Source organism: Microbacterium sp. CFBP 13617 (assembly GCF_014839445.1).
Lineage (GTDB): Bacteria > Actinomycetota > Actinomycetes > Actinomycetales > Microbacteriaceae > Microbacterium.
Genome location: NZ_JACYNW010000004.1, coordinates 1 through 55,735 on the forward strand (window position 1 = coordinate 1; position 55,735 = coordinate 55,735).

The window sequence follows — 55,735 nt, forward strand, 5'->3', positions numbered from 1 at the left end:
CGCTCTTGCCGGGCCTCTGCCGTGGCTCGCGCCGCGGCCGGGGCTTGCCCGTTGGCTGTCCAAGACACGCCGCGTGCTCGCTGTGCGTCGCGGCGTGTCCTGGACACTCAACGGGGACGCGCGGCCAGCAGGGCACTGCGGACCGGTGCGACGATGAGCTGGTTCGGCGCGTCGAGATGATGCGCGAGGACGCGGACCAGGGTCCATCCCGCATCGCTGATCGCCCGCCACCGGTCGGCGTCGCGGCGGAACTGCGCGGCTTCGGCGTGATGGCGCCCGTCATATTCCACGGCGACGCGCTGCTCGGGGTAGGCCATGTCGAGCCTGGCGACGAAGAGCCCCGAGGCCGTCCGAAGCGTCCAGTTGAGCTGGGGCTCGGGCAGACCGGCATCCACGAGGACGAGACGCACGGCGCTTTCGCGCGGTGATTCCGCACCGGGGCGAACGAGACCGGCCGCCTCGCGGAGCGCCACCGCCCCGCGCCGTCGGGCGCGCATCGCCACCTCCTCGAGGTCCGGCACCGGATCGCCCTGGGCCACGAGCCAGTCGCCGACCGCGACGAGGTCGTCCACGCGCAGCACGGCGCCGAGTTGCGCCCACGTCTCCGTTCGAGCGGCGACGGGCAGATCGTCGAGGAGGGTGATTCCGTCGGGCGGCATCACCAGGCGGTGCCCGGTGACCCTCGAAGTGCGGGGCTCCCGAGCGGGCGGTACCGCCGAGACGTGCAGCTCCTCGCCGTGCGGAAAAGGCAGCGGCATCCCCCACAGTGAGGCGGCCGTGACGTGGCTGAAGAACTGGCCACCCGACATCCGCGGGAGGTACGCGTGGCATCGCTCCGCGACGGATCCGAGTCCGGGGTCGTCGCCGGCGTACCGGACGCCGTGGAACGGCGACCGCAGGTCGCGAGCGCGGAGCCTTCTGGGCGGGATGCCGAGACGGTCCGCGTCGCGAACATGGAACGCGGTGTCGAGCTCGGCGGGGAGAGGTCGAGGGTGCATGCCCGACAGCAGACACCGGGCACGGTGCCCCGCGCTGCGCGCCCCCGCCCCGCGTGTGGACAACCCTCCCTGTGGAGGACCCTCAGGCGCGGCCCGCCCTCCGTTGAGTGTCCAGAACACGCCGCGGCCGGAGGCGGCTCAGCGGCGTGTCTTGGACACTCAACAGGGGGGAGGGGGAGCGGGCTAGGCGACGGAGACCGCTGCGGCGCGCGCCGACGTGGTGCGGCGACGCGTCACGATCAGCGTCGTCACCACCAGCGACAGCACGGCCCACACCACCAGCCCGGCGATGCCGGCGGCGACCCCGCTCGACGACGACAGGGCGCCGAGCATCGCGTCGTACACCGGGGCGGTGGGCATGAGCGATGCGGCGGCGGCGAGGGCCGGTGGCACCGTCGAGACGATCGTCGCCCCCAGGGCGAGGGCGCCGATCACCGCGGCGACCCAGCGTCCCGCTCCGCCGAACACGGCGACGAGGGCCTGGTGCACGGCGGCGAAGGCCACGCCCGCGGCGATGCAGATGACGGCGAACAGGGCCCAGTCGTCCCAGTCGTACTGGGATGCCACCTGCACCACGCCCGCGACCAGCAGACCCTGCACGGCGCCGACGGCAGCTGCGGGAGCGAAGCCGCGCAGGGCGACCAGCGCCGAGGGGCGTCGGCTCGTCAGCGCGCGCGCCGACACCGCCTGGAAGGCCACGAACGAGGCGAGCCCGCCGAACCACAGCACGGCCATGGCGAGCAGCGGAACGGCGGCCAGGCCGAAGAGCGAGTCGCTCGCGCCGGTGGCCGACACCGGGTCGGCGACGACATCGGCGAGGGTGGTCGCCTGGGCGTCGGAGTACTTCGGCAGCTGCGACACGGCGGTGTCGAGGCCGTCGGCGAGAGACGTGGTGCCGGACGCCACCTGGCTCACGCCGTCGGCGAGCTGACCGGCGCCGTCCTGGGCGCCCAGGGTGCCGGATGCCAGTTGTGCCGCGCCGGAGCTGAGGGCCGACGCGCCGGTGCCGAACTGCCGCGCGCCGTCGGCGAGCTGGTTCGCGCCGCCGGAGAGGGCGTCGATGCCGCCGGCGATCGTGTTGATCCCCGTCTCGGCCTCGCGCGCCCCGCCGGCGAGGCCGGCTGCGCCGTCGGCGAGCTGCTGGTTGGCGTCGGCGATGGTGCGGATCCCGGCGGGGAGCTGCGAGGCCTGCCCGGCCAGCTCGCCGATCTTGGCCACCGTCTCGGTGGCCTGCGGGAGCGCCTTGTTGGCTTCGTCGGAGGCGTTGCGCAACGCCGTGCACTGCTCGGGGGTGCCGGTGCACTCGTCGGCCGCCTTCTGCAGGGCGGCGGCCGCATCGACCAGGGCGGTGTTCACCTGCGGGGCGGCCTGCGCCAGGCGGGTGGCGGCGTCTTCGAAGCCGGGCGGGATCTGGTCGGCGAGGCCGTTGATCTGCGTGGCGAGCTGCTGGTTTCCGGCGGCGATGCCGTCGGCTCCGCCGGCCAGCTTGCCGACGCCGGTGGCGGCATCGCGCGTTCCCTGCGCGAGGGCGCCCGCGCCGCTCGAGAGCTGAGTGGCGCCGTCGGCCAGGGGTCCCGCGCCGCTCGCGAGCTGTCCTGCTCCGCTCGACAGCTGCGAGGCACCGTCGGCGAGCTGACCCAGACCGTCGCGCAGTCCGGTCGCGCCGGAGGCGGCCTGCCCGGCACCGTCGGCGAGCTGGTGCGCCCCGCTGGCGGCGGTGCCCAGCTGGTCGCCGAGGGTCGTGAAGCCGAGGAAGACGTTCTTGAGGTACTGCGACGACAGCTCGCTGCCGTAGACGCTCGAGGCGGTGGAGGCCAGGGTCGCGGTGATCGCACCGTCGACGACGCGGGCGTTGGGGGCCGTCGCGACGCCGATCGTGGCCTTCTCGGGGCTCTCTCCGGGGCGGGTCGACAGCGAGGCGGCCGTGAAGTTCTCGGGGATGGTCACGACGGCGGTGTAGGTGCCGTCGGCGAGGCCCGCCGCGGCATCCGCGTCGTTCGAGATGACCCAGTCGATGTTGCTCGACTGGTCGTCGGCGCCCTTGACCAGACCGCCGGTGAGCTGACGACCGAGCGGCACGAGCTGACCGTTCAGCTCGACGGCCTTGTCGTCGTTGACGATCGCGGCGGTGATGTTCTCGAGCCGGTCGGTGGGGTTGTACAGCGCGCCCACGAGGATGCCGCCGATGACGGCCGGCAGCAGCAGCACGCCGACGAGGGTGAGCCAGGTCACGGGGCGGCGCGAGCGGGAGCGCTCGACGGGGAGAGTCATGCGAACACCTCGGAGAGATCGGCGTAGGTTTCGGGCTGCGGGGAATCCGGCGCGCGATGGCGCCGCGGTGTCGGAAGGGCGAGCGAGGCCACGTCCGGGCGGTGCGCCTCGGCCAGCAGGGCGAGGGCCCGACGTTCGTCGCGGGCCGACACGATGAGCGTGAAGGGGGAGGAGTCCTCTCCCGAACGTTCGCGCGCCTCGGTGGCGGCGCGGCGGAGCACGTGGGCGACGTCGTCGCGGGTGTCGTCGTCGAGGCGGTCGACGTCGGACACGACGATGATGCGCGCGCGACCCGCGACCGCGTCGGCGACGGTGCGCGCGGCCTCGGCGGGGTCGTCGAGCAGGGCGACGCCGACGCGGGAGCGCACGGCTCCCGCGCGCTCGGGAACGAGCAGTCCGTCGACGCGCAGGCGCCCGTCGATGCCGGCGAGGCGCCCCGACAGGGCGAGGAGCAGCGTGCGGGTGGTGCGGCTCTCACCGGTGACCAGCAGGGTGCCGCCGAATCCGAGACGCAGCGAGACGTCGCGGAACACGGGCTCCTCGGCATCCGAGGCTCCGACCGTGCGCAGCTCGTCGGCGGCGACGGCCATGGCGGGCTCCGCCGGCCAGTCGGCGAGGCGCACCTCGCGCTCGACGGCTTCGCCCTCGACGTCGAGCTTCGGCAGCAGGCGGTCGAGCCAGCGCGGCATCCACCAGGCCTTGTCGCCCAGCAGGGCGAGGACCGCGGGCACGAGGGTCATGCGCACGAGGAAGGCGTCGACGGCCACGCCGACGGCCAGACCCAGGGCGATGGGCTTGAGGCTCGAGTCGCCCTCGGGCACGAACGCCACGAAGACGGCGAACATGATGACGGCGGCCGCGACCACGACGCGGGCCGAGGCCGCGAAGCCGCTGCGCACGGCGCCGAGCGCCACCTCGCGGGGCGTGCGCCCCTCGCGGTCCGCGTGCACGTAGTCCTCGCGCATCCGCGAGACCAGGAAGACCTGGTAGTCCATCGCGAGGCCGAACAGCACACCCATCACGACGATGGGCATGAAGCTGATGATGGGGCCGACCTTGGCCACGTGCAGGGCGTCGGCGAACCAGCCCCACTCGAACACCGCGGCCACGACCCCGAACGAGGCGGCCACCGACAGCAGGTAGCCGCCGGCGGCGGTCAGCGGCACCCAGATCGAGCGGAACACGATCATCAGCAGCACGAGCGACAGGCCGACGACGAAGAGGCCGAAGGGCAGCAGGGCCGCTCCCAGTTGGTCGGAGATGTCGATGGTCACGGCGGTGTAGCCGGTGACGAGCAGATGGACGCCGAACTGGTCGTACAGGCGGTCCTCTTGCGCGCGGAGCTCCCGCACGAGGTCGGCGGTGCGGGGGTCGTCGGGGGCGGTCTCGGGCACGATCTGCACGATGCCGGTGTCGGCGGTCTCGTTCGGGGTCGCCAGAGCGACCTCGGCGACGCCGGGGATCTTCGCGATCTCGTCGCCGATGTCGGTCATGAGCGTCAGGGGGTCGTTCGAGGTGACGATCGTGCCGGTCATGATGAGCGGGCCGTTGGCGCCCGGGCCGAAGTACTCGTCGGTGAGCTCGTACGCGACGCGGGCTTCGTCTCCCTCGGGGAGCTGGCCGGCGTTGGGCAGGGTGAGCGCGAGGCTGGCGGCGGGGATCGCGGTGACCCCCAGCAGGCCGACGATCGCGACGGTGGTGACGACCGGATGCCGGGTGACCAGGCCCACCCAGCGCTTGGCCGGGCCGTTGCGTTCGGCGCGCGAGGCTGCGGCCGCGACCTTCTCGTCGCGCTCGGCGGCGGCCTGGGCGACCGCCGCGGCGTCGTCATCGGAGGTGCCGCGGGCCCGGCGGGAACGCTTCTTGGGTCGCTTGTACCCCCACCCGACCACGCGGTGCCCGGCGAAGCCGAGGAAAGCCGGGGTCAGGGTGAGTCCGACGCACACCGCGATCGCGACGGCGACCGACGCGGCGATCCCCATGGTGGTGAGGAACGGGATGCCGGCGAAGCTCAGGCCGATGAGGGCGATGAGCACGGTGATGCCGGCGAAGACGACGGCGGAACCGGCGGTGCCGACGGCGCGCGCGGTGGACTCCTCGGGGTCCATTCCCGCTCTCGTCTGGTCTTGATGTCGCGAGACGATGAAGAGGGCGTAGTCGATGCCGACCGCGAGACCCAGCATCACCGCCAGCAGCGGCGTCGTCGACGAGACGGTCGCGAAGCCGGTGGCGATGAAGATCAGGGCCACCGACAGGGCGACGCCGAGGATGGCGGTGGCCAGCGGCATGCCGGCCACGAGGAACGAGCGGAACGTCACCATCAGCACGAGGGCGGCGATGAGCACGCCGAGGGCCTCGGTGAGGGTGGCGCCGGGGACCTCGCTGGCGAACAGCTGGCCGCCGAGCACGGCCTGCGATCCGCTCGGCAGGGCGGAGCCCAGGGCCGTGGCCGCCTCGCGGAGCCCGTCTTCGGTGGAGGCGGGGACGGCGGTGGCTTCTCCGGCGAATTGGATGCGCACGATCGCCGCGCGGTCGTCGTCGGCGATGCCGCCCGAGATGCGGGCGTCGTAGGGGTCGGTGACGGCCTCGACGAAGTCGAGCTTGCCGATGTCGCCGGTGGTGGTGGTGATGGCATCCTGGTACGCCTGATCGCGCACGCTCGCGCCGTCGGCGGCCACCACGATGATCTCGGCGCTCGCCCCGCTCACCTGGGGGAAGGTGCGCTCGAGCATCTCGAGACCGGCCTGCGACTCGGTGCCCGGGATGGTGAAGGTGTTGTCGGTGCCCTTGGCGAGCAGTGCCACCCCGCCGCCGGCCAGCACGAGCACCAGGAGCCAGGCGGTCAGAACGCGCCACGGGTGGCGGAACGACCAACGGCCCAGGGTGTACAGGAATGTCGACACGGTGGCTCCCACGATCGGTGAACGAGTCGATACATCACCGTATCGGATACATCAATGTATCGTAGTCGCCGAGGGGGTGGTCGTACCTGGATCTCCCCCGTGAACAGGAGGATGCGGATGACCGACACCGCCCCCGCACCGTCGCGCCGGCGCGAGAACACCCGCACCCGCCTGATGGACGCCGCCGCCGAGATGTTCGCCGAGGTCGGCATCGACTCCGCCTCGGTCGAAGCCGTCTGCGAGCGCGCCGGCTTCACCCGCGGCGCCTTTTACTCGAACTTCGCCTCGAAGGAGGAGCTGTTCCTCGCTCTGTGCGCCCGCTCGGCGGAGCAGACGATCTCGGCCGTCCGCGAGCGCGTCACCTCGATCGAGGACCGGGGACTGGATGCCACGGGCGAGGTGCTGCAGCTGGTGCAGGGAGTGCTCGAAGTCACCGGCGACGATCGCCTCGACGTGCTGCTCGGCGCCGAGATCCGTCTGCAGGCGCTGCGCAACGCCGAGTTCGCCGCGGCCTACCTCTCGTCGAACCAGGCCCTCGGTGAGAGCGTCACCCAGCTCGTGCGCGACATCGCCGAAGCGCGGGGACTGGTTCTGCGGGTGCCGGCGGAAGCGGCGACCGAGCTGCTGCTGTCGGCGTGGGTGTCGACCGCCGAGACCGCCCTCATGATGCGGGTCTCGCCCGCGGCGTCGCACGCTCAGCTCGGCGAGCGCCTCGCGCAGATCGTGCGCCTCATCCTCGAGTGAGTTCGAGGGTGCGATAGCAGCGCCGCAGTCGCGCGAGCCACCAGTCGCGTCGCTCGTCGGGAGCGGCCACGCGATCAAGATCGACGGCCGAGGGGCGGGGGCGCTCGACGCGCAGCACGCCCGCCCGGGGCACCAGCGGGGATGCCACGACGTCGGCGGTGAAGAGGGCGGCGGTGCCGAGCCCGCAGTCGTAGTCCAGCTGCGGAAGAGCCGCGGCGAGGGCGGCGCCCATCGCCAGACCGATCGAGGTGTCGAGCGCGCTGGACACCACCGCCGGCAGGCCCGCCTGCGCCACGATGTCGAGCGCCGCGTGCATCCCACCCAGCGGCTGCGCCTTCACGACGAGCAGGTCGGCGGCCCCGGCACGTGCGACCAGAAGGGGATCGGCGGCCTTCCGCACGCTCTCGTCGGCCGCGATCGGAATGTCGAGGTAGGCGATGCGCTCGCGCAGTTCAGCGAGCTCCTCGACGGCGGCGCACGGCTGTTCGACGTACTCGAGGTCGAACTCGGCCAGGGCGTGCACGGCCCGCTCGGCTTCGTCGACGTTCCACGCGCCGTTCGCGTCGATCCGCACGCGTCCCTCCGGCCCCATCGCCGCGCGCACGGCCCCGACGCGCGCGACGTCGTCGGCGAGTACCTGCCCCGCCTCGGCGACCTTCACCTTGACCGTCCGGCATCCGTCGTACCGGGCGAGGATCCGCGCCACCTCGGAGGCTGCGACGGCGGGCATCGTGGCGTTGACGGGGATGGCGTCCCGCACCGCGACCGGGGCGGCGCGCCAGCCGAAGTCGAGGGCACCGGCCAACCAGGTCGCCGCCTCGGCGTCGTCGTATTCGGGGAACGGCGAGAACTCCGTCCATCCCTCGGGGCCCTCGAACACGACGGCCTCGCGCGTCTCGATACCGCGGAACCGCGCCGCCAGGGGGAGGGCGACCACCCGCGCGGTGGAGAGGACGTCGGCGAGCGGGGGAAGGGACGTGGAGCTCATCCTCCCATCCTGGCCTCGGGGCCGGCGCCCGGGAATAGGCTGACCGCATGCTCTTCGATACCCCGGTCCGGCTCGGCGTCCAGATCCAGCCGCAGCACGTGCAGTACTCCGACATCCGCGACGCCGTCCTGCGTCTCGAGGAGATGGGCGTCGACGTCCTCTTCAACTGGGACCACTTCTTCCCGCTGTACGGCGACCCCGACGGCGAGCACTTCGAGGCGTGGACCATGCTCGCGGCGTGGGCCGAGCAGACTGAACGGGTCGAGTTCGGTGCGCTGGTCAACTGCAACAGCTACCGCAACGCCGACCTGCAGGCCGACATGGCCCGCACCATCGACCACATCAGCAAGAAGGGCGGCGACACCGGCCGCTTCATCTTCGGAACCGGCTCGGGCTGGTTCGAGCGCGACTACGACGAGTACGGCTACGACTTCGGAACCGCGGGTTCGCGGCTGAACGCGCTCGCCACCGACCTCGACCGCATCGTCGACCGCTGGGGCAAGCTCAACCCCGCCCCCACCCGCAAGGTCCCCGTCATGATCGGCGGCAAGGGCGAGCAGAAGACCCTGCGCATCGTCGCGCGTCACGCCGACATCTGGCACAGCTTCGTCACCCCCGACGAACTGCCCCACAAGCTCGGGGTCATCGAGAAGTGGGCCGAGACCGAGGGACGCGACCTGTCGACCCTCGTCGTCTCGAACGAGCTGAAGGACCGCGACGAGTCCGACGCCGACGCCCTGTTCGAGGCGGGCACGCGACTGTTCACCCTCGGCTTCTCGGGGCCCGAGTGGGACTACTCGCTCATCGAGCGGTGGCTCACCTGGCGCGACGGCAAGAACGCCTGATTCCGGTCGGGCACCTGTACGGCGAGGCGGGGGTTCCGGGCGGCGACCGCCGGATCCGCCCGCCGCGTCGGGTCGTAGGCTGAGACGGTGACCGTCTCCGAGCTGTTCGACCCCGCCGAGTGGACGCTCGCGCCGGGCGCCGAGCGATACACCGACATCACCGCGCACGTCACCCACGACGGGCGGGTGGCGCGCATCGCATTCGACCGGCCCGAGGTGCGCAACGCCTTCCGGCCGCACACGGTCGACGAGCTGTACTCGGCGCTCGACATCGCGCGACAGGATCACCGCATCGGCGTGGTGCTGCTCACCGGCAACGGTCCGAGCGCGAAGGACGGCGGCTGGGCGTTCTGCTCCGGCGGCGATCAGCGCATCCGAGGTCGTGACGGGTACAAGTACTCGCACGAGGAGCACACCGTGCACGACCCGGGTCGCGCGGGGCGTCTGCACATCCTCGAGGTGCAGCGGCTGATCCGCTTCATGCCGAAGGTCGTCATCGCGGTCGTGCCCGGATGGGCGGCGGGCGGGGGCCACTCGCTCAACGTGGTGTGCGACCTGTCGATCGCCAGCGCCGAGCACGGTCGCTTCAAGCAGACCGATGCCGACGTCGGGTCGTTCGACGCCGGGTACGGCTCCGCGTACTTCGCCCGCCAGATCGGGCAGAAGCTGGCCCGCGAGGTCTTCTTCCTGGCCGAGGAGTACTCCGCCCAGCGCGCGTACGAGATGGGCGCGGTCAACCGCGTCGTCGCGCACGCCGAACTCGAGCGCGAAGCTCTCGCCATGGCCCGCACGATCCTCACCAAGTCGCCGACGGCCATCCGCATGCTCAAGTTCGCCTTCAACGCGGTCGACGACGGGCTCGTCGGCCAGCAGGTCTTCGCCGGTGAGGCCACGCGTCTCGCGTACGGCACCGACGAGGCCGCCGAGGGCCGTGACTCCTTCCTCGAGAAGCGCGACCCCGACTGGTCCGACGTCCCGTGGCACTACTGAGCCCCGGATGCCGTCGAGCCGCGCGCTCATGAGGCTCGAGGCTCCGGCATCCGGCGATCCCCGCGACGTGCTGCGCGCCCTGCGTACCGCGGTGCTCGGCGCCGGTCCCGCGGTGTCGCTGGGGGCGGGGGCGGCCCTGCCCGCGGACGTCCCCCCGGGAACGGCCGCCGTGGTCACCACGTCGGGATCGACCGGCGTGCCGAAGTCGGTGCTGCTCAGCCGCAACGCCCTGATCAGCAGTGCGTATGCGACGGCGGCGCGCATCGGTGAGGGCGCCTGGCTGCTGGCCGTTCCCGCCACCTACGTCGCGGGGGCGCAGGTGCTCGTGCGGGCTCTGCTCGCCGATCGCGAGCCGGCGGTCGTCGCGGGTCCCTTCCGCCCCGAACCGTTCGCCGCCGCGGCGCTCGGCATGGCGTCGCACGAGAACGGCGCCCGGGTGCCGACGTACACCTCGCTGGTTCCGGCCCAACTGCAACGACTGCTGGATGCCGCCGACACCGATCCGACGGTGGCGAAGGCGCTGCGCTCGTTCGAGGCCGTCCTCATCGGCGGTCAGGCCCTGGCGCCCACGGTGCGCGAGCGCGCCGAGACCGCGGGGGTGCGGATCGTGCGCACCTACGGCTCGACCGAGACCAGCGGCGGCTGCGTGTACGACGGGGTTCCGCTCGACGGCGTCGAGGTGGCCCTCGTCGACGGCGAGGTGCGCCTGACGGGGCCGATGCTCGCCGACGGATATCTTGGCGACCCCGCGCGGACGGCATCCGTCTTCCCCTCCGACGACGCCGGCACCCGCTGGTACCGCACGGGCGACGGGGGAGAGGTCGTGGACGGCGTGCTGAGCGTGACCGGACGCCTCGACAACGTCATCGTCTCGGGCGGGGTGAACGTCTCGCTCGATCGCGTGGAAGCCGCGGTGCGCGGCATCGCGGGACTCGAGAGCGCCGTCGTGGTGCCCGTCGCGGATGCCACCTGGGGCCAGGGGTCGGCGGTGGTCGTGCCGCGGCCGACGCCCGCCGCCGATGCCGTGCTGCTCGAACGGGTGCGCGCGGTGGTCGCCGACGCGGTCGGGGCGCCCGCGCGTCCGTCGCGTCTCGTCGTCGTCGACGAGCTGCCGACGCTGTCGTCGGGCAAGCCCGACCGGGCCGCCGTGCGCGCGCGCCTCGCGCAGGATCCCTGGGTCTGACACCCGGGAGCGGTGGCGTCGCCCGGCTCGCGGGTCGACCGGTCCGCGAAGGAGGACGGTGACCACGGGCTTAGGATGAGCCACCGTGGCAGCACAGTCTCGTAAGCGTTCGACGTCGTCCTCGAAGCGTCGCCCCGGCGGCAACCCCCAGAAGCCCAAGGGCGGTGCACCGCAGGCCGTCGCGCCGGCCACGGCACGCGACTGGATCGCGGCGGCCCGCATTCGCACGCTGCCGCTGGCCATCACCCCGGTGCTCATCGGCACCGGTGCGGCCACCCTCGTTGACGATCAGTTGCACGGGGTCATCGCCCTAGCCTGTCTCGCCGTGGCGTTCGCTCTGCAGATCGGCGTGAACTACGCCAACGACTACAGCGACGGCATCCGCGGCACCGACGACGTGCGCGTCGGGCCCGGCCGTCTCACCGGCGGCAAGAAGGCGAAGCCGCGGACGGTGCTGATCGTCGCGCTGGCGTTCTTCGCGCTCGCCGCCCTGATCGGGCTGGCCCTGGTCATCCGCACGGGGCAGTGGTGGTTGCTGCTGGTCGGCGCCGTCTGCATCGTCGCCGCGTGGTTCTACACCGGCGGCAAGCGCCCGTACGGGTACAACGCGATGGGCGAGCTGTTCGTCTTCGTCTTCTTCGGTCTCGTCGCGACCCTGGGCACGACGTGGCTGCAGGTGCAGTCGTTGCCGCAGGAGGCCTGGCTGGGCGCGGTCGCCGCGGGCCTGCTGGCCTGCGCGGTGCTGCTGGCCAACAACCTGCGCGACATCGAGCAGGACCGCCTCGCGGGCAAGCGCACCCTGTCGGTGCTCATCGGGCGCCGCGCGACGCAGGTGTTGTTCACCCTGTTCGTCCTCGCGCCGTTCGGGATCGCGGTGTTCCTCGCGTTCGTTTACCCGGTGGCGTGGCTGACCCTGGTCGCCCTGCTCGGCGGACTCGCGGCGATCCTCATCGTCTGGACCTACCGCACCCCGCGCGAGCTCATCACGGCGCTGCAGGTGACGAGCTTCACGTCGGTCGCCTACGGCGCCCTGCTCTTCTGGGCCTTCGCGTTCTGAGCCCCCGGCGGGTTCGCAGAACGCGCAGGGATCAGCGCAGCGGAGCGTCGCCTTCGGGAGTGCCGGTCGCGGGCGCGTCATCGTGCCGCGTGGCATCGACCACCGCGTCTTCGGTGTCGGCGTCGGTCTCGGCGCCCGTACGGCGCCCGGTGGCGGTGCGCTGCGCGCGACGCTCGGCCAGACCGCCGGTGACGCTGTCGAGCGGACGACGCAGGAACAACAGCGACAGGCTCAGTCCGATGAGGGCCGCGAAGATCGCCGCGAGCCAGGGCAACTCCTGGAACACGGGGAAGAACAGCAGTACGACCAGCGGTACGAGGAACGCGAGCAGTCGCAGCACGGTGTAGACGAGGGCCGAGCGAGCACGCATGCCCCCATCCTACGGCGGCCTCGGAAACCACCGGCGCCCGGCCCGCGTCCAGCGGGCACACGTAGACTCAGGTCATGGCACGGTTGCTCCTCATCCTCGCGCTCGTGGCGACCGTCTTCTGGGTGTACACGATCGTGGACTGCGCCGTGCAGCCGGCGGGACGTCACCGCGGCGTCAACAAGGGCGCATGGATGGCCATCGTCATCCTGCTGCCGGTGCTCGGAGGCATCCTGTGGTTCGTCATCGGCCGCGGTCGTGCGAGTCAGCCCATGGTGAGACGCGCTCCCGACGACGACCCCGAGTTCCTGGGCCGTATGTCCGACACCGCGCGCGCCGATCAAGACGAGCGCATCCGGCGGCTCGAAGAAGAGCTGGCGCAGCTCGACTCCGAAGCCGACGACCCTCGCGCCCCGAAGCCCACCGACGACCCGGGCGACATCCCGGGCAAGGGCGACGACGACACGCTCGGCCAGCGCGGCTCCGTCGGCTGAACCATGACCTCGTCGAACGACCGCTCCGCCGCGCCCGCGACCGACGCCGCCGCCGCTCTGCTCGCGGGCCTCGTGTCGCGCGGGGTGCGGCACATCGTCGTCAGCCCGGGGTCGCGCTCGCAGGCGCTCGCGCTCGTGGCCGCCGACCTGGAACGCGCGGGTCTGGTGCACCTGCACGTGCGCATCGACGAGCGCGTCGCCGGCTTCACCGCCCTCGGGATCGGACGTGAGACCGGGATGCCGGCGGTCCTCGTCTGCACCTCGGGCACCGCCGTCGCTAACCTGCTGCCCGCCGCCCTCGAAGCCCATCACGCCGGGGTGCCGCTGGTGCTGCTCACCGCCGACCGGCCGCCCGAGCTGCGCGGCGTCGGCGCCAACCAGACCACGCGCCAGCCGGGGCTGTTCCGCTCGGCGGTGCGGTTCGAAGCCGATCTCCCCGTGCCCGAGACCGTCGACGACGACGGTTCATCCGTCCAGACCGCTGACGCGGACACCCTCGCCGCCGCAACGCTCGCGGCCGCGCTCGGTGAAGGCGCCCGGGTGCCCGGACCCGTGCACCTGAACGTGCCGTTCCGGGAGCCCCTCGCCGGCGCCGTTCCCGCGTGGCTCGCCGCGCGGGCGGCATCCGGGAGTGCGCCCTCGTCCGACGCGCAGAGCGACGCGCTCGGTGACGCGGAGGCGTCGGGAGCGCTGTACCAGGGCGGCGGCGGGATCGGTGTCGCCGACGTGGCCCCCGAGGTCGAGGACGCCCACACGCTCGCGCCGGGCCCGCGCACCATCGTCGTCGCCGGAGCGGATGCCGGAGCGGCGGCCGAGCAGTTCGCGCACGACGGGGGCTTTCCGCTGGTGGCCGAGATCGTCAGCGGGGCTCGCTTCGGTCGGCAGATCGTGCACGGCTACCGGGCACTGCTGAACGACCCGGCCCTCGGGGGACGCATCGAGCGCGTGGTCGTCTTCGGTCGTCCCACCCTGAGCCGCGAGGTGACGCGCCTGCTGTCGCGCGACGACGTCGAGGTGATCGCCGCCCGCGGCCCCGGAGAACCCGTCAACCTCAACGGCACGACGATCGCCGTCGACCTGATCCGCCCTCACCCCTCGTCCGGGGACCGCGCCTGGCTGGGGGAGTGGATGCGCGCCTCGCGCGACGCTGCCGTCGACCTGTCGCCCCCCGCTCCCGATGCCGACGGCCTGGCCTCGGCCGTTCCGCACGAGCGGCTGGGCGCCCTGAACGCCGAGGTGCAGGTCATCCGTGCCCCCCTCGACCGGGCGACCCTCGTCGACGCGGTCTGGCGGGCCACCTGGCCCCACGATCGCCTCATGTTCGGCTCCTCGCGTCTGGTGCGCGTGGCCGACGAGGTGCTCGGCGGCAAGAAGGTGGCCGTGCACTCCAACCGCGGTCTCGCCGGCATCGACGGCACCATCGCCACGGCGACCGGCGTCGCCCTCGCCAGCCAGATCGAGGAGCGCCCGGGCGTGACCCGCGTGCTGCTGGGCGACCTGGCCTTCCTGCACGACGTGGGCGCGTTGCTGCTGCCCCCGGGCGAAGACGAACCGCGCCTGCAGGTCGTGGTCGGCAACGACGGCGGCGGCACGATCTTCGACGGCCTCGAGGTGGCCGGCATCGCCGGCTCCGACGCGATGGCACGGGTGCAGTACACCCCGCACACCGCGCGCCTCGAGCAGCTGGCCCTCGCCTTCGGCTGGGAGTACCACCGCTGCACCACCCGCGTCGCGCTCGACCAGGTGCTGACCTCGCCGACCGGCGGTCGCCAGCTGATCGAGGTTCCGCTGCCGCGTTGACGGGCGGGACGTCGACGCGTCAACCACTGGCGCGTGCCGCCGACGCCCCACACGATGGGGACATGAGCACACGCCGCAGATGGTCCACGCCCGCCTCCGACGCGCTGCGCGTCGAGCCCGGATTCCGCCTCACCGACATCGACCCGCGATCGACGCCCGGCTACGACGGCGACAAGACCGACGGCAAAGCCGACCTCGACGCGGGCCGCGAACCCCTCGAAGCCCTGCAGGAACGCCTCTTCGCTCAGAGCGTGGCGGGCACCGCGACCGGCTCGGTGCTGCTGGTGCTGCAGGCCATGGACACCGCGGGCAAGGGCGGGATCGTGCGCCACGTCGTTGGCACGGTCGACCCCCAGGGCGTGGAGCTCGCGTCGTTCAAGAAGCCCACCGCCGAGGAGCTCGCGCACGATTTCCTGTGGCGCATCGAGAAGCGCCTGCCCGACGCCGGCCACCTCGGTGTCTTCGACCGCTCGCACTACGAAGACGTGCTGATCGGTCGGGTGCGCGAACTCGCCCCCGCCGACGAGATCGAACGACGCTACGGCGCGATCGTGAACTTCGAGGCGGAGGCGGCCGATCTCGGCATCCGAGTGGTCAAGGTCATGCTGCACATCTCGAAGGACGAGCAGCGCGCGCGTCTCGCCGAGCGCCTCGACCGCCCCGACAAGCACTGGAAGTACAACCCGTCCGACGTCGACGAGCGGGCGCTGTGGGACGACTACATGCAGGCCTACCAGGTGGCGATCGATCGCACCTCGACACCCGTCGCCCCGTGGCACGTGATTCCGGCCGATCGCAAGTGGTACGCCCGCCTGGCCGTGCAGCAGCTGCTCATCGACGCGCTCGCCGACATCGACCCGCGGTGGCCCGCGCCCGACTACGACGTCGAGGCCGAGAAGGCGCGCCTCGCGGCATCGTGACGCCCAGCCGGGTCAGGCGAGGGCCTCCACGATGGGGCGGAACTTGACGCGGGTCTCCAGCAGCTCCGACTCGGGAACGCTGTCGGCGACGATCCCCGCACCGGCGTAGGCCGTGATCGGGGCGGTGGGCGACGACGGCGCCGCGCGGTCGACCTGCGCGCACCGCAGGGCGATGGCCCACTCGCCGTCGCCCGACGCCCCCGTCCACCCGACCGCGCCGGCGTAGCGGCCGCGATCGAAGGGCTCGAGGCGGCGGATGACGTCCATCGCCGCGGCGGTGGGGGTGCCGGCGACGGCGGCGGTGGGGTGCAGCACCGAGATCAGGTCCAACGACGATGCGTCTTCGCTGAGGGTGCCCTCGACATCGGTCGCGAGATGCCAGACGTTGGGCAACTTGAGGGTGAAGGGTTGCTCCGCCGCCGCGAGCGCCGAGGTGTGCGGGCGCAGCGAGGTGAGCACGCTCTGCACCGCGAAACGGTGCTCCTCTTGGTCTTTCGAGCTGCGGGTGAGGGCGAGGGATGCCGCGACGTCGGCGTCGGCGTCGCCGCCGCGCGCGGTGGTCCCCGCCAGAACGCGGGCGGTCACCGTGCCCTTCGACACGGTGACGAGGGTCTCGGGGCTCGCGCCGATCAGACCGTCGACCGCGAACACCCAGCAATCCGGATACCCCTCGAGCAGCGACCGGACGAGCCGGCGCAGGTCGGACCCGGCCGGAACCGTGCCCACGATGTCGCGTGCGAGCACGACCTTGCCCACCTCGCGGGCGCCGATGGCCTCGATTGCTGTGCGGACGGCATCCTGATACCCCTCGGCACTCTGGCGACCGGGACCCAGGGTCGCCGACCAGTGGGGGCCGAAGGGCGAGCGCGGGGGCAGTTCGGGTTCGGGTTCGTCGGGGGTGTCGTCGAAGGCGAGGCGGGTGACCCAGGCGCGTCCGCCGTGGCGCCCGACGATCATGCCGGGAACGCGCAGGACGTTCTCGCGCTCCGAGCGGGGGTCGAACACGAACGAACCGAAGGCGACGAGTCCGGTGCCCGGCAGCTGCACGGGGTCGTCGACCTCGGCGGCCGCGGCGATCGCCCGCCAGCGCGCCGAGATCGTGGCATCGCCCGGCTGGCGCCCCGTGTAGCGCAGCGTCAGCAGGTCGCCGAAGGCCGCCAGCGATTCTCCCCGCCGCGTCCAGAACAGGGGATCGTAGGGGGTCGTATAGGCGAGCACGTCGTCCATGGGGGGCAGCTCGCGCGTGACCACGCGCAGGCGCGGCACGACGTCATCCGCGGGTTCCAGCACGTCTTTCAGCGTAGACCCGCGGCGCCGGCCGAGGCCGCGGACGCCGGGCGCGGAGACCGACGCCGGACGGCGTTTTAGACTCCGAGCATGGATAATCGCCCCGCTCCCGGCACCCGCCTGCTGTTCGAGTGGCGCAAGTGGGACGGTTCACCGCACTGGGTGCAGGACAGCGTCTACCTCGGTTCCGACGAGTGGGGCGAGTGGTTCGGCCAGCAGGTGGGGTGGCGCAGCGAACGGCCGGGCGCGGCCTTCGTCTGCCGCGAGCCCAACGTGACCCTGGTGCCGGCGAGCGCCGACTGGGCCTTCACCCACAACGCCGCACCGCATCCGGTCGCGGTGTACATCGACCTGGCGTGGGATGTGCGCTGGGGCGACGACGGCGTGCCGCGCGGCATCGACATGGACCTCGACGTCGTGCGCCGTACCGACGGCCGCGGCACCTGGGTCGACGACCGCGACGAGTGGGACGAGCACCGCGTGCGCTACGGCTACCCGGCCGAGATCGTGGCGCACCTCGAGGCCACGGCGCTCGATCTCGAGCACCGCGTGCGCGAGGGGGTCGCCCCGTTCTCGGATGCCGTCACCCGGCCCTGGCTCGATCGGCTCGCGGCGCTGGCAACCCCCGGCGACCGCCCGGGTGACCCGGCCTAGACTCGACGGGTGAGCAGCGACCCCAACCGCGCCGACCTCGGTAAAGACCCGCAGCGCGTCAGCGGCATGTTCGACCAGGTGGCAGCGGCCTACGACCGCACCAACACCGTGCTGAGTCTCGGCAACGATCGCCTGTGGCGCGCCGCGACGCTGCGCGCCGTGGCCCCGCAGCGGGGGGAGCGCATCCTCGATCTGGCCGCCGGCACCGGCACCTCGTCGATGGCGTTTGTCCCGAGCGGTGCGCACGTCGTCGCCGCCGACTTCTCGCGCGGCATGATCGCCGAGGGGCGCCGCCGCCACGGCGACGTGCCCAACCTCGAGTTCGTGCAGGCCGACGCCACCGACCTCCCCTTCGCCGATGCGGAGTTCGACGCGGTGACGATGTCGTTCGGTCTGCGCAACGTCAACGACCCGCGCCGGGCGCTGCGGGAACTGCGCCGGGTCACGCGTCCCGGAGGACGCATCGTGGTGTGCGAGTTCTCGCATCCGCCGTCCCCCGTCTTCAACGGGCTCTACCGCTTCTACAACGACCGGGTGCTGCCCATCGTCGCGCGCTCGGTCAGCTCGAACGCCGAGGCCTACGACTACCTCAACGAATCGATCCGCGACTGGCCCGACCAACCGACGCTCGCGCGGTGGATGCGCGACTCCGGCTGGGACGACGTGGCCTACCGCAACCTGACGTTCGGCATCGTGGCGCTGCACCGCGGCGTCGTCGCGCAGAGCGCGTGAGGCGTCGGGGGCCCCGGCCCGCGGTGCCACCCCGTCGAGATACTCGCGGCTGGGCGCAACGGCGCCAGGATAGGGTGAAAGCGTGACCCCGAGACCGCCCGCGGCCGGCACCCGCCTGTCGGGCAAGCTGGGCCTGAGTGACCGCATCTTCGCAGGCCTGCGTTCGCGCACCCTGCTCTCCACAGTCGAGGCCGGTCTCGCCCAGGTCGAGGGCACCCTCGAGGGCGAAGTCCGAAGCGCCGACCGTCTGGCCGACGTCACCGCCCGCTACCTGTACGAGGCCGGCGGCAAGCGCGTTCGCCCGATGCTCGCCATCCTCACCGCTCAGCTCGGTCGCGGAACGACGCCCGAGGTGATCGAGGTCGCCACGGCGCTCGAACTGACGCACCTGGGCTCGCTCTACCACGACGACGTCATGGACGGCGCCGACAAGCGCCGCGGGGTGCCCAGCGCCCAGACGGTGTTCGGCAACAACATCGCGATCCTCACCGGCGACCTGCTCTTCGCCCGTGCCAGCCAGCTCATGGCGCGCCGCGGTGAGCGCGCGATCCAGCTGCAGGCCGACACGTTCGAGCGTCTCGTGCTGGGCCAGATGCACGAGACCGTCGGCCCGCAAGAGGGCGACGAGCCCGTCGACTTCTACCTCAGGGTGCTCGCCGACAAGACCGGTTCGCTGATCGCCGCGGCCGCCCAGTCGGGCGTCATCTACTCGGGCGCCCCCGAGGAGTACGAGAAGCCCATGATCGTGTTCGGCGAGAAGGCCGGTGTGGCCTTCCAGCTGCTCGACGACGTGATCGATCTGTCTCCGGATCCGTCCGAGACCGGCAAGGTGCCCGGCACCGACCTGCGCGCGGGCGTGCCGACCATGCCGTACCTGCTGCTCGGTCACCGCTCCGACGCGGCCTCGGCCGACCTGCGCTCGCGCATCGACGAGGGCCAGGAGCGCATCGCCGCCGGGGCGGACCCCTCGATCCTCGACGCCGCCCTCGCGGAGCTGCGCGATCACGAGACCACGCACGAGACCCTGAAGCTCGCGCACCAGTGGTCGCAAGAGGCCATCGACGCCCTCGCACCGCTGCCCGACGGCGCCGTGCGCGAGGCGCTGACGCGCTTCGCCCGCGCGGTCGCCGACCGCTCGGCCTGAACTTTTCCCACCCCCCCCGATCCCGATCGAGAGGACCCCATGACGAAGCTGCGCCTCGCCATCGTCGGAGCCGGCCCCGCCGGCATCTACGCGGCCGACATCCTGCTGAAATCCGAGCGGCAGTTCGACGTGTCGATCGACCTGTTCGAGCAACTGCCCGCACCGTACGGGCTCGTGCGCTACGGCGTCGCCCCCGACCACCCGCGGATCAAGGGCGTCGTCACGGCGCTGCGCGAGGTGCTCGACCGCGGCGACATCCGCCTGTTCGGCAACGTGCGCTTCGGCGAGGACATCACCCTCGACGACCTCAAGCACCACTACAACGCGGTCATCTTCTCGACCGGCGCGATCCGCGACGCCGACCTCGACATCCCCGGCATCGACGCCGACGGCTCGTACGGGGCCGCCGACTTCGTGAGCTGGTTCGACGGCCACCCCGACGTGCCGCGCGAGTGGCCGCTTCAGGCGGAGTCGCTCGCGGTCGTCGGCAACGGCAACGTGGCGCTCGACGTCACGCGCATGCTCGCCAAGCACGCCGACGACCTGCTGCCCACCGAGGTGCCCGACAACGTGTACCAGGGGCTCAAGGCCTCGCCCGTCACCGACGTGCACGTCTTCGGCCGCCGCGGTCCCGCGCAGGTCAAGTTCACGCCTCTCGAGCTGCGCGAGCTGGGCGAGCTGCGCGACGTCGACATGGTCGTCTACGACGAGGACTTCGACTACGACGAGGCGTCGCTGGCCGCCATCCAGACCAACAAGCAGGTCAAGGTCATCGACCGCGTCCTGCAGCAGTGGCGCACCCGCCCGGGCGTGAACAACGCCGGCGGAGAAGCGTCGCGGCGCCTGCACCTACACTTCTGGGCCAAGCCCGTCGAGGTCGTGAAAGACGCCGAGGGCCGGGTGGCCGCGTTCCGGTACGAGCGCACGAAGCCCGACGCCGAGGGTGGCGTCGTCGGAACGGGCGAGATCCGCGAGGTGCCGATCCAGGCCATCTACCGCGCGGTCGGCTACTTCGGCTCGCCGCTGACCGGCGTGCCCTTCGACGAGCGTCACGGCGTCATCCCCAACCACGAGGGTCAGGTGCTCGCCGCCGACTCGAACGACCGCCTGCCGGGCGTGTACGCCACCGGGTGGATCAAGCGCGGCCCCGTCGGCCTCATCGGCCACACGAAGTCGGATGCCATGGAGACGGTGCGCCACGTCATCAACGACCAGGGCGAATGGTGGCAGCCGGCCCACCCCGAAGAAGAGGCCATTCCGGCCCTTCTCGAGGAGCGAGGCGTGCGCTGGACCGACCTCGACGGCTGGCACCGCCTCGACGAGCACGAAGTCGCCCTCGGCGCCCCGCACGAGCGCGCCCGCGTCAAGGTCGTGCCCCGCGACGAGATGATCTCGATCTCGCGCGGCGAGTAGCCCTCACATACGCACGGCGAGCCGCCCTCGTCTCTCCGGACGTGGGCGGCTCGCTGTCTTTGGGGCGCCGACGGGCCGGGCCGAACTCCTGAGTCATCGCGCGCCACAGCCCCCTCGGCGCGCCGGCGAGCCCGCACGGCCCGACTTCTCAGGAGTTCGGCCCGCCGTGGGGGTATGCCGGCCCCCGCCCCGCATGCCTAGGCTGGGGCGATGGGGGAGTGGCATCCGGACGTCCTCGGCGACGGCTTCGAACAGCAGACCCTGCCGCTCGGCGACGATGCCGAGGGGGAGGTCGTCGCGACGCTCGTGCGCGCGCGGCCGCACGCCGGCGCCCGCCTGTTCGGTGAGCTCCGCGACATCGACGTGCTGTACGTGCACGGGTGGTCGGACTACTTCTTCCAGGTCGAGCTCGCCCGGTTCTTCACCGACCGCGGTGCCCGATTCTCGGCGCTCGACCTGCGCAACTACGGCCGGAGCCTGCGGCCCGGGCAGGCGCCGGGCTACGTCGCGGCCCTCGACGTGTACGACGCCGACATCGCGGCGGCTCTGGATGCCCTGGGCACCGCACGCGAGGGACGACGTCTCGTGCTGCTCGGACACAGCACGGGCGGACTCACGCTGACGCTCTGGGCGGCGCGGCATCCGGGGGTCGCCGACGCCCTCGTTCTCAACAGTCCGTGGCTGGAGCTGCAGCTCGGCCCGCTCGGACGCCAGGCGCTCGCCCCGCTGGTGAACGCCCGCGCGCGATTCGACCCGCTCGGCACGCACCCGGTCGTCGACCTCGGCTTCTACACGCGCGCGCAGCGGGAGCTGGGGACCCTGCCCGACAGTCCCGAGGGCTGGCGCCCGGCGCAGGGGTTCCCCACACACCCGGGCTGGTTGGCCGCCGTCATCGCGGGGCACGCGCGGGTGGCATCCGGCATCGACGTGGGATGCCCCACCCTCGTGCTGTTGTCGCAGCGCTCGACCTCGGCGCTCAGCTGGAACGACACGATGCTCTCGAGCGACTCGGTGCTCGTCGTCGACGACATCGCGCGCGCGGCCACCCGTATCGCCCGCACGGTGACGATCGCGCGCATCGACGGGGCGCTGCACGACGTGTTCCTGTCGGCGCCCGAGGCGAAGGACGCCGCGTTCACCGCCCTCGAGACCTGGATGACGCAGCTAGCGTAGAACGCGATCGAAGGAGCCCCATGATCCCCACCGCCGCGTCCGCGACCGAGCGCTACCGTGCCGCACGAGACGAGCTTCTGGCCGTGCGCACCGATCCGGGCCGGGCGGCGGGGTTCACCTGGCCGGTGTTCGACGGTGCCTTCAACTGGGCGATCGACTGGTTCGACCCGATGGCGCGGGGCAACGAGGCACCCGCGCTGATCGTCGTCGACGACGACGGCACGCGGCACCAGCGCACGTTCGACGAGCTCGCGCGGCGGTCCGACCAGGTCGCCGCCTGGCTGGCGTCGCGCGGGGTGGCGCGTGGCGACGCCGTGCTGCTCATGCTCGGCAACCAGGTGGAACTGTGGGAGGCGATGCTCGCCCTCATGAAGCTCGGCGGGGTGATCGCTCCCACCACGACCGCGCTCGGCACCGCCGATCTCGCCGACCGCATCGAGCGCGCCGAGATCCGGCACGTGGTCGTCGGGGCGGCGGACGCCGCGAAGTTCGACGATCTGCCCGAGGGACTCGGCCGCATCGTCGTGGGCGGCACCCACCCGGGCTGGGCCGCGTACGACGACGCGTTCCTCACGGGGGCGCCGCCGGCCCGGCATCCGGGAACCACCGCCGATGACCGCCTGCTGCTCTACTTCACCTCGGGCACCACCTCGAAGCCGAAGCTCGTCGAGCACACGCACGCCTCGTACCCCGTGGGGCACCTGACGACGATGTACTGGCTCGGGCTCGAACCCGGCGACGTGCACCTCGCCATCAGCTCGCCGGGGTGGGCGAAGCACGCGTGGAGCTGCTTCTTCGCGCCGTGGATCGCCGGGGCGACGGTGCTGGCGCTGAACTTCGCGCGATTCTCGGCCGAGCGGTTGCTGGAGGAGCTGCACAACGAGGCCGTCACCACCTTCTGCGCGCCGCCGACGGTCTGGCGCATGCTCATCCAGACCGACCTGTCGGGGCGTCGCGGGAGACTGCGCGAGGTCGTCTCGGCGGGCGAGCCGCTGAACCCCGAGGTCATCGCCGCGGTGCAACGCACCTGGGGGCTCGACATCCGCGACGGGTACGGGCAGACCGAGATGACGGCCGTCGTCGCCAACACTCCCGGCGCGCCGCTCGCACCGGGATCGATGGGGCGCCCGCTCCCCGGATGCCCGGTGGTGCTCGTCGATCCGCTCACCGGCGCACGCGCCGACGAGGGCGAGATCTGCCTCGATCTGACCGAGCGTCCGCTCAACCTGATGACGGGATACGTGGGCGACGCCGAGCGCAACGCCGAAGCCTTCGCCGGTGGCCTCTTCCACACCGGCGACGTGGCCCGGCGCGACGAGACCGGCAGCATCACGTACATCGGGCGCACCGACGACGTGTTCAAGGCCTCGGATTACAAGATCAGCCCGTTCGAGCTCGAGAGCGTCCTCATCGAGCATCCGGCGGTCGTCGAGGCGGCCGTGGTCCCCGCGCCCGACGCGGTGCGCCTCGCCGTGCCGAAGGCGTACGTCGTGCTGGCCGCGGGATACGAGCCCGGCGACGAGGTGGCCCTCGACATCCTGCGCTACGCCCGCGAGAAGCTCGCTCCGTACCAGCGCGTGCGCCGCATCGAGTTCCACGACCTGCCGAAGACGATCTCGGGCAAGATCCGCCGGGTCGAGCTTCGCCAGCGCGAAGAGGCCGCCGCGCGCGGTGAGGTCGTGTGTGTGGAATGGACGGATGCCACCCTGCGGGGCTGATCCGCGCGCCGCAACGGTTCGCGCCGGCCTCGTCGGCGTGTGAACATCGACTCATGCACCTGCTCGACGACCGGCCGACCGCGCACTCTGTCGCGGCGACCCCTGCCGCGGTGACCAGACACGCCGTCCTGCGGTGCGGCGCGCGCGGCGGGCGGGGCTGAGTCCGCCGTGCGACAGCGAGTGGCGTGGCTGATCGGCGCGGGCATCGTGCTCGTCGCGATCGGTGTCGCCGTGCTGCTGGTCATGACCGCCGGTTCGCGCGCGGAGCCGAGCTCCGCGGCGACGGTGACGCCCTCGGCATCCGGCACCCCGACGCGATCGGTCACCCCCACGCGGTCGGCGACGCCCACGCGAACCCCCACCCCGACAGCCACGCCGACCCCCACGGCGCGGCCGGGAACGGCTCTCGTGACGCGCGGCGAGGGCGGCACGGTGCGCATGCTCGTCGCCGGCGACTCATTGGCCGCGGGCTTCTTCGCGTCGCAGAAGGATCGGGGCTTCACCTCTCTCGTGGCGGATGCCGTCGGCCCGGTCGAGATGACCACCGCGGCCCAGGCGCACCAGACGCTCACCACCGTCGCCGCGATCACCGACGTGCCCGACGACCTCGGCCTCGCGGTGATCGAGCTCGGGACGAACGACGTCGGTCTGCCCACTCCGGTGGCCGACTTCGAGCAGCAGTACGTCGGCTTGCTCGATCGCATCCGCGCCTCGTCACCGAAGGCCGCGCTCGTCTGCCTCGGCACCTGGACGAGCGACGGCGCCGCGTACGACGAGGCGATCGCCCGCACCTGCGCCGAGCGGGGCGGGGTGTACGTCGGGCTCGCCGACGCCTTCTCGACGTCCGCGTACCACGGTCCCGAGGGGCGCGACTCGTTCGCCGGTGCCGGCGACTATTTCCACCCGAACGACACCGGGCACCGCGCGATCGCCGACGGCGTGCTGAAGGCCCTCACCTACTGAGCCGCCCGCGCGAGCCGTGAGCGAGGCGCGTCACACCGGTTCGGTCGTGCGGATGAGGCCGCAGCTCACACACGACCACGCCACGAGGAACCGCTCGTCGTCGAGGATCTCGAACGAGAGCGGGTCGCCGCAGGTGGGGCAGGGGAGCGGGCTCGGCCGGCTGGTCATCGTGAGAAGGTCACGTGCACGACGCCGCTCTCGGCGACCTCGGTCGTCACCGTGTAGCGGCGGTCAAGATCGCGGAGGTCGTCCCACAGGCGCGTTCCCCGCCCCAGGATCACGGGGCGGATGGCCACGTGCAGGTGGTCGACGAGGTCGGCCTCGAGGGCCGCGCGTACCACCCCGACACCCCCGCCGATGCGCACGTCGGCGTCGCCGGCGGCCGCGGAAGCCCGTGTCACGGCATCCGTGATGCTCTCGCAGACGAAGGTGAATCGCGTGCCGTTCGCGAAGGCGATCTCGGGCCGCTCGCGGTGCGTGAGGACGAACACCGGTACGCGGAACGGCGGCTCCTCGCCCCACCACCCCCGCCACTCGGGGTCGTCGGGGAAGGCATGCAGGCCGAACATGCCCGCGCCCATGACCTCGGCGCCGATGCCCTCGAAGTACGCGGCGGCGTACCGGTCATCGACGCCAGTCGTCCCCGCGCCCGACGTGTCGCCGAAGACACGCTCACGGAACGTTCTCGTCGCCATGTAGTCCGCGACGAGACGCCCCCAGTCCTCGCCCATCGGGTTCTCGGGCGACGGGTCGGCGGGCATCGCCACCCCGTCGAGCGAGATGTTCAGATCGACGCGGACGGGCAAGGTGTGCTCCGGGGAGGGGTTACCGGTAGTTGGTGAACTGCAGGTCGACGTCGAGGTCGGCGGCCTTGAGCAGGCGCTGCACTTCCTGCAGGTCGTCGCGCGACTTCGACTGCACGCGCAGTTCGTCGCCCTGGATCTGCGACTTGACGCCCTTGGGACCCTCGTCGCGGATGATCTTGTTGACCTTCTTCGCGTCGTCCTGCGAGATGCCCTCCTTCAGCGTGGAGGTGATGCGGTACTCCTTGCCGCTGGCGACGGGCTCACCGGCATCCAGGCTCTTGAGCGAGATGCCGCGCTTGATGAGCTTCGTCTGGAAGACGTCGAGGACGGCATTGGCGCGCTCCTCGGAGTTCGCCTTGATGACGATGGAGTCGCCGCTCCACGCGATCGACGCGTCGGTGCCCTTGAAGTCGTAACGCTGCTCGACCTCTTTGTGAGCCTGGTTCAGCGCGTTGTCGGCTTCCTGTCGGTCGATCTTGGAAACGATGTCGAAGGAAGAATCAGCCATGATCCGATTCTATTCGCGGGCCCCCGATCCACACCCCCTCGACATCGCCCGCCCCGTCTCGGTATGCGCGCTCGTAGACTCGGATGCCATGCGAGCACTCACCGAGAACGAGCTCCGCGCCGCGTTCGTCAACGCCACGCCGGACGAGGTGCGCGTTCTGGCGCTTCCTCACGACTTCGTGCTGACCGACTGGGATCATCTCGACTTCCTCGCCTGGCGTGATCCGAGCACGCGGGGCCGCGGATACCTCGTGATCGAGCGCGACGGGGAGCCGATCGGAGTGCTGCTGCGCGCCGCCGACGGGCAGTCGCGCGCCCGGTCGTCGATGTGCAACCTCTGCCACACGATGCAGCCCGGTGATCAGGTGACGTTGTTCACCGCACGCAAGGCCGGCGCGGCCGGCGAGCACGGCGACACGGTGGGCACCTACATGTGCGCCGACCTGTCGTGCCACGAGACGGTGCGCCTGGCGGCTCCCCTCGCCCCGAGCGAGATCCGCGCGAGCGTCGACCGCAAGATCGACGGCACACGGCGCCGCACCGAGGAGTTCGTCGCGCGCGTGCTCGAGACCGCCGAGGTGACGCGATGAGCGGGCGCGTCGTCGTCATCGGCGACGCCCTCGTCGACGAGCTGCGCGACGAGACGGGTGTGCGCGAGTTCGTCGGCGGCGCGGGCCTCAACGTCGCGGTGGGGCTCTCGCGCCTGGGCGTTCCGGCATCGCTCATCGCGATGGTGGGCGACGATGCGGCGGGCGAGCAGATCCGCGATTTCCTCGCCGAGCACGGCGTCGAGCTGCTGGCGAGTCCGTCGGAGCACGGCTCGTCGCGCGCGGTGAGCACCCGCTCGCCGGGCGGAGAGCCCGAGTACGTCTTCAACGACGCGGCCCAGAACCGACGGGTGCGCTACGGCGACGCGGAGCGCGCGGCGATCGCCGACGCCCCCATGGTCGTGGTCAGCTGCTTCCCCTTCGACGACGCGGAGCAGACCCGCCTCCTGATGGATGCCACGGCCTCACCGTCGACGCCCCTGGCCATCGACCCGAACCCGCGCAGCGGCATGCTGCACGACCGCGCCGCGTTCGTGCAGGGTTTCGAGCGGGCGGCATCCGGAGCCCTGCTCGTGAAGGTGGGCGACGACGACGCGCAGCTTCTCTACGGCGGCTCGCTCGACGACCTGCGCGTGCGGCTCGTCGGCCTCGGCGTGGGTGCCGTGCTGGCGACCTACGGCGCGGGCGGCGCCGCGATCGACGCCGCCGGAACCTCGGTCGCGCGGGGAATCTCGGAGCTTCCCGGGCGCATCATCGACACGATGGGTGGCGGCGACGCCGTGCTGGCGACCACCGTCGCGCTCGTGCGCGACCGCCTTCCGGTCGATGCCCAGGAGTGGGATGCCGTGCTCACCCGAGCCATGGATGTCGCCGCCGCCACCTGCCGCCACGAGGGCGCCCTGCTGCGCACGCCGGAGTGACCCCACCGTGGTTGGAGGCACCCTCCGCGAGATAGTAGAGTGGTTTCTCGCGCCTCTGGTCGACTGAACAAGCCGGGCGGGCGCGCATGGCGAGTTACCCAAGCGGCCAAAGGGATCTGACTGTAAATCAGACTGCATTGCATTCGGGGGTTCGAATCCCTCACTCGCCACAAGACGTCCGTCTCTCGAGACGGACGTTTCCTGTTTCAGGAGAGTGCGTCCGGAGCGCCCCTCAGCTGTCTGCGCTCGCTCTCGCAGCGCTCGGCCCCACGCTCCCCGTCGTCACACCGGCGCCCTCGGTAGGCGGTTGATTGCCCCGCCCGTGAGCCGAATCGCGGTGACCGACGTGATGGCGCCCGCGGCCATGATCGCCGCGAGGACGACCAGCTGAAAGCGTCCTGCCTCGACGGGTGAGAGTCCGCCAAAGATCGCTCCCACGAACGCTCCGGGAAGAACGACCACGCCGGTCGTCTTGACCTGGTCGATCCCGGGGAGGAGGGCGTCGTGTACCGCGCGCCGCCCGAGGTCGCGGGTGGCGCGGCGAGGTGTCGCTCCCAGCGCCAACCAGGCCTCCACTTCGGGCCAGCGGTCAGCGCGCAGCTGCGCGTACGTGCGACCGGTCACCGAAGCGACGGTCATGGCGTTGCCGATCACCATCGCCCCGACCGCGAGAACGAACCGAGGTGAGTATTCGACGGCGCCGGTGAGGAACACCACGCTTCCGGCCACACCCACCCCGGCGAAGAGGGCAAGCGCCGTCCTCCATGCCTGAGAGGGCGGATCTCCGATGCGATTCGTCGACACCGACACCGCCACCAGAAACATCACCACGAGCGCGGCGCCTACCCAGACGGCATCCTGAATGACCCCCGTCAAGATGACGCTGAGAAGGGTGAGCTGCACGGTCGCCCGCACGAGAGCAAAGGCCGGACCGTGCCACCGCGGCACTCCCGAAGCGAGCAGGATGCTTACCGCGATGCCGGCGAGAACCACAATCGCCACCGCCGTGCGCACCAGCACATCGACTGTAGGCATGCCGAAAGAGTACTGGCGGTGCGCCCACCGCCTGTGTCCGGAGCCTCGCGCCGGTGGCGGCCGATAGTCTCCGTGGGTGCGAATCCTGCTAGACGAGCCGAAGGTCGACGTGTCTTACTGTTCGGCATCGATCACCACCGATGAGGGCGTGGACCGCGGCGACCTCGGTGCCCCTTGGGTCGATGAGAGCAACGGACTGTGCGGAGCCGGCATCCCCGGAGTGCTCGAACTCGTTACGGGAACGCACACGGGCCGGGTGTCGTTCCGCGTCGAGTTGCATGATTCTGAGCCCGCCGTCGACCCGATGTGGGAAGAGGTCGTGGAAGTCTCGTTCACGACGGAGCTCGACGAGGCGTTCCTGACCGGCCTCATGGGTGATGAATTCCCTTTCCCGCTTCCCCGCGGCGACTACCGTGTCCGCTACTGCGCCCAGGGTTTCGGTGAAGCTCACAACAGCGATGAGGCGGAAGATTCTTACCTCTTGCAGTTCTGGCTGGCTCCGCCCGCCCCCGGCCGAATCCTTGTCCAGACCAGCGCCGAAGCCTCATATTGGCACCGCACCCGGCGCACTCTGGGTCTGGAGGAGATGACCGAGCAAGAGCTCGCAGAGGTTGCCGAACGGCAGGAGCGCGGCCGTTTGCGGTGGGGAGATCGTGTTCCGAATGCGCGTCTGCTCGAACTCGTCGATGCCGGGATGCCGCTGAGCGCCCTGACGGAGCTGGACGTGGACCTCGAGTTCGCCCTGGCCGAAGCCGATGATGTCCTCCATCGCCGTATCGCGGCGTGGGCCGCCCTGCGGTGCCTGGACGCATCCGGGCTGAGCGCGCTGCCCCTCTACGAGACCGCAGTGCACGCCTTTCGCCACGGAGATCCGGCGCCTCCGCCATTCGACGAACTCCGTTACGGCTGGGATGTCCTCGAATGGTCGCGCCCTGTGCGAACGAGAGTGCCGGCGCCTCTGGATGGCGAAAGCACCGAATCGCCGCAGGAGTGGGCCACCCGCACGCTGATGGATTCCACTGGACGCGACTCGCTCATCGCCGTGCTGAACATCGTCGTCTGCCTGGCCTACGTGCACGGGCGCGACGGGTACCGCGAAGCGTTCGACGATCTGCGGGCACAGTTCCCAGACTTGTGATGCCGGGAGCTCGGCTCACGTCAGACCGAGGCGGCGAGCAGGGTCTTGGACTTGCCGTTCAAGAAGTTGACGAGCGCGCCGAGCACGTTCACCTCGTTGCCGAGGTTGACCAGCGCGACGGCGTCCAGCTCGATGGTGGCGTCTCGCGCTTCCATCGTCGCCGTCCAGATCCCGTCACCGCCGGTCACGGGCTGCAGGTAGGTCACGGTCTTCGCCTCGCTGAGGTCGACGACGATCAGACCCGACTCGGGATCGGTTTCGTCATCCTGCTCCAGGAGGCGGATGTCGCTTCCCGTCAGGTAGCCGAGGGCGCGGAATTCCGCGAGCCACTCCTCGAGCAGGTCCTTGTTCAGCAGGCGGCGTACCGGCACGGCTCTCTCCGATTTCTTCGCGCGAGATCGCGCGTCACCACATTATGTCGGGTGCGGAGAGGTTCGGCTTCGTGCGTTCAGGCGGCGCGCATCGATCGCACGGGCGTGCGGGCGGGGGTACGGGTCGCCTTCTCGGCGACCTCCCACTCGCGCACGTCGATGACGAGACCCGATGCGGCGTTGGACTGGTCGGCCAGCGTGCGCAGGTACTCGCCCACCAGCTGCTCGGGCTCGACGGATTCGAACACGAACCGCAGGGGGATCGAAGGCTGCAGCCAGATGGTGGAGCGTCCGGGATCCTGCTCCGTGCCGGTCCAGGTGAACGTGAACGACTCGCCGCGGCGCAGCTTCGTCGAGGCGATGACCTTGATGTAACCCATCAGGCGATCGGGAAGAAAAATGGGGGCGGTGTCGGAACCGTAGTAAAGAGTGGCCATTGCGATCTCCTAGAGTCGGGGTCGGCGGGCTAATCACTAAAGTAGCACGTATTTCACAAAGTTAATTAATTAACTGAAATGTTCACGCCCTTGAGTAAGGTAGGCCTTAGCAATCGGCCGGATTGCTCCAGGACTGAGGAGGTGCGGCGTTGACGAATCCCTCCGCGTTGACCGCAGCGCTCGATGACTACGTGTCCGCACGTGATGATGCCGTCGCGAAGGCGAGAACCGACCTGTCGGTCAGCGAACTCGAGGCGACGGCTCTGTGCTGCATCGCCGACGAGCCCGGCATCCGCCCCTCGATCCTGCGCTCGCATCTGGGTGTGACCGCAGCCGGCGTCACCACGATGGTCGATCGTCTGATCGGACGAGGCCTCGTGCGCCGCGAGCTCGATGCCGAAGACCGTCGGGTCAACCACATCCACCTCGAGATCGACATGGAGCAGGAGCCCTGGGCGGCGCTCCGGCGTTTCCCCGTCGAGGTGGACGCCGCCGTGCGCGCCGAGTCGCGCGATGTCGTCGAGGTGGCCGCCGAGCTGCTGCGTCGCATCACAGATCGCGTGCGCACCTTCAGCTGAGCGGGCGCCTCGGCGCCGTCATCGCGGACTCTGCGCCGTCGGGCCTCACGCGGCCTCCTTCGAGCCGGATGAGGTGATCGGCGTCGGCGATGAGCCGGTCGTCGTGGCTCACGCACACGACCGTCGCCCCACGGGCGACCTCGTGCGCGATGGCCGCACGGTTGAGTTGCGCGCTCGCCGCGTCGAGTCCGGTGGTCGGTTCGTCGAGCAGCAGGATGTCGGCTTCGCGGGCGAGGCCCTGGGCGAGCAGCGCTCGCTGTCGCTGGCCCCCCGAAAGCGACGAGAACGGATGCCGTGCCAGCGGCGCGATGTCGAGTCGCTGCATCGCGCCGTCGATGGCGGCCCGGTGCGCGGCGCTGAGTCGCCGGAGCGGCCCCGTGCGTCCCCACGCTCCGACCGACACGACGTCACGGACGGTGAGCGGGAGGTGGGGCGAGACGGCTGCGCGCTGCGGCACGAAGGCGCGCGTGCGCGGCGCGACCTCGAGCGTGCCGGTTGACGGCTCCCGTGCGCCGGCAAGCACCTCGAGCAGCGTCGACTTGCCTGCACCGTTCGGGCCCACGATGACGGTGAGCGCTCCGGCGTGCAGATCGACGTCGACGCCGTCGAGGGCGAGGGTGCCGGAGTAGTCCACGCGCAGGGCGCGTGCGATGACGGCGGTGAGGGGCATGGCATCCATTGTATGAGTTTGAGAATCGTTCTCATTCTCGATACGGTCGGGCATCGTGACCTGGCTCCTCGATCCCTTCTCTCTCGAATTCGTGCAGCGCGCGCTGCTCGGGGGAGTGCTCGTCGCCGTGCTGTGCGGCGTCGCCGGTACGTGGGTCATTGTGCGCGGCATGGCGTTCCTCGGTGAGGCACTCGCTCACGGCATGCTGCCCGGCGTCGCCCTCGCCACCGTGCTCGGCCTTCCGGTCCTGCTGGGGGCGGCGGCCAGCGCCGTCGTGATGAGCCTCGGCATCGGCGTGCTGCAGCGGCGCGCCCGGCTCTCGTACGACACGAGCATCGGCCTGCTCTTCGTCGGAATGCTCGCCCTCGGCGTCATCGTCATCTCGCACGCTGGCAGCTTCGCCACCGATGCCACGGCGATCCTGTTCGGCGACATCCTCGCCATCGGCGCCGGTGACCTCGTCGTGCTCGCGGTGGCGGCAGGCCTGGGCATCGCGGCGGCCGCGGTCGCCCATCGTGGCCTCGTCGCCCTCGCCATCGACGAGCGGGTCGCCCGGGTGCTCGGCCTCGGCCCGCGCGTCGCGCAGACCGTTCTCATCGGGCTCGTCACCCTCGCCGTCGTCGCGTCGTACCAGGCCGTCGGCTCGCTGCTGGTGGTGGGCCTGCTCATCGCGCCCGCGGTCGCCGCGCGCCAGTGGACCCACCGCATCGCCACGACCATGGCGCTCGCCGCCGTGATCGGGGCGGTCGCCGTCGCCGTCGGCCTTCTCGTCTCGTGGCACGCCGCGACCGCCGCCGGCGCGACCATCGCCGCCACCGCCATCGCCGCGGCCGGCGTCTCGTGGGCCCTACGCGCCTGCCGTGACGCCGCGCGCCGGCGCGTGGCATCCCCTGTTCTCGTTCCCGCCTGACCGGAAAGCCCCCATGCCCCACCCCGACTTCCCCCGTCGCCTCGCGCCCCTCAGCGTGGTGTTGCTCCTCTCGCTCGCCGGCTGCGCTGCGCCTGCCGCCGCCCCCGACACCGCACCCTCGACCGACACGCACGGCGAGATCGCGGGTGCCGCCGAACTCGCCGAACCCGCGGTGGGTCTCACCTCGATCGACGGCGACGGCCGCGTCTCGCACCTCGATCTGCTCGACGAGACCACGACCGCGCTCGGCACCGTGCGCTCGCCCTCGACGGTGCACTCGGACGGTCGGTACCTCTTCGCCGCCGACGACACGGGCGTCTCGATCGTCGACAGCGGCGTGTGGACCTGGGACCACGTCGACCACTTCCACTACTACCGCGCCGACGCCCGCCTGCTGGGCGACGTCGAGGGTGAGGGAACCGCTGTCGTGGCGACCTCGAACTCGTCGACCACGGGCGGGACGGGCCTGTTCTTCCCCGGATCGGGTGAGGCGGTGCTGCTCGACACCGAGGCGTTGTCGAGAGGTGAGGTCGTCGAGCGGTTCCGCCTCTCGACGTCTCCTGGTGCCGGCCTCGTCGTGCCCGCCGGATCGTTCGCCGCGGTGGCCGCGGACGACGAGGTGACCCTGCACGACGCTGACGGCGCCGAGGTCGGCGAACCGGCCGCGTGCATCCAACCCGCGGGGACGATCACCACCCGCGTCGGAGCGGTGATCGGATGCCAGGACGGCGCCCTTCTGATCAGCGTCGACGACGACGCACCCGTCGTCGAACGCATCGCCTACCCCGCGGGAACGACCGCGCCGCGGGCGACGGCCTTCGCCAACCGCGAGGGGCGCCCGAAGGTCGCCGCGGTCGCCGGGGACGCCGGGGTGTGGATCCTCGACACCCGCGAGCGCACGTGGACGCTGCTGCCCACCCCCGAGCCGGTCGTGCAGGTCACGGCGGTCGACGACAAAGACGCGAACCTCCTCGCCCTCACCCCGGACGGGCGGGTGCTGGTGCTCGATGGCGAGACAGGCGCGCAGCGCGCGGCATCCCCCGCCCTGGTGGGAGCGAGCCTCGCCGCGGGCCAGACCGTCAGCCTGGTCGCCGACCAGCAGCGGGCCTACCTGAACGGTCCCACCGAGAACCGGATGTGGGAGATCGACTTCGCCGACGACGCCCGCGTCGCCCGGGAGTTCGCGCCCGAGCGCGCGCCGCTGTTCTTCGCCGAGACGGGACGCTGACATGAAGAGAGCTCTGGCCGTCGCCCTGACCGCCGCCCTGCTCGCCCTCACCGGGTGCGCCGGGGGAGCGGCATCCGATCGCCCGCTCGTGGTGGTGACGACGAACATCCTCGGCGACGTCGTGTCGCATCTGGTCGGCGACGACGTCGAGGTGCTCACCCTGATGCGCCCGGGCGCCGATCCGCACTCGTTCGAGATGTCGGCGTCGGAAGCCGCGCGCCTGCGCTCGGCCGACCTGCTGGTGGCCAACGGCATCGGCCTCGAAGAGGGTCTGCAGAAGCATCTCGACGCGGCTTCCGCCGACGGGGTGGCCACCTTCGTCGCCGGCGACGCGGTCACGGTGCTGCCGTACACCTCGACCGATGCGGGCGGTGCCGACGATCCGCACTTCTGGACCGATCCCGCCCAGATGGCCGCGGTCGTCGACGCGCTGACCCCGGTGCTCTCGCGCATCGACGGGATCGACGCCGCCGCGGTCGCCGAGCGTTCGACGGCGTATCGCGCCGAGATCGAGGCCCTGGATGCCGAGATGACGGCCGCGTTCGCCGCGATCCCCGCCGAGCGTCGGGCGCTCGTGACCAACCACCACGTCTTCGGCTACCTCGCCGAGCGCTTCGGGTTCCGCCTGGTGGGGGCCGTGATCCCCGGCGGCACCACGCTGGCGGCGCCCAGCACGAGCGACCTCGCCGACCTGGTGTCGGCGATCGACGAGGCCGGGGTGCCCACGATCTTCGCCGAGTCGTCGTCGCCCGACCGCCTGGTGCGCGCGCTCGCCGACGAGGCCGACCGCCACGTCGAGGTGACCGAGCTGTTCACCGAATCGCTCACCGACGCCGACGGCGGCGCCCCCGACTACCTGACCATGATGCGCGTCAACACGGAGCGCATCGCCACCGGCCTGTCGCCGTGAGCGACCGGCCACCCACCCAGAAAGAGAATCACATGCGCACCTCTTCCCACCGCCGCGGGGACGCCCTCCGTCGTGCGGGCCTGCTCACGCTCGCGGTCGGCGCGACCGTCGCCCTGTCGGCGTGCGCCGGCGGCGCCGGCACCGGTTCGGCTGCCCCCGCCACGAGCTCGGCCCCGTCGTCGACGAGCGACACCGGCACCCGCGTCGCCCTGTCGTACCCCGGCGGCATCGTCGTGCTCGACGGCGAGAGCCTCGAGACGATCGGCGACTTCTCGTCTGAGGAGTTCACGCGGCTCAACTCCGCCGGTGACGGCCGTCACGTCATGGTGACCACGAGCGAGGGCTTCCAGGTGCTCGATGCCGGCACCGCGTCGGAGCAGCCCGAGCTCACCGACCTCGTGTTCCCGGCGTCCAAGCCCGGTCACGTCGTGACGCACGGCGGCAAGACCGTGCTCTACGCCGACGGCACGAGCGACTCGACGATCTTCGACACCGACGCGCTGCTGACCTCGACCGATGCGCTCCCGCCTGTTGAGACCGTCCCGGGCGTCGAGGCGCACCACGGGGTGTCGATCATGCTCGAAGACGGGTCGTTCGTCACCACGGTCGGCAACGCGAACGGCCGCACGGGCATCGCCGTGACCGACGCATCGGGCGCGACGATCGCCCAGGATGCGACCTGCCCCGGCGTGCACGGCGAGGGCACCGCGAAAGACGAGGTCGTCGTCTTCGGCTGCGAGAACGGCGCCCTGATCTACGACGACGGCGAGATCACGAAGGTCGACGCCCCCGACCAGCCCTACGGTCGTACGGGCAACCTCTTCGTCAGCGAGACCAGCCCGCTGGTGCTCGGTGACTACAAGGACGACCGCGACGCCGAGGGCTACCTGCTGCAGCGCGTCTCGCTGATCGACACCGCAGCCAAGACGCAGACCGTCCTCGACATGCCCGCCGGCGCCGAGTACACCTTCCGCGACCTGGCCCGCGGTCCCGAGGATCGGGGCTACATCCTGGCGTCGGATGGTGCGATCCACGTCCTCGACCTCGAGAAGGGGGCCTTCACCGAGGCGTTCCCCGTGATCGACGCGTGGGAGGGGCCGGTCGAGTGGCAGGACGCCCACCCCGCGATCAAGGTGTCGGGCGACATCGCCTACGTCACCGAGCCGGCGAAGAACGCCGTGCACGCGGTCGACCTCACCACCGGCGAGATCACCGCCACGGCGACCCTCGACGTCACGCCCAACGAGATGGCGCTCACGCGCTGAGCGTCACCGACCGCCCCGGTCGTACGCCACCTGCAGTGCTCCCCGCACCGCGCGTACGCCGGGGCGGTCGGCCGTTCCGCGGCGGACGGCGGTGAACACCTCGCGCCGGGGTTCGCCGGGTAGGCCGACCAGGCGCACGGGCGGATCCTCGCCGGCGAAGACGAGGTCGGGGATCATCCCCACCGCGTGACCGGATGCCACGAGCCGCACGTGCGCGGTCAGATCGGCCATCTCGAAGCGCACGTCGGGCTCGAACCCCGCCGCTCGACACTGCTGCGTCGCCCATTGACGCGCGGCCGTGCCCTCGGGCTCCATCACCCAGGCGCGGTCGCGGAGGTCGTCGAGTCGCTCGGCGGGATCGGTACGCGCGACGGCGAGGCGGATGGCATCCCGTCCCAGCAGGCTCCGCTCGATGCCGTCGCGGTGCTCACGCGTGTGCCCCGGGTACTGCTCGGCGACGGCGAGGTCGAAGCCGCGGGCGGCCACCTCGAACAGTCCCTCTTCGGGGGCGAGCTCGGCGACCTCGACGCGCAATTGGGGCTCGGCCTCGGCCAGGGCGTCGAGGGCGCGGGGGAGGAGCCCGTGCGCGGCGGACTGCATGACGGCCACGCGCACGGGAGCGAGCGAGGGACGCAGGTGCTCGAGCTCGGCGCGGGCTGCTTCGTCGGCGGCGAGCATGCGGGCCGCGTGCGCGGCGAGGGCCGCGCCCTGCGCGGTGAGGCGCAGGCGACGACCGTCGGGTTCGAGCAGGGCGACGCCGGCCTCGCGCTCCAGCAGGGCGAGCTGCTGCGAGATCGTCGACGGACTGTACGACAGGGCCTCGGCGACGGCCGCGAGCGTGCCCCGGAGCGAGAGCTCGTGCAGCAGGCGCAGACGGCGGAGATCGAACATGGCATCCCTTCGATGACATCGAACATAACCCATCGTTAATCATCGCTTTTCTCGAATGGACGCGGGTCCCATGCTGATCACATCCGAGGAAGGACCGCCATGTCGCTCACCGATGCCCCCCGCACCACGTCCGGCACCACGCCCCAGAGTCTCGTCTCACCCGCCGAGCTCGCCGACGACGCGATCGCCCTCGTGCGCCGATGGCTCGCCGAGAGTCGCGACGAGCCCGTCGACGCCGCCGCTCAGCGCCTCGCCGGCGTGCTGCGCGATCCGCACGGACTCGACTTCACGGTCGGCTTCGTCGACGGGGTCGTGCGCCCCGAAGACCTGAGCGTCGCGGCGCGCAACCTTGCCGCCCTGACCCCGCTGATCCCCGGGTTCCTCCCCCTGCACCTCAAGGCCGCGATCCGGCTCGGCGCGCTGACCGCGCCGATCCTTCCCCGCGTCGTCGTGCCGGCGGCGCGCACGGCGCTCCGCTCGATGGTGCGTCACCTCATCGTCGATGCCAGCGACCGCAAGCTCGGCGACGCCATCACATCGATCCGCGGCCGGGGCGACGGCATCCGTCTCAACGTGAATCTGCTCGGCGAGGCCATCCTCGGCAAGAAAGAGGCCGCGCGCCGCCTGGCCGGCACGCGCAAGCTCCTCGCCCGTGACGACGTCGACTACGTCTCGATCAAGGTGTCGTCGACCGTCGCCCCGCACACGCCGTGGGCGTTCGACGCCGCCGTCGCCGACGCGGTGGCGGCGCTTCGCCCCCTCTACCGGGTCGCGAAAGAGACCGGCACGTTCGTCAACCTCGACATGGAGGAGTTCAAAGACCTCGACCTCACCCTCGCGGTCTTCGAGACCCTGCTCGCCGAGCCCGAGTTCCACGACGTCGAGGCCGGCATCGTGCTGCAGGCGTACCTGCCCGATGCCCTCGCCGCGATGATCCGCCTGCAGGAATGGACCGCCCGGCGCGTGGCATCCGGGGGTGCGACGATCAAGGTGCGCGTCGTGAAGGGCGCGAACCTCCCCATGGAACGCGTCGACGCCGACGTGCACGACTGGCCGCTGGCCACCTGGCCGTCGAAGCAGGCGACGGATGCCTCTTATAAGGCGGTGCTCGACTACGCGCTGCGTCCCGAGCACGCGCAGCACGTGCGCATCGGCGTGGCCGGACACAACCTCTTCGACGTGGCCCTCGCCTGGCTCCTCGCGGAGCGGCGCGGGGTGACCGGCGGGATCGACGTCGAGATGCTGCTCGGCATGGCCACCGCGCAGCAGGCGGTCGTGCGTCGCACGGTCGGCTCGATCCTGCTCTACACGCCCGTCGTGCACCCCCAGGAGTTCGACGTCGCGATCGCCTACCTGATCCGCCGCCTCGAAGAGGGCGCGTCGAGCGAGAACTTCATGTCGGCCGTCTTCGACCTCGACACCCACGCGGCGCTGTTCGATCGCGAGCGCGACCGCTTCCTGGCCTCGCTCGCCGACATGCCCGAGGGCGTACCGGCGTCGAACCGCGTGCAGGACCGCACCGCTCCGGCGCCCGCGGCTCCCGCCACGAGCTTCCACAACACCCCCGACTCCGACCCCGCGATCGAGGCCAACCGCGGCTGGGGCGCCGGGATCGTCGCGCGGATGCAGGACTCGACCCTGGGCAGCGACACGATCGCCGCGCACACCGTCACCGACGCCGACGCCCTCGACGCCCTGATCCGCGAGGCCGCGACCGCCGCCACCGCGTGGCGCGAGCTCGGCGCGGGGGCGCGCGCCGCCATCCTGCACCGGGCGGGCGACGCGCTCGAGAAGCGTCGCGCCGACCTGCTCGAGGTCATGGGCGTCGAGTGCGGCAAGGTGTTGGAGCAGAGCGACCCCGAGGTGTCGGAGGCCATCGACTTCGCGCACTACTACGCCGAGCAGGCCCGCACCCTCGACGACGTCGACGGCGCCCGCTTCACGCCCGTGGGCGTCACCGTGGTCACCCCTCCGTGGAACTTCCCCGTCGCGATCCCCGCGGGATCGACCCTCGCCGCGCTCGCCGCAGGGTCCGCCGTGGTCATCAAACCCGCTGCCCTCGCCCAGCGCTCCGGCGCGGTGATGGTCGAGGCGCTGTGGGAGGCCGGCGTGCCCCGCGAGGTGCTCAAGCTCGTGCAGCTGTCGGAACGCGATCTCGGCACGCAGCTGCTCACGCACCCCGCCGTCGAGCGGGTGGTGCTGACCGGCGCGTACGAGACGGCCGAGCTGTTCCGTTCGTTCCGTCCCGACCTTGCGCTCCTCGCCGAGACGAGCGGCAAGAACGCCGTGATCGTGACGCCCAGCGCCGACCTCGACCTCGCCGCGAAAGACGTCGCGATGTCGGCCTTCGGCCACGCGGGGCAGAAGTGCTCGGCGGCCTCGCTCGTCGTGCTCGTCGGCTCGGTCGCGCGCTCGCGGCGCTTCCGCGACCAGCTCGTCGACGCGGTGACCTCGCTCGAGGTCGGGATGCCGTGGGATGAGGCCTCGCGCGTGGGACCGCTCATCGAGCCGGCGAACGGCAAGCTGCTGCGGGCGCTCACCACGCTCGAGCCCGGCCAGCGCTGGGTCGTCGAACCGCAGCGTCTCGACGACGAGGGGTCGCTGTGGCGCCCCGGCATTCGCGAGGGCGTGCAGGCGGGCAGCGAGTTCCACCGCACCGAGTACTTCGGACCCGTGCTGGGCATCATGACCGCCGAGACCCTCGATGAGGCCATCGAGATCGTCAACGCCATCGAGTACGGGCTCACCTCGGGCCTGCACGCGCTGGACGAGGCCGAGATCCAGCGGTGGCTCTCGCGCATCGAGGCCGGCAACGTCTACGTCAACCGCGGCACCACCGGCGCCATCGTGCAGCGCCAGCCGTTCGGCGGATGGAAGAAGTCGGCCGTCGGCGCGGGCACCAAGGCCGGTGGGCCGTCGTACCTGTTCGGATTCGGTTCGTGGGCGGATGCCGAGACCTCGGCGCCCCGCTCGGGCGATGCGCTGGCCGCCCCGGCGCTCGCGGCCGTCCCCTCGGCCGACCGCGACTGGCTGGCATCCGCTCTCGCGAGCGACGACTCCGCCTGGGCAGCGGAGTTCTCGTTGGCCCGCGACGTGACCGGCCTGGAGTCGGAGCAGAACGTGCTGCGCTACGGCACGGTGCCGGTCACCGTGCGATTCGACGACGCGACCGAGACGGCGCTCGTCCGCGTCGTCGCCGCCGGTGTGCGCGCCGGCGCCCCGGTGACCGTGAGCACGGCCCGCGCGCTGTCGCCCGCCGTGCGCGCGTGGCTCGAGGGCGTGGGAGTGCGCGCGAGCGTCGAGGATGCCGACGAGTGGAAGCGCCGCGCCGCGCGCCTGGCGCGCACCGGTGGGCGGGTGCGCCTGCTCGGCGGCTCGACCGTCGCGATGGCCGACGCCGTGGGCGGCTCGCCCTCGGTCGCGATCTACGCGGGCGAGGTCACCCGCGCCGGGCGCGTCGAGCTGCTGCCGTTCCTGCGCGAGCAGGCCGTGTCGATCACGGCGCACCGCTTCGGAACGCCGCGCCGGTACGTCGTGCCGCCGCTCGTCACGCGCTGAGCGCACGCGGGCCCCGCGGCTGTTGCGGGGCCCGCGTGGGTGCTCATCACGCGGTTCCGGTCGTGGCCACCCGCGCGGCGGCGCGGCGCACCGAGTCCGGAACGGGCGTTCCGGGGTGCGTCTGCGCAGACGTCCTCGGCTCGTCGGCGACCCAGCGCAGGGGGAGGGTACCGGCCCAGACGGCGCGGTCCTCTCCGTCGTCGTCCTCCTCGACGAGCGAGCCCGCGTTGTCCTTCACGCTGGCCTCGACGAGGGGGATGCGCAGCACCATGGTGGCGGCGAGCTCACGGGCCGTCATGGGGCGGACGTCTTCGCTCCGGCCGGGCATGAGGTGCTCCGACAGCACGAGCAGGGCCGCCTCTTTCTCTTCGGGCGGCACGACGGATGCCACCCCATGCACGACCGCGCACCGGTACCGCATCGAGCTGTCGAAGAGCGACCGCGCGTACTTCAGGCCCATGAGGTGGGTCACGGTGATGCAGACGGGGGTACCGGCCGCGATGCGTCGGAAGAAGTCGCTGCCGGTGGATCCGTGCAGCAGGAGGTCGTCGCCGTCTCGGGCGATGCCGATCGGCAGCGCGACCGGGCGGTCGTCGCGTACGAGGGCGATGGTGGCGGCCAGGGCGCCGTCGATCACGTCGTAGAGCGCGGTGCGGTCGGTGACCTGGTAGTGCGGAAGGCGGCGCACCCGCGTGCGCGCGGTGAGGGGAAGATCGGTCATGGTCCGATTTCATTCGCTCGCGTGGTCCATCGCATAGTCCGCTTCTCGCGCTTTCGTCTGGACCAGTGACAGACTGTCGCCGTGATCTCGCTCGGCGTCCTCGATCGATCCTCCGCCGTGCCCCTGCACGAGCAACTCGCGCACGGTCTGCGCGCGGCGGTGCTCGCGGGGCGCGTCGCCGGTGGCGAGGCGGTCCCCTCGACGCGGGCACTGTCAGCCGACCTGGGGGTCGCGCGGGGAACGGTGGTCGCGGCCTACGAGATCCTCGCGGGCGAGGGATACCTGCTCACGCGGCCCGGGGGTGGAACGGTCGTCGCCGACATCGCCGTGCGCGCGCCCGTCGCGGCGGCCGATTCGCCCGACCGCCTCGTCGTGGAACCCGCGGTGCTCGACCTGCGGCCCGGGCGCCCGGGCACGACCGGCCTCGCCGATGCCGCGTGGCGCTCCGCCTGGCGGCGGGCGAGCGCCACCGATCCCGTCGCCGACGTCGCCGACCCCGCGGGCGCCATGGCGCTGAGGGCCGAGATCGCGCGGCACCTCGGGCGTACGCGCGGCGTCGACGTCTCGGTCGGCGACGTGCTGATCACGGCGGGCACCAGCGACGCGATGCTGCTGACGCTGCTCGCGCTCGCGCCGCGCGGTGACCGGCAGCGCCTGCGCGTCGGTATCGAAGACCCGGGCTACCCCCGCGTGCGCATGATCCTGCGCCGTCTGGGGATCGAGGCCGTCCCCGTGCCGGTCCGTCTCGGCTCGGGGCTCGACCTCGACGGGCTCGAGCGGCAGCGCGATCTCGACGCCGTCATCGTGACCCCGAACCACCACTACCCCCTCGGGAGTCGTCTGGATGCCGAGGACCGCGCCCGCCTGCTCGCCTGGGCCGCGCGGGACGACGTGGTCGTCGTCGAAGACGACTACGACAGCGAGTTCCCCCACGGGCGCGCGCCGCTTCCGCCGCTGCACCTGCTCGATCCGGCGCGGGTCGTGCTGATCGGAAGCCTGTCGAAGGTGCTCACCCCGGCCGTGCGGTGCGGGTGGATCGTCGCGACCGGCGCGGTGGGGGAACGCATCCGCGCGGCGCGCGACGACCTCGACTCTCCCGTTTCGCTCGTGCAGCAGCACGCGCTCGCGCTGTACCTGGCGGAGGGAGCCCTCGCCCGCCACACCGCGCGGCGGCGGCGCGAGTACCGCCATCGGCGCCGCCTGCTGCTCGAGGCCTTCGCGGGCGTGCCCGGCGTCGAGCTGGCCGCCACCGACGGCGGACTGCACGCCGTGGCGCTGCTGACGGGCGGCGGAGAAGGCGCCGAGAACGCCGTCGTCTCGGAGCTGCTCGCGCACGGCATCCGCGTCGCGCCGCTCGCGGGCTACGCGGTGGGTGGTGACTCCGCTGGGTCCGCCGATTCAGCGGCGAGCGATCCCGGCGTCGTCTCCGCGCGCTCCGAGGCCCCGGCGGGGATCGTCTTCGGATACGCCGAGCCCACGACGGTCGCGCTCGTCGAGGCGGTCGGCGTGATGCTCACCGTTCTGCGGACGCACGCGCGCCGGGGCCGCGCGCCGACCCCGACGCCCGGCCCCAGCCGAGCTGAGGGCTCCGCACGTTAGGGCGCTCACCACGGCGCGTCGTCGACAGGAGGGGCAAGCCGTCGCCGAGCGCACCCCGTTTTCCTCACCCCTCCAGGATCTCGAGCGCCGCCATCGCCGCGTTCTGCCCGCCGATCCCGCTGACGGCGCCGCCGCGCTGCGCACTCGAGCCGCAGAGCAGCACGCGCGAGTGCGGGGTCGACACGCCCCACCGCGCCGCCGGCGTCGTGGCCGGCGCCGCGAGCCAGGGCCACGACAGTCCGCCGTGGAAGATGTCGCCGCCCACCATATTCAGCGACCGCTCGAGGTCGCTTGTCGTGCGTGCCTCGATGCAGAGCCGCCCGTCGGGCGCCCGATGGATGCAGTCGCGCAGCGGCTCGGCCAGCACCGAATCGAGCGACTGCTGCGCCGCAGCCAACAGGCGCGCTCCCGCGGCGACGGGATCGGTGTCGTCGATCAGGCGGTGCGGCACCTGCAGGCCGAACATCGTCAGGGTCTGCGCCCCGCTCGCCCGCAGGTCGTCGCCGAGGATCGACGGGTCGGTCAGCGAGTGGCAGTAGATCTCGACGGGAAGAGGCTCGGGGATGAGCCCCCCGGATGCCGCGACGTACGCGGCATCCAACTGGGTCATCGACTCGTTCACGTGGAAGGTGCCCGAGAAGGCGGCCTCGGGGGTGACCGAGGAGTCGCGCAGCCGCGGCAACCGCGACAGGAGCATGTTGACCTTGACCTGCGCGCCCTCGGGCGCCTCGGCTGCGCTCGCCGGGGATCCCCCCGCGGTGAGCAGGCCGTCGAGCACGGCGCGACCGACTCCGCTCAGCACGAGCGTGCCGTGGTACACCTCGGAGCGGTCGGTCATCGTGTGCACGTCGCCGTCGGGCGAGATCGAGATCACGTCGGTGCCCGTGACGATCTCGGCGCCGGCCTCGCGCGCCGCGCGTTCGAGCTCGGCGGCGACGGCGCCCATGCCGCCCACCGGCACGTCCCAGTGCCCGGTCTCGCCGCCGATGACGTGGTACAGGAAGCAGCGGTTCTGCGCCAGCGAGGGGTCGTCCGACGAGGCGAAGGTTCCGATGAGGCCGTCGGTGAGGGCGATGCCGCGGGCGAGATCGCTGTCGAGCGAACCGCGCAGCAGGTCGCCGAGCGGACGCTCGGTCAGCGCCGTCCACAGCTCATCGTCGCCCACGCTCTCGCGCACCTCGTCGGCCGTCGGCAGGGGACCGGTCATGGTGGGGAAGACCGCGCGCCCCAGCGGGGCCAGGCGTTCGCCGAACGCGGCGAACCGCTCGGCCTCCCTGGTCTCGCCCAGGGTACGCACGAACGAGGCGGCGGTCGCCGCGGCATCCTGGGTGTCGACGAGGATGCCACGGGTCGGGTCGTGCGGGTCGGGTGTGTACGACGAGTAGCGACGCCGACGCAGGTCGATGCGCAGCCCCAGATCGTCGATGATCTTCTGCGGCAGCAGGCTCACGAGGTACGAGTAGCGCGAGAGGCGGGCATCGACCCCGGCCCACGGGCGCTCCGACACGGCGGCACCGCCCACGGCATCCGATCGTTCGATCACCACCACGCGGCGCCCGGCGCGGGCGAGATAGGCCGCGGCGACGAGGGCGTTGTGCCCTCCTCCCACGATGACGACGTCGTACCGGCGAGTATCCGAAGCGGTCATGCATCCACGCTAACGACGGCGACGACTTCTGCGGAGGGGGTGGCGCAGTAGCGTGGATGCCATGACTCTCGCTGCGGAACTGCTCGACATCGCCACGCGGATCGTTCGGGAGGCGGGCGAACTCGCGCACCGTCGCCGCATCGAGGGGGTGACGGTGGCCGCCACCAAGTCGGCCGCCGCCGACATCGTCACCGCCGCCGATCGCGAGGTCGAAGCCTTCATCCGCGCGGAACTCGCGCGGGTGCGTCCCGACGACGGCTTCTTCGGCGAGGAGTCCGGCGCCGACGTGGGGACGAGCGGCATCACCTGGGTGGTCGATCCGATCGACGGCACCGTCAACTACGCCTACGGCATTCCCGCCTGGGCCGTGAGCATCGCCGCGGTCGAGGGCACCGCCGACACCGCGACGTGGACGGCGATCGCCGGCGTCGTCTTCAACCCGGTGACGGGTGAGCTTTTCCGCGCCTCGCGCGGCGGGGGAGCCTGGCTCGGCGATCAGCGTCTCTCGGTCTCGGCCCACGTGGGAGAGGCGGGCGGTCTGGTGGCCACGGGCTTCGGGTACAACCCCGCGACACACGGTCCGGCGCTGGCGCAGCTGTCGCGCGTCATGCCCATCGCGCGCGATGTGCGCCGTATCGGCGCGGCCTCGCTCGACCTGGCCTCGGTCGCCGCGGGCCGCATGGACGCCTACTACGAGCGCGGGACGCAGCCCTGGGATCACGCGGCGGGAGCCCTCCTCGTCGAGGAAGCAGGCGGGGTCGTGGGTGGCGCGCCGGGTGGTCGTCCGGGGAACGGAATGGTCATCGCCGCGGGCGCGGCGTTCTACGCGCGCCTCGAGCCGCTGCTCGATATCGAGGGGTGACGCCCGGGGCGCTCATGGCTTTCCCAGACCGCCCGAGGTAGTGTGGTTACCTGTTCGTTATTTTCCGCGACCCGAACCCGCGGAAACGGCCAAGCCCCACAGCCCGAAGCCGTCGCGCTTGCGACACGACACGAGAGCCATCGCGCGTTGCCGTCAGAAGCCTTTTCGACTGAGCCTGCCCATACTCGGCGGTCTCGTCGCCCCCTCGCTGTTCCCGCCTCCGAAGCCGCTCCCCGGCTGACCCGCGCCGAGATGCGCCGCCTCACGGTGGGTGACACCGCGCAGAGCGACGACTCGCGCAGCGAGGTCGCCGCGACGGCGATCGACGACGCGGCCCCCACCGTGCAGATGTCGTCGGAGCCCGCCCCGGTCGACGCCGAGGTCGCCGCGCAGTCCGAGATGCTCGAGACCGTCGCCGCCGCCGTCATCGAGACGGTCATCGCCGCGACGATCGAGCCCACGCTCCCCGAGGTCTCGGCGTCCGACGCCGACGCCGACGCCCTCGAGGTCACCGTCGTCGACGAGCGCCGCACCGCCGACGCCGATGTCGCCGTCATCCTGCAGAGCGCCGACACCGACGTCGCCACCACCCCGGTGGCACTGCCCACCTCTCCCATCACCCTGCCCGTGACGCGCCGCGCGCGTCGTCGTCCGCAGGCCGCGGTCATCATCGACAGCACCCAGGCCGATGACGCATCGCCCGCCGTCGAGATCCCGGATGCCGCGTCGCCCGAGGGTCACGGAGTGCCGACGGCCACCGATGACGACTCCGCCGACGAGTTCGCCTCGGCCGCCCGTCTCTTCGCGTTCACCGGTGAGACCGCCGTTCAGCGGCCCGCGCCCGTCGCCACGGCATCCGAGCCCGTCGTCGAGGGGCTGCCCGCCGCGGCCGCCGCTCCCCGCACGCGTCGGAACGTGCGCCGCATCGCGACCGCATCGTTCTCGGTGGGCGTCATGGGCGTCGTCGGCCTGCTGACCGTGGGCATGACCATGCCGGTCAGCGCGCTCGCCTCGGCGAACGGCACCGACAGTGTCACCGCCCCCGCGACCGCCACGACGCGCCTCGCGCTCGGTGGCGACGTGCAGGGCGGCGACGCCACGGACGCGATCCAGGCGTACGTCGCTCCCGCGCAGGCGCAGGCCGCCGTGGTCGACCGTGCCGATGGATACAGCGCGACGACGTACGCCAAGATGGCGGCCGACTCGGGCATCACGAACCCCTCGAACTTCTACGTCAACGACCCGACGGCGCCCATCCAGTGGCCCTTCGCCGTCGGTGTGCCGATCACGTACGGCTTCGGTATGCGTGACGGGACCATGCACGAGGGCGCCGACTTCGTTCCCGGTGAGGGCTCGCCCGTGCAGGCGATCGCCGACGGCACCGTGCGCATCGCGACCGAGCAGGGCGGCGCCTTCGGCGTCACCGTGCTCATCGATCACGAGATCGACGGACAACTGGTCTCGAGCCGCTACGGACACATGCAGTACGGCTCGCTCCAGGTCACGCAGGGTCAGCACGTGAAGGTCGGCCAGTTCCTCGGCCGCACCGGCAACACGGGTCGCTCATTCGGTGCGCACACCCACGTCGAGATCCTGCAGAACGGCACCACGCCGATCGACCCGATCGTCTGGCTGCGTCAGCACGCCGGAGGGTGATCATCGATTCGTGTGAGAGTGTCGCGGTCTGATATTCTCTTCTAGCTGCCCGGAGTGATCCGGGTACGCCCCGATAGCTCAGTGGCAGAGCACTTCCATGGTAAGGAAGGGGTCGTCAGTTCAATCCTGACTCGGGGCTCAAGGCATTCTCATTGTCATCGGAATGCTGTGCGGCGGGGTAGCTCAGTTGGTGAGAGCGCACGACTCATAATCGTGAGGTCGCGGGTTCAAGCCCCGCTCCCGCTACTTCTGGGACAGGATTCGAGTCTTACTCGAACAGTTGCTCGAGGCCAACGTGGGACCCCCGTGCGGACGGAGGAGCGGTTGCTTGGATCAATCACTGTTCTCCGGGATGCGCTTTCCTCGCCCGTCGTGGAACTATTGGTTCGTCCCAAGCTCGGCCTGGAAGCGATCGTTCTCGGCAACCATCTACTCCGATGAGACTCTGCATGGCGGGAGGTCCACGGTGCCGGCGGACCCGCAAGTCAGTCGCATCCCCCATGTTCGGTCGCCCCGGCAGTTCACCATCTTGAACTCCGACCAGTCGTAGCTTCCGAACTTGCCGGGCCATGCCCAGAAGATAACTACGGAGTCTTCGAACTTCACCTCAATGCCGGTCTCGGAAAACCAGTCCCATGTTGCGGCACCCGAGTAGACCTCACCTGTGTCGTCCCAACAAATTCCGGAATCGGTCCTTACCCACTGCCCTTCTGGCACGTTCGTCAGTTCGGCACTACCCCCGGGCGAGATCATCAACGACATTCTCGGTTCGGTCTCGCTGGCATCGATATCGATCCGGTCGCCGTCCCAGGCCGCCGGAGGCTGTGGTCTGGATTCGGTTTCGCGCCCACCGCAAGCCGCGAGTCCAATGGTCAGGAGGAGGGTGGCAGAGGCTATCGCGGCTAGGCGTCGGAGCATTGCATCATCTCTGTTGGTAGGCCAGTGGGGAAACTCTAAGGCGTCGAGTTGGGGGCTCCGGAGATGAGTTCATCCGCGTGGGGACTGCCGCACGAGACGACCTCGCTGACCCCGCGTCCTGCTGGTTTCGGCGGACGCTAGCGGCGCAGGATGAGCAACCCAAGGATCACTCCGCCGAGAACGATTGATCTCGCGCTACGCGTGTTGAATCAGCTTTGCGTCCGATGACTATCACAGCGGTTGTAACGACGGTGCCGAGGAGTCCGACGAGTGCCGCGGGGACAGTCAGTCCAGTGGAGGTCACAAGGTCGCTGTTGGATCCACTTGTCGCGCCAACGAGATAGGCGGCAACTGTGACGCTCACCCATATTGCTGTCACCGTGAACGTCAGCAGACGAGAGGGAGCAGTGGATAAGCTCCCGAGACCGTTTATGCACCTCGCAGCGCCCACGCAAAGGCCCACGGCCAAAAGCGCGAGAGCGGAGGCCAATGCGATCGCATAGCCTTCCTCTCCTTCGTCTGTGTACCCCACCGTGGATGCGAAGAAGAGAACCGCAGTCAGGGCGCAGAACACGGCGATCGAGATGCAGATCAAGGCTGAGCACACGGCGCGCCAATGAAGAGCCCGCCGCTCTCGAGCAGGCAGCGCGCTGGGCGATTTAGACCTGATTCCGGTGACCCCCATGCCGCGAGCCTAGTCAGGCCTGCCCGTCGACTCCGTACGTGGTGCCACGAAGTCGACTGATCTCCGACGGCGCTAGCCGTTTGCGCATCCGATGAGCGTGGACGTCAACGAGCTTCGCGCAAACAGCGCTCGGCATGCTGCGAAACTGATCGGTTTCGGCTCGAGCGAAACTGCGGGGAGAAGCTCCCCTGAACACGCGTGTCGAGTCGACTTGATACCCCGTGTCGAAAACGAGTGGTGGGTCGAACGACGGGGAGCCACATTTCGGGCCACAGGTCGATGCTCGTAACGCCGAGGGTCAGTCACCTCACTTGTGGCTACCGCCGCGCGGCCGCAACTGGACTTCCTCCTTGATGAGGCGTTGCCGGACGTTGCTGTAGCTGGTGTCGAGACGGGTTGCGATGGCGGCGATTGGACGGCCGTGCTCGTACATCTTCTTCGCGAGTTCAACCTGGTCGATTGTGAGCGGCCGGCGGCGCAGCGCTACCCCCTCGTCTCGGAGCAAGCGGAGCATCCCCGTCTTGGAGAGGCCGTAGGTCTCACAGAGACTCGGCGTCGTCGCGCCCGTTTCGTACTCGGTGGCAATCTGCTTGACCAGGGCTGGGTCGATGCGCCGTCGAAGCGATCGGCTGACCGGCTCTCGGGGCGTAGCGGAGGCGGCCCAATTCGGCTCCAGGTCAGCCAATTTCTGCAGTTCCACCAGGGGTGGCGGCAGGAGTGCCGATTTCTTCGAGTAGTGGTGTACTGGCTCTGCGTCAGCCCCCGGAATCGTATGATCCTCGGGGGCTTTGTCGTGTTCGAGGGTACGGTCAACCCCGCGCAGACCCCGCATACTCACAAACGCTCTTGACCTCCATGCCGACGCGGAGGTCATTCTCGGCGACGTTCTCGACCTTCACGCCGGCGCGAGGTGATTCTCGATGCCGGGGTCGAGGCGTTTCGGAGGATTATTCCCCGCCGCCAGTAAGGGGGGCGGTTGTGTGCCTGACGGCGGGGACATTCCAGACGCTACACGTCTTTGTCCCCCAAATGGGGGACAAGGCTTTCTTTTCTGAGAGAACGCAGCGATGAGCCGGTGGCAGTAACCGCCGCGCGCGACAGCGCGAATCCCCGGTCTCGCACGGTCGGTCGAGGTGCAGGGCGAGGAACGCGCGAGCGTCAGGACGTCTTCTCGTCGCCGTCCTGACGACCCCGTGCCTCCGGCGCCCGCACTTCGGGGGAGCCCCTGTCGATGAGAGACGGGCGGGCATCGTCCGTCACTCCACCCGGAGCACTGCGGCCCTCCGTCGCGTCCTCGATCACTCGTCGAGCGACATCCGACAGCTTCTGCTGAGTGCTTCGAGCGCGTTCACGCAGCTGGTGGAAGGCGGCATCCATATCGATGTGATGAACGTGCGACAGGATCCCCTTCGCTTGTTCGATGACGATCCGACTGTCCAGCGCACGTTGCAGCTGCCGACGCGCGAGGTCGGCTTCGCGAAACGCCCTCTCGTGCAGAATGCCGATGGTGGCGATGTCCGCCAGTCCGCGAGCCGCCAACGCGTCATCGGCGCTCAACGCTGCGGCGTGATCGCCGAAGAGGTTCAGGGAGCCGATGACCTCGTCACGGAGCCTCAACGGGATCGCGTGCATCCATCGATACCCGAGTTCGCCGGCTGCGCGAGCGAACCGCGGCCACCGCTCCTGGATGCCGGCGATGTCGACGACGGTGACCGGCTCTCCCGAGTGGTACGCGTCTACGCACGGCCCCTGGTCTTCACTCAACTGCAGAAGGCTGATGAGCTGACTTCGCTCGCTGGTCGACGCCACTACCTCGAGGTTTCCGTCGGCATCCGGGATCAGGATGCCGACTCCCGCCACGTTCAGGGTCTGGGCGCACCGGGTGACCAGTCGGTGCAGAAGGTCGACGACGTCGTAGCCGCTGACCATCGTGTCGGCGAGTTCGACGAACGTATCGACCAGTTCTCTCTCTCGCGTCGTCTTCGTCATACCGGAAATGTACTTTCCTTTGCTCCGCAGTCAGACCGAAAAATCGATGTCACGTCGGATGATGGCCTCCGCGACGTCGGGAATCGACGTGCCCGTGGAAAAAGCGTGGGCGCGTATCACGACAAGCGCATCGGTCGAGGGCACCCGCAACTGTGCCATCACCATCCCCGTCGCTTGATGAATGAATCGCCCTGGCAGACCCTGCGGGCTGGGAGGAAAATTCAGTTCGGTGAGAATCCGATCGACGACGCGAACGGCAGCGACACCCGCCATCGCCCAGGCATTCTCGACCTGCCGCGTATTCAAGGCGTGCGCGGTCGTCGCATAGAGATCGACAACCCCCACATCTATTGCTCCCACCGTCATCGGGAACGCGTACACGGCTCGAATCCGGTGAGCATGAGCCGCGGTCAGAAGAGCGGACCACGCAGCGGGGTGAGCGTGCTCCACGTCAGGGAGGAGCGTCGGAACTCGCGCCGTCTTCGCCTGCCAGCCGGGCCCGAATCCCAGATCGAGCTGTGTCTGCTCGAGTTCGGTGGCGACATCGTCGCTCGCGCAGACAATGCCCAACTCGAACGGATCGCTCAGCGTCGAGATGGCCACGTGCTGGACGGGAAGAGTCGACACGAACCACATGCACAGGGACGCAGACGAGGGTGCAGACGTCGACATGATGCTCCTGACCTGGGCAAACGGCAGGACCTAGGTCTCGGGAACGCCTCGATCTCACTGTACGGCCTCCCGCCCACTCCTTTGCGTCGACTTTCTGCGAGCGGTTCGACGCGGCCCTTGATCTTTCGGAGCCGGTCGCCGTATTGTGTGCGCAGTTGTCCCCAGTCCCCGGCCGACTTTCTTTTTCGCGCGGATCGGGGCACGTCGTGGGGCATTTGTTTTATGGTTCGGCTCGCGAGCCGATATTCCTCTCAGATCTTCCGCTTGCGTATCTGCAAGTCGTCGCGGTCGCGAAACTCCGTCGACGCGAGAAATTTCTGGCCTCGTGGTGTCACCCCCGCGATACCGCGGGGGACCATTCCTCTCTCTGGTTTCACCCCTCGATACCGTTGATGTTCGTCATCGGCGCGGCGCGGGAGATCCGCCTCGATCCGGCGATACTGGACCGACTGATGGCGGACGCCGCCTCGCCGACCGGTCTCACCCTCGACCGCGTGAATCCGATCGCGACACCGACGGCCGCCCCGTTCGTCACGGCGTCATCGGGATCGCGTTGAGGTGCTCGATCAGCCGGCTGGGCGGTGCCGCCGTTGCAGGGTGGCGCGTCGAGGAGCCCGGCCATTACGTGCTCGTCATGGATGAGCGCGTTCTCGGACACGTCGTCGATACGCCCGATGGCGATTTCATCTCCTTCGACGCGACGGCGACACCGATCGGACGACACCACACGCTCGCCGGCGCCCAGGCGCGCACGGTCGAGGCGAGCGGTGCACGTCGCAGCTCCCCGGCGACGTTCTCGCGCAACCTCCTCGCCGTCGGGGGTTCGTCTCTGCTGGTGCTTCTCGCTCTCACCGGCATGGTCTTCCTGCGATGACGTCCTGTGCTCAGTGAATCTGCCCGGAGGGCAGCGCGCTCGCGCGAGCCGCGCCGTTTCGCGATAGCGCAACCCCGGTCTCGAACGCCGACGACGGGCCTAGGTTTCGGGGTATGTCCCACACCATCGAACGGCTGCACATCAGCGTTGAGGGTGTCACGCATGCGCTTGCGCCCCTCGAGACGGTCGGCAATCTGAAACGGGATATCACCGAAGTCGTTCGAGCCGGGGGAGGGTTCGTCGACGTGTCCGTCGACGGAGGCCAGCGGCTCAGCATCTTCTTCAGCTCCACGACCCCGGTGACGATCTCGGCGAAGACGGTGCGGGTGGATGCCGACATCATCGACGCGACCCGTCCGACTGCGCATGTGGGCGACATCGATCCGTACGCCAGCGGCTACGTGGACCTCATCTAACGCAGCAGGCCGACCCTGTCGACGCACTTCGACCCCGGTATCCGCCGGCGGGAGACGTTCCGGCAAGACGGCGCGCCGCGTGCGGGCCGGGTCGGGATCCGCCCTGTGGTCCGTTTGCACCTCTCGCAACGTCATGTGATCTGCTCGAAGCCTGTCCATCGCAGCTCACTCCGAGAGGTCCCCCATGCGCCCGTTCCCCGTCCCGCCCCGTCAGGTCCTGATCGGCGACGCCGCGGCGTTCGTCGGCATCACTCCCCGGGCGATCCGGCACTACCACCAGGTCGATCTGCTGCCGGAGCGCGAGCGGGGCGCCGACGGTCGCCGCCGATACGGGTACGAAGACGTCATCCGGCTGCTCTGGATCCGGCGGATGACCGACGCCGGAATCGCCCTCCACGACATCCGCGACGCGTTCGCCGACGCGGCGCCGGGCGAGGACGGCGGTGACGAGGCGGTCGAGAGCGTCCTCGCACGCCTGGACGGGGCCCTTGCCGCGCAAGAAGCCGAGTTGCGGCGGAAGAGGGCTGCGGTGCAGCGGATGCGCACGCGCGGCAGCCGGCGTGGGCTGCTCGACGACATCGTCTCGCGCCGCCTCGAGGGCGCTCCCGAGGGCTCGCTCCGCCAAGACGACCTCGACGTGCTGCTGGTCACCGAGCGGATCTTCGGTCCGCTCGGCGCCGCCGTTCAGGCGGGCCGTTTCGTCGCCCTGGCCTTGCACCCCGATCTGCGCGCCGAGTCCGACCGCGTCTCTGCCGCCGAGGAGGCGCTCGACGACCTGGTCGCCGTCGATGACCCCCGGGTGGCGCAGATCGCCGCCGAGCGGCACGCTTTCGAGACCGCGCTGATGCGCGTCATCGAAGAGTCCGGCCAGTTCGAGGAAGACGATGCCCTCTTCGAGGCCTGGGACGAGTCGCACCCGCCCGAGGGTGTCGACACGGTGCCCGACCCTCACCCCGCGAGGCAGGCGCGCGCGCAGAGCGCGGCCGACATCATCTGGGCGATGCCCTACGACTTCTCTCCGGCACGCCTCCGCTGCATGGAACTGGCGGCGCGCCTCGGGTCGTCGGAGGTGCCGGTTCCTTGACGCGAACGGTCACTCGTCCGCGGCGCTGTACTTCGTTGCGCGGGCGCGCCGTTGCCGGCCCTTCTCTGCCCACACGGCTGCGCCCTGTATCTCGGTCGTGAGCGCGTCGCACATCGTCGAGGTCCGCTCATCGCGGCAGAAACCGGCCACCTCGCCGCACACCTTCGCCAGGGTTTCGACGTCGTCACCCGCGGCGGCTCTCAGCTCGTCGATGACCGATCGGGGTTCGCGAGTGAGCAGATTTCGAGTGATCATCTCGACGAGCTGACGTTCCAACGGCGTCGACGAGGGCGGGGAAGGGTCGATCATCTGCGTACTCCTCTTCGGCCCGGGCCGGTCGTGAACTCACGTCCGCCGCGAATGATCTGCATGCGGGTCCCGGAGAGGCAGTGGCGTGTGCGCCCCTGGGCTGACGGGATGCCCGTGTGGGCGCGGCCATGCGCCAGACTGCGTTTCGTGGCCTGTGTATCGAGAGTGCCCTTCGACGTGCGTTCCACCTGAAGAGCGTGGTCGCCCGCTATGACGGCGTGAGGCGCCCGGTCAGGGAGGCGCACAGGTGCTTCGTCCGTTCGGCGAACGCAACCGCCCCTCGCACGTGCGTCCGGCGAGCGCGAGGTCGACGCCCCGATAAAGTGAGCCGCGTGAGCGCGACGGGCGACGGCGAGGGTGCGACGGGCGAGTTCGTCCAGTCGCTGGCCCGCGGCCTGGAGGTGATCCGCACCTTCGACGCCGAGCACCCGGCCCTGACGCTCAGCGAGGTGGCGCGTCGGGCGGACCTCACCCGTGCGGCGGCCCGACGTTTCCTGCAGACGCTCGAGACCCTCGGGTACGTCCGCGCCGACGGTCGCGTCTTCTCGCTCACCCCGCGCGTGCTGGAGCTGGGTTTCAGCTACCTCTCGGCCCTGTCGCTGCCCGCTCTCGCCCAGCCGCACCTGGAACACCTGTCTCGCGAGGTCGGAGAGAGCGTCTCGGCCGCCGTGCTCGACGGCGCCGAGATCGTCTACGTCGCCCGCGTCCCCACCCGGCGGATCATGAGCGTCGGTATCACGATCGGGACGCGGTTTCCCGCGTACGCCACCAGCATGGGGCGCGTGCTGCTGGCGGCGATCCCCGCCGAGCGTGCGCGCGAGGTCGTCGCGGCGTCGCATCCCGAACGCCTCACCCCGCGCACCCGCACCGAGGTCGACGCGATCGTCGCCGAACTCGACACGGTTCGCACCCAGGGGTGGGCGCTCGTCGACGGAGAGCTCGAGGAGGGCTTGCGGTCGCTGGCCGCTCCGCTGCACGACCGCTCGGGAGCCGTGGTGGCGGCGGTGAACATCTCGGCGAGCGCCCGCGGCGACGCCGACGCATGGCGCGATGCCTGCCTGCCAGCCCTGCGCGCCGCCGCCGCCGAGATCGACGCGGACATCCGACTCGTCTGACCGGGCGCCGCTGTCCCGCGGCGCGACCGAGCGCGGGTCCGGATGCCATGGATTCGTGCGAGGTGCCGTGCTCGATCGACCCTTGTCGCCCGCGCGCGGCGGGAGTACAGTGTTCGCAAGACGTACGAGTGTGCGCCAGGCGAACAACGGGAGGTTCTCCGCATGATCGACAAAACCGTTCCCGACCTCGCGACCGCCGTCGCCGGCATCTCCGACGGTGCGACCGTGATGATCGGCGGTTTCGGTCGCGCAGGTCAACCCGTCGAACTGATCGACGCGCTCATCGCGCACGGCGCGAGCGACCTCACCGTCGTCAACAACAACGCCGGCAACGGCGACACGGGCCTGGCCGCGTTGCTCGCCGCGGGGCAGGTGCGCAAGATGATCTGCTCGTTCCCCCGCCAGAGCGATTCGTGGGTGTTCGACCGGCTCTACCGTGAGGGGAAGGTCGAGCTGGAGCTCGTGCCGCAGGGCAATCTCGCCGAGCGCATCCGCGCCGCGGGCGCCGGCATCGGCGGGTTCTTCACCCCCACCGGCTTCGGCACGCAGCTGGCTGAGGGCAAAGAGACGCGGCGCATCGGCGACCGCGACTACGTGCTCGAGTACCCCATCCACGCGGATGCCGCGCTGATCAGCGCCCGCGCCGCGGACCGGTGGGGCAACCTCGTCTACCGCGAGACGGCGCGCAACTTCGGACCGATCATGGCGGCGGCCGCCACCACGACCATCGTGCAGGTCGACGAGATCATCGAACTCGGCACCCTCGACCCC

At 70.9% G+C, this 55,735-nt stretch carries 54 protein-coding genes and 3 tRNA genes (1 of these 57 cut by a window edge); 36 read left to right on the top strand and 21 right to left on the bottom strand.

Annotated elements, in window-relative coordinates:
* Positions 1 to 107: 107 nt before the first annotated feature.
* The 3 genes from IFU40_RS11890 to IFU40_RS11900 form a co-directional block, all read right to left on the bottom strand.
* Complete coding sequence (locus IFU40_RS11890; RefSeq protein WP_191926465.1) at positions 108 to 998, bottom strand: endonuclease domain-containing protein; 891 nt, start codon at positions 996 to 998, stop codon at positions 108 to 110.
* Positions 999 to 1,181: 183 nt separating this feature from the next.
* Positions 1,182 to 3,269 (bottom strand): YhgE/Pip domain-containing protein, encoded by a 2,088-nt coding sequence (locus tag IFU40_RS11895; protein ID WP_070409344.1) that lies wholly within the window; start codon positions 3,267 to 3,269, stop codon positions 1,182 to 1,184.
* Positions 3,266 to 6,172: an MMPL family transporter gene (locus tag IFU40_RS11900; protein ID WP_070409345.1), complete on the bottom strand. Its 2,907-nt coding sequence runs from the start codon at positions 6,170 to 6,172 to the stop codon at positions 3,266 to 3,268. Before IFU40_RS11900 ends, IFU40_RS11895 begins: the two co-directional genes overlap by 4 nt.
* 117 nt (positions 6,173 to 6,289) lie before the next feature.
* Here IFU40_RS11900 and IFU40_RS11905 point away from each other — a divergent pair, with 117 nt between their 5' ends.
* A complete protein-coding gene (locus IFU40_RS11905; protein ID WP_055839081.1) occupies positions 6,290 to 6,916 on the top strand; it encodes a TetR/AcrR family transcriptional regulator in 627 nt (208 codons plus the stop codon).
* Here IFU40_RS11905 and IFU40_RS11910 read toward each other — a convergent pair.
* Positions 6,903 to 7,904: an o-succinylbenzoate synthase gene (locus IFU40_RS11910; protein WP_191926466.1), complete on the bottom strand. Its 1,002-nt coding sequence runs from the start codon at positions 7,902 to 7,904 to the stop codon at positions 6,903 to 6,905. The two genes, IFU40_RS11905 and IFU40_RS11910, sit on opposite strands and share 14 nt — an antisense overlap.
* A 47-nt stretch (positions 7,905 to 7,951) precedes the next feature.
* On the opposite strand from IFU40_RS11910, the gene IFU40_RS11915 reads away from it, so the two are divergent.
* From IFU40_RS11915 to IFU40_RS11930, 4 genes are all read left to right on the top strand, one after another.
* Positions 7,952 to 8,749, top strand: coding sequence for an LLM class F420-dependent oxidoreductase (locus tag IFU40_RS11915; protein WP_191926467.1), 798 nt, complete (start codon positions 7,952 to 7,954; stop codon positions 8,747 to 8,749).
* Positions 8,750 to 8,836: 87 nt separating this feature from the next.
* The gene (locus IFU40_RS11920) at positions 8,837 to 9,739 is read left to right on the top strand and encodes a 1,4-dihydroxy-2-naphthoyl-CoA synthase (RefSeq protein WP_055839072.1); all 903 of its coding nucleotides are present in this window, start codon (positions 8,837 to 8,839) and stop codon (positions 9,737 to 9,739) included.
* A gap of 28 nt (positions 9,740 to 9,767) precedes the next feature.
* Positions 9,768 to 10,922, top strand: a complete 1,155-nt coding sequence (locus IFU40_RS11925) for an AMP-binding protein (protein ID WP_191926468.1) — start codon at positions 9,768 to 9,770, stop codon at positions 10,920 to 10,922.
* 85 nt (positions 10,923 to 11,007) lie between these two features.
* The gene (locus tag IFU40_RS11930) at positions 11,008 to 11,979 is read left to right on the top strand and encodes a 1,4-dihydroxy-2-naphthoate polyprenyltransferase (protein WP_191926469.1); all 972 of its coding nucleotides are present in this window, start codon (positions 11,008 to 11,010) and stop codon (positions 11,977 to 11,979) included.
* Between the two features lie 31 nt (positions 11,980 to 12,010).
* On the opposite strand, the gene IFU40_RS11935 is transcribed toward IFU40_RS11930, so the two are convergent.
* On the bottom strand, positions 12,011 to 12,349 hold the full coding sequence (locus IFU40_RS11935) for a DUF4229 domain-containing protein (RefSeq protein ID WP_055839063.1): 339 nt from the start codon (positions 12,347 to 12,349) through the stop codon (positions 12,011 to 12,013).
* Positions 12,350 to 12,423: 74 nt separating this feature from the next.
* Here IFU40_RS11935 and IFU40_RS11940 point away from each other — a divergent pair, with 74 nt between their 5' ends.
* The 3 genes from IFU40_RS11940 (at position 12,424) to IFU40_RS11950 (ending at position 15,560) form a co-directional block, all read left to right on the top strand.
* The gene (locus IFU40_RS11940) at positions 12,424 to 12,840 is read left to right on the top strand and encodes a PLD nuclease N-terminal domain-containing protein (RefSeq protein ID WP_191926470.1); all 417 of its coding nucleotides are present in this window, start codon (positions 12,424 to 12,426) and stop codon (positions 12,838 to 12,840) included.
* A 3-nt stretch (positions 12,841 to 12,843) separates the two neighbouring features.
* Positions 12,844 to 14,640, top strand: coding sequence for a 2-succinyl-5-enolpyruvyl-6-hydroxy-3-cyclohexene-1-carboxylic-acid synthase (menD, locus tag IFU40_RS11945; RefSeq protein ID WP_191926471.1), 1,797 nt, complete (start codon positions 12,844 to 12,846; stop codon positions 14,638 to 14,640).
* A gap of 62 nt (positions 14,641 to 14,702) precedes the next feature.
* Positions 14,703 to 15,560, top strand: a complete 858-nt coding sequence (locus tag IFU40_RS11950) for a polyphosphate kinase 2 family protein (RefSeq protein ID WP_191926472.1) — start codon at positions 14,703 to 14,705, stop codon at positions 15,558 to 15,560.
* A gap of 12 nt (positions 15,561 to 15,572) precedes the next feature.
* Here the strand turns inward: IFU40_RS11950 and IFU40_RS11955 are convergent, their stop codons facing one another.
* A complete protein-coding gene (locus IFU40_RS11955) occupies positions 15,573 to 16,787 on the bottom strand; it encodes an isochorismate synthase (protein ID WP_191926860.1) in 1,215 nt (404 codons plus the stop codon).
* Between the two features lie 150 nt (positions 16,788 to 16,937).
* Here IFU40_RS11955 and IFU40_RS11960 point away from each other — a divergent pair, with 150 nt between their 5' ends.
* From IFU40_RS11960 to IFU40_RS11990, 7 genes are all read left to right on the top strand, one after another.
* Positions 16,938 to 17,501 (top strand): DUF402 domain-containing protein, encoded by a 564-nt coding sequence (locus tag IFU40_RS11960; protein WP_191926473.1) that lies wholly within the window; start codon positions 16,938 to 16,940, stop codon positions 17,499 to 17,501.
* Positions 17,502 to 17,510: 9 nt separating this feature from the next.
* A complete protein-coding gene (locus IFU40_RS11965; protein WP_055839048.1) occupies positions 17,511 to 18,233 on the top strand; it encodes a demethylmenaquinone methyltransferase in 723 nt (240 codons plus the stop codon).
* 82 nt (positions 18,234 to 18,315) lie between these two features.
* Complete coding sequence (locus IFU40_RS11970; RefSeq protein ID WP_191926474.1) at positions 18,316 to 19,377, top strand: polyprenyl synthetase family protein; 1,062 nt, start codon at positions 18,316 to 18,318, stop codon at positions 19,375 to 19,377.
* A 39-nt stretch (positions 19,378 to 19,416) separates the two neighbouring features.
* Positions 19,417 to 20,790: an FAD-dependent oxidoreductase gene (locus tag IFU40_RS11975; protein WP_191926475.1), complete on the top strand. Its 1,374-nt coding sequence runs from the start codon at positions 19,417 to 19,419 to the stop codon at positions 20,788 to 20,790.
* Between the two features lie 210 nt (positions 20,791 to 21,000).
* Complete coding sequence (locus tag IFU40_RS11980; protein WP_191926476.1) at positions 21,001 to 21,963, top strand: alpha/beta hydrolase; 963 nt, start codon at positions 21,001 to 21,003, stop codon at positions 21,961 to 21,963.
* Between the two features lie 20 nt (positions 21,964 to 21,983).
* Positions 21,984 to 23,681 carry an AMP-binding protein gene (locus IFU40_RS11985; protein ID WP_191926477.1) on the top strand — a complete coding sequence of 566 codons (1,698 nt, stop codon included), beginning with the start codon at positions 21,984 to 21,986 and terminating at the stop codon, positions 23,679 to 23,681.
* 168 nt (positions 23,682 to 23,849) lie between these two features.
* On the top strand, positions 23,850 to 24,644 hold the full coding sequence (locus IFU40_RS11990) for an SGNH/GDSL hydrolase family protein (protein ID WP_342343521.1): 795 nt from the start codon (positions 23,850 to 23,852) through the stop codon (positions 24,642 to 24,644).
* Between the two features lie 30 nt (positions 24,645 to 24,674).
* Here IFU40_RS11990 and IFU40_RS11995 read toward each other — a convergent pair whose 3' ends face one another.
* Genes IFU40_RS11995 through IFU40_RS12005 form a run of 3 tightly spaced genes read right to left on the bottom strand, consistent with a single transcriptional unit; the run spans position 24,675 to position 25,958 of the window.
* Entirely contained in the window at positions 24,675 to 24,812 is a 138-nt protein-coding gene (locus IFU40_RS11995; protein ID WP_191916551.1) for a hypothetical protein, read from the bottom strand.
* Positions 24,809 to 25,450, bottom strand: a complete 642-nt coding sequence (locus tag IFU40_RS12000; RefSeq protein WP_191926478.1) for a dihydrofolate reductase family protein — start codon at positions 25,448 to 25,450, stop codon at positions 24,809 to 24,811. Before IFU40_RS12000 ends, IFU40_RS11995 begins: the two co-directional genes overlap by 4 nt.
* Positions 25,451 to 25,469: 19 nt before the next feature.
* Positions 25,470 to 25,958: a YajQ family cyclic di-GMP-binding protein gene (locus IFU40_RS12005; RefSeq protein ID WP_055839030.1), complete on the bottom strand. Its 489-nt coding sequence runs from the start codon at positions 25,956 to 25,958 to the stop codon at positions 25,470 to 25,472.
* Positions 25,959 to 26,046: 88 nt separating this feature from the next.
* Here IFU40_RS12005 and IFU40_RS12010 point away from each other — a divergent pair, with 88 nt between their 5' ends.
* The 3 genes from IFU40_RS12010 (at position 26,047) to IFU40_RS12020 (ending at position 27,595) form a co-directional block, all read left to right on the top strand.
* On the top strand, positions 26,047 to 26,547 hold the full coding sequence (locus IFU40_RS12010) for an FBP domain-containing protein (protein ID WP_191926862.1): 501 nt from the start codon (positions 26,047 to 26,049) through the stop codon (positions 26,545 to 26,547).
* Positions 26,544 to 27,425, top strand: a complete 882-nt coding sequence (locus tag IFU40_RS12015) for a PfkB family carbohydrate kinase (RefSeq protein ID WP_191926479.1) — start codon at positions 26,544 to 26,546, stop codon at positions 27,423 to 27,425. Before IFU40_RS12010 ends, IFU40_RS12015 begins: the two co-directional genes overlap by 4 nt.
* Before the next feature lie 88 nt (positions 27,426 to 27,513).
* Positions 27,514 to 27,595: transfer RNA gene (locus IFU40_RS12020), tRNA-Tyr, on the top strand.
* A gap of 112 nt (positions 27,596 to 27,707) precedes the next feature.
* On the opposite strand, the gene IFU40_RS12025 is transcribed toward IFU40_RS12020, so the two are convergent.
* A complete protein-coding gene (locus IFU40_RS12025; RefSeq protein ID WP_191926480.1) occupies positions 27,708 to 28,460 on the bottom strand; it encodes an ABC transporter permease in 753 nt (250 codons plus the stop codon).
* A gap of 76 nt (positions 28,461 to 28,536) precedes the next feature.
* Between IFU40_RS12025 and IFU40_RS12030 the strand changes: the two genes are divergently transcribed.
* Positions 28,537 to 29,598, top strand: a complete 1,062-nt coding sequence (locus IFU40_RS12030; protein WP_191926481.1) for a hypothetical protein — start codon at positions 28,537 to 28,539, stop codon at positions 29,596 to 29,598.
* Positions 29,599 to 29,618: 20 nt separating this feature from the next.
* Here the strand turns inward: IFU40_RS12030 and IFU40_RS12035 are convergent, their stop codons facing one another.
* Positions 29,619 to 29,969 (bottom strand): hypothetical protein, encoded by a 351-nt coding sequence (locus tag IFU40_RS12035; protein ID WP_191926482.1) that lies wholly within the window; start codon positions 29,967 to 29,969, stop codon positions 29,619 to 29,621.
* Positions 29,970 to 30,046: 77 nt separating this feature from the next.
* Positions 30,047 to 30,406 (bottom strand): DUF7882 family protein, encoded by a 360-nt coding sequence (locus IFU40_RS12040; RefSeq protein WP_055839018.1) that lies wholly within the window; start codon positions 30,404 to 30,406, stop codon positions 30,047 to 30,049.
* A 149-nt stretch (positions 30,407 to 30,555) separates the two neighbouring features.
* Between IFU40_RS12040 and IFU40_RS12045 the strand changes: the two genes are divergently transcribed.
* The gene (locus IFU40_RS12045) at positions 30,556 to 30,984 is read left to right on the top strand and encodes a MarR family transcriptional regulator (RefSeq protein WP_070409364.1); all 429 of its coding nucleotides are present in this window, start codon (positions 30,556 to 30,558) and stop codon (positions 30,982 to 30,984) included.
* Here the strand turns inward: IFU40_RS12045 and aztA are convergent.
* Complete coding sequence (gene aztA / locus IFU40_RS12050; protein ID WP_249404222.1) at positions 30,977 to 31,654, bottom strand: zinc ABC transporter ATP-binding protein AztA; 678 nt, start codon at positions 31,652 to 31,654, stop codon at positions 30,977 to 30,979. The two genes, IFU40_RS12045 and aztA, sit on opposite strands and share 8 nt — an antisense overlap.
* Positions 31,655 to 31,709: 55 nt before the next feature.
* On the opposite strand from aztA, the gene aztB reads away from it, so the two are divergent.
* From aztB to aztD, 4 genes are read left to right on the top strand one after another with little or no spacing between them, the layout of a single operon-like run.
* Positions 31,710 to 32,564: a zinc ABC transporter permease AztB gene (gene aztB, locus IFU40_RS12055; RefSeq protein ID WP_191926484.1), complete on the top strand. Its 855-nt coding sequence runs from the start codon at positions 31,710 to 31,712 to the stop codon at positions 32,562 to 32,564.
* A gap of 13 nt (positions 32,565 to 32,577) precedes the next feature.
* On the top strand, positions 32,578 to 33,792 hold the full coding sequence (locus IFU40_RS12060) for an ABC transporter (RefSeq protein ID WP_191926485.1): 1,215 nt from the start codon (positions 32,578 to 32,580) through the stop codon (positions 33,790 to 33,792).
* A 1-nt stretch (position 33,793) separates the two neighbouring features.
* Positions 33,794 to 34,702: a zinc ABC transporter substrate-binding protein AztC gene (gene aztC / locus IFU40_RS12065; RefSeq protein WP_191926486.1), complete on the top strand. Its 909-nt coding sequence runs from the start codon at positions 33,794 to 33,796 to the stop codon at positions 34,700 to 34,702.
* Between the two features lie 32 nt (positions 34,703 to 34,734).
* Positions 34,735 to 35,967, top strand: a complete 1,233-nt coding sequence (gene aztD / locus IFU40_RS12070) for a zinc metallochaperone AztD (RefSeq protein ID WP_191926487.1) — start codon at positions 34,735 to 34,737, stop codon at positions 35,965 to 35,967.
* Positions 35,968 to 35,970: 3 nt separating this feature from the next.
* On the opposite strand, the gene IFU40_RS12075 is transcribed toward aztD, so the two are convergent.
* Entirely contained in the window at positions 35,971 to 36,858 is an 888-nt protein-coding gene (locus IFU40_RS12075; RefSeq protein ID WP_191926488.1) for a LysR family transcriptional regulator, read from the bottom strand.
* Between the two features lie 99 nt (positions 36,859 to 36,957).
* Between IFU40_RS12075 and IFU40_RS12080 the strand changes: the two genes are divergently transcribed.
* Positions 36,958 to 40,416, top strand: a complete 3,459-nt coding sequence (locus IFU40_RS12080) for a bifunctional proline dehydrogenase/L-glutamate gamma-semialdehyde dehydrogenase (protein WP_191926489.1) — start codon at positions 36,958 to 36,960, stop codon at positions 40,414 to 40,416.
* A 46-nt stretch (positions 40,417 to 40,462) separates the two neighbouring features.
* Here IFU40_RS12080 and IFU40_RS12085 read toward each other — a convergent pair whose 3' ends face one another.
* Positions 40,463 to 41,137 (bottom strand): pyridoxamine 5'-phosphate oxidase family protein, encoded by a 675-nt coding sequence (locus tag IFU40_RS12085; protein ID WP_191926490.1) that lies wholly within the window; start codon positions 41,135 to 41,137, stop codon positions 40,463 to 40,465.
* An 81-nt stretch (positions 41,138 to 41,218) separates the two neighbouring features.
* Here IFU40_RS12085 and pdxR point away from each other — a divergent pair, with 81 nt between their 5' ends.
* Positions 41,219 to 42,736: a MocR-like pyridoxine biosynthesis transcription factor PdxR gene (gene pdxR / locus IFU40_RS12090; protein WP_191926491.1), complete on the top strand. Its 1,518-nt coding sequence runs from the start codon at positions 41,219 to 41,221 to the stop codon at positions 42,734 to 42,736.
* A gap of 64 nt (positions 42,737 to 42,800) precedes the next feature.
* On the opposite strand, the gene IFU40_RS12095 is transcribed toward pdxR, so the two are convergent.
* The gene (locus IFU40_RS12095) at positions 42,801 to 44,384 is read right to left on the bottom strand and encodes a phytoene desaturase family protein (protein WP_191926492.1); all 1,584 of its coding nucleotides are present in this window, start codon (positions 44,382 to 44,384) and stop codon (positions 42,801 to 42,803) included.
* Between the two features lie 61 nt (positions 44,385 to 44,445).
* On the opposite strand from IFU40_RS12095, the gene IFU40_RS12100 reads away from it, so the two are divergent.
* The 4 genes from IFU40_RS12100 (at position 44,446) to IFU40_RS12115 (ending at position 47,148) form a co-directional block, all read left to right on the top strand.
* Positions 44,446 to 45,246: an inositol monophosphatase family protein gene (locus IFU40_RS12100; RefSeq protein ID WP_055838988.1), complete on the top strand. Its 801-nt coding sequence runs from the start codon at positions 44,446 to 44,448 to the stop codon at positions 45,244 to 45,246.
* 252 nt (positions 45,247 to 45,498) lie between these two features.
* A complete protein-coding gene (locus IFU40_RS12105; RefSeq protein ID WP_191926493.1) occupies positions 45,499 to 46,902 on the top strand; it encodes a M23 family metallopeptidase in 1,404 nt (467 codons plus the stop codon).
* 67 nt (positions 46,903 to 46,969) lie between these two features.
* Positions 46,970 to 47,041: transfer RNA gene (locus IFU40_RS12110), tRNA-Thr, on the top strand.
* A gap of 33 nt (positions 47,042 to 47,074) precedes the next feature.
* Positions 47,075 to 47,148: transfer RNA gene (locus tag IFU40_RS12115), tRNA-Met, on the top strand.
* Positions 47,149 to 47,331: 183 nt separating this feature from the next.
* Here IFU40_RS12115 and IFU40_RS16670 read toward each other — a convergent pair.
* The 4 genes from IFU40_RS16670 to IFU40_RS17225 form a co-directional block, all read right to left on the bottom strand.
* A complete protein-coding gene (locus IFU40_RS16670) occupies positions 47,332 to 47,820 on the bottom strand; it encodes a hypothetical protein (protein ID WP_206754875.1) in 489 nt (162 codons plus the stop codon).
* Positions 47,821 to 48,812: 992 nt separating this feature from the next.
* On the bottom strand, positions 48,813 to 49,205 hold the full coding sequence (locus IFU40_RS12120; RefSeq protein WP_191926494.1) for a helix-turn-helix domain-containing protein: 393 nt from the start codon (positions 49,203 to 49,205) through the stop codon (positions 48,813 to 48,815).
* Between the two features lie 458 nt (positions 49,206 to 49,663).
* Entirely contained in the window at positions 49,664 to 50,494 is an 831-nt protein-coding gene (locus tag IFU40_RS12125; RefSeq protein WP_191926495.1) for a GAF and ANTAR domain-containing protein, read from the bottom strand.
* 30 nt (positions 50,495 to 50,524) lie between these two features.
* Positions 50,525 to 51,097 carry a GAF and ANTAR domain-containing protein gene (locus IFU40_RS17225; RefSeq protein WP_181015931.1) on the bottom strand — a complete coding sequence of 191 codons (573 nt, stop codon included), beginning with the start codon at positions 51,095 to 51,097 and terminating at the stop codon, positions 50,525 to 50,527.
* 275 nt (positions 51,098 to 51,372) lie between these two features.
* On the opposite strand from IFU40_RS17225, the gene IFU40_RS12135 reads away from it, so the two are divergent.
* From IFU40_RS12135 to IFU40_RS12150, 4 genes are all read left to right on the top strand, one after another.
* Positions 51,373 to 51,723 (top strand): DUF7882 family protein, encoded by a 351-nt coding sequence (locus tag IFU40_RS12135; protein ID WP_156784890.1) that lies wholly within the window; start codon positions 51,373 to 51,375, stop codon positions 51,721 to 51,723.
* Between the two features lie 77 nt (positions 51,724 to 51,800).
* Positions 51,801 to 52,040 (top strand): hypothetical protein, encoded by a 240-nt coding sequence (locus tag IFU40_RS12140; protein ID WP_156784891.1) that lies wholly within the window; start codon positions 51,801 to 51,803, stop codon positions 52,038 to 52,040.
* A 113-nt stretch (positions 52,041 to 52,153) separates the two neighbouring features.
* Positions 52,154 to 52,456, top strand: a complete 303-nt coding sequence (locus IFU40_RS12145; RefSeq protein ID WP_055838980.1) for a hypothetical protein — start codon at positions 52,154 to 52,156, stop codon at positions 52,454 to 52,456.
* Positions 52,457 to 52,640: 184 nt separating this feature from the next.
* A complete protein-coding gene (locus IFU40_RS12150) occupies positions 52,641 to 53,540 on the top strand; it encodes a helix-turn-helix domain-containing protein (RefSeq protein ID WP_191926496.1) in 900 nt (299 codons plus the stop codon).
* A 9-nt stretch (positions 53,541 to 53,549) separates the two neighbouring features.
* On the opposite strand, the gene IFU40_RS12155 is transcribed toward IFU40_RS12150, so the two are convergent.
* On the bottom strand, positions 53,550 to 53,849 hold the full coding sequence (locus IFU40_RS12155) for a hypothetical protein (RefSeq protein ID WP_191926497.1): 300 nt from the start codon (positions 53,847 to 53,849) through the stop codon (positions 53,550 to 53,552).
* A 332-nt stretch (positions 53,850 to 54,181) separates the two neighbouring features.
* Between IFU40_RS12155 and IFU40_RS12160 the strand changes: the two genes are divergently transcribed.
* Together IFU40_RS12160 and IFU40_RS12165 are read left to right on the top strand one after the other, a co-directional pair.
* Positions 54,182 to 54,964 (top strand): IclR family transcriptional regulator domain-containing protein, encoded by a 783-nt coding sequence (locus IFU40_RS12160; RefSeq protein ID WP_191926498.1) that lies wholly within the window; start codon positions 54,182 to 54,184, stop codon positions 54,962 to 54,964.
* 162 nt (positions 54,965 to 55,126) lie between these two features.
* A protein-coding gene (locus IFU40_RS12165) for a 3-oxoacid CoA-transferase subunit A (RefSeq protein WP_191926499.1) crosses the window boundary here: on the top strand, positions 55,127 to 55,735 show its 5' portion. 138 nt of this gene lie beyond the right edge of the window; the window shows 609 of its 747 coding nt (coding positions 1-609); it begins with the start codon at positions 55,127 to 55,129; its stop codon lies off the right edge, out of view.

Bases quoted from the DNA above. Each gene is read 5' to 3' on its own strand.
- IFU40_RS11890 (WP_191926465.1), bottom strand. From the start codon at position 998: ATGCACCCTCGACCTCTCCCCGCCGAGCTCGACACCGCGTTCCATGTT.
- IFU40_RS11895 (WP_070409344.1), bottom strand. From the start codon at position 3,269: ATGACTCTCCCCGTCGAGCGCTCCCGCTCGCGCCGCCCCGTGACCTGG.
- IFU40_RS11905 (WP_055839081.1), top strand. From the start codon at position 6,290: ATGACCGACACCGCCCCCGCACCGTCGCGCCGGCGCGAGAACACCCGC.
- IFU40_RS11910 (WP_191926466.1), bottom strand. From the start codon at position 7,904: ATGAGCTCCACGTCCCTTCCCCCGCTCGCCGACGTCCTCTCCACCGCG.
- IFU40_RS11915 (WP_191926467.1), top strand. From the start codon at position 7,952: ATGCTCTTCGATACCCCGGTCCGGCTCGGCGTCCAGATCCAGCCGCAG.
- IFU40_RS11925 (WP_191926468.1), top strand. From the start codon at position 9,768: ATGAGGCTCGAGGCTCCGGCATCCGGCGATCCCCGCGACGTGCTGCGC.
- IFU40_RS11935 (WP_055839063.1), bottom strand. From the start codon at position 12,349: ATGCGTGCTCGCTCGGCCCTCGTCTACACCGTGCTGCGACTGCTCGCG.
- IFU40_RS11940 (WP_191926470.1), top strand. From the start codon at position 12,424: ATGGCACGGTTGCTCCTCATCCTCGCGCTCGTGGCGACCGTCTTCTGG.
- menD (WP_191926471.1), top strand. From the start codon at position 12,844: ATGACCTCGTCGAACGACCGCTCCGCCGCGCCCGCGACCGACGCCGCC.
- IFU40_RS11950 (WP_191926472.1), top strand. From the start codon at position 14,703: ATGAGCACACGCCGCAGATGGTCCACGCCCGCCTCCGACGCGCTGCGC.
- IFU40_RS11955 (WP_191926860.1), bottom strand. From the start codon at position 16,787: ATGGACGACGTGCTCGCCTATACGACCCCCTACGATCCCCTGTTCTGG.
- IFU40_RS11960 (WP_191926473.1), top strand. From the start codon at position 16,938: ATGGATAATCGCCCCGCTCCCGGCACCCGCCTGCTGTTCGAGTGGCGC.
- IFU40_RS11975 (WP_191926475.1), top strand. From the start codon at position 19,417: ATGACGAAGCTGCGCCTCGCCATCGTCGGAGCCGGCCCCGCCGGCATC.
- IFU40_RS11980 (WP_191926476.1), top strand. From the start codon at position 21,001: ATGGGGGAGTGGCATCCGGACGTCCTCGGCGACGGCTTCGAACAGCAG.
- IFU40_RS11985 (WP_191926477.1), top strand. From the start codon at position 21,984: ATGATCCCCACCGCCGCGTCCGCGACCGAGCGCTACCGTGCCGCACGA.
- IFU40_RS11995 (WP_191916551.1), bottom strand. From the start codon at position 24,812: ATGACCAGCCGGCCGAGCCCGCTCCCCTGCCCCACCTGCGGCGACCCG.
- IFU40_RS12005 (WP_055839030.1), bottom strand. From the start codon at position 25,958: ATGGCTGATTCTTCCTTCGACATCGTTTCCAAGATCGACCGACAGGAA.
- IFU40_RS12010 (WP_191926862.1), top strand. From the start codon at position 26,047: ATGCGAGCACTCACCGAGAACGAGCTCCGCGCCGCGTTCGTCAACGCC.
- IFU40_RS12015 (WP_191926479.1), top strand. From the start codon at position 26,544: ATGAGCGGGCGCGTCGTCGTCATCGGCGACGCCCTCGTCGACGAGCTG.
- IFU40_RS12025 (WP_191926480.1), bottom strand. From the start codon at position 28,460: ATGCCTACAGTCGATGTGCTGGTGCGCACGGCGGTGGCGATTGTGGTT.
- IFU40_RS12040 (WP_055839018.1), bottom strand. From the start codon at position 30,406: ATGGCCACTCTTTACTACGGTTCCGACACCGCCCCCATTTTTCTTCCC.
- aztA (WP_249404222.1), bottom strand. From the start codon at position 31,654: ATGCCCCTCACCGCCGTCATCGCACGCGCCCTGCGCGTGGACTACTCC.
- IFU40_RS12060 (WP_191926485.1), top strand. From the start codon at position 32,578: ATGCCCCACCCCGACTTCCCCCGTCGCCTCGCGCCCCTCAGCGTGGTG.
- aztC (WP_191926486.1), top strand. From the start codon at position 33,794: ATGAAGAGAGCTCTGGCCGTCGCCCTGACCGCCGCCCTGCTCGCCCTC.
- aztD (WP_191926487.1), top strand. From the start codon at position 34,735: ATGCGCACCTCTTCCCACCGCCGCGGGGACGCCCTCCGTCGTGCGGGC.
- IFU40_RS12075 (WP_191926488.1), bottom strand. From the start codon at position 36,858: ATGTTCGATCTCCGCCGTCTGCGCCTGCTGCACGAGCTCTCGCTCCGG.
- IFU40_RS12080 (WP_191926489.1), top strand. From the start codon at position 36,958: ATGTCGCTCACCGATGCCCCCCGCACCACGTCCGGCACCACGCCCCAG.
- IFU40_RS12085 (WP_191926490.1), bottom strand. From the start codon at position 41,137: ATGACCGATCTTCCCCTCACCGCGCGCACGCGGGTGCGCCGCCTTCCG.
- IFU40_RS12095 (WP_191926492.1), bottom strand. From the start codon at position 44,384: ATGACCGCTTCGGATACTCGCCGGTACGACGTCGTCATCGTGGGAGGA.
- IFU40_RS12100 (WP_055838988.1), top strand. From the start codon at position 44,446: ATGACTCTCGCTGCGGAACTGCTCGACATCGCCACGCGGATCGTTCGG.
- IFU40_RS12105 (WP_191926493.1), top strand. From the start codon at position 45,499: ATGCGCCGCCTCACGGTGGGTGACACCGCGCAGAGCGACGACTCGCGC.
- IFU40_RS16670 (WP_206754875.1), bottom strand. From the start codon at position 47,820: ATGCTCCGACGCCTAGCCGCGATAGCCTCTGCCACCCTCCTCCTGACC.
- IFU40_RS12125 (WP_191926495.1), bottom strand. From the start codon at position 50,494: ATGACGAAGACGACGCGAGAGAGAGAACTGGTCGATACGTTCGTCGAA.
- IFU40_RS12140 (WP_156784891.1), top strand. From the start codon at position 51,801: ATGGATGAGCGCGTTCTCGGACACGTCGTCGATACGCCCGATGGCGAT.
- IFU40_RS12145 (WP_055838980.1), top strand. From the start codon at position 52,154: ATGTCCCACACCATCGAACGGCTGCACATCAGCGTTGAGGGTGTCACG.
- IFU40_RS12150 (WP_191926496.1), top strand. From the start codon at position 52,641: ATGCGCCCGTTCCCCGTCCCGCCCCGTCAGGTCCTGATCGGCGACGCC.
- IFU40_RS12155 (WP_191926497.1), bottom strand. From the start codon at position 53,849: ATGATCGACCCTTCCCCGCCCTCGTCGACGCCGTTGGAACGTCAGCTC.